The sequence below is a fragment of the Streptomyces sp. NPDC029292 genome (assembly GCF_055569295.1).
Window position 1 is genome coordinate 1 of sequence record NZ_JBVHXR010000028.1, and the last position, 57,671, is coordinate 57,671.

The 57,671-nt window shown below is 69.9% G+C and carries 42 protein-coding genes, 1 other RNA gene and 1 pseudogene (1 of these 44 running past the window's edge); 17 read left to right on the top strand and 27 right to left on the bottom strand.

Annotation, left to right across the window (positions count from 1 at the left end; genetic code table 11):
* Positions 1-176 precede the first annotated feature (176 nt).
* From ACZ4WS_RS41405 to ACZ4WS_RS41460, 12 genes and pseudogenes are all read right to left on the bottom strand, one after another.
* Positions 177-863 (bottom strand): hypothetical protein, encoded by a 687-nt coding sequence (locus ACZ4WS_RS41405; RefSeq protein ID WP_467988389.1) that lies wholly within the window; start codon positions 861-863, stop codon positions 177-179.
* A 23-nt stretch (positions 864-886) separates the two neighbouring features.
* Positions 887-1,552, bottom strand: a complete 666-nt coding sequence (locus ACZ4WS_RS41410; RefSeq protein WP_467988390.1) for a hypothetical protein — start codon at positions 1,550-1,552, stop codon at positions 887-889.
* A gap of 27 nt (positions 1,553-1,579) precedes the next feature.
* Positions 1,580-2,935 carry a putative T7SS-secreted protein gene (locus ACZ4WS_RS41415; RefSeq protein ID WP_467988391.1) on the bottom strand — a complete coding sequence of 452 codons (1,356 nt, stop codon included), beginning with the start codon at positions 2,933-2,935 and terminating at the stop codon, positions 1,580-1,582.
* Positions 2,932-3,261 carry a hypothetical protein gene (locus ACZ4WS_RS41420; protein ID WP_467988392.1) on the bottom strand — a complete coding sequence of 110 codons (330 nt, stop codon included), beginning with the start codon at positions 3,259-3,261 and terminating at the stop codon, positions 2,932-2,934. Before ACZ4WS_RS41420 ends, ACZ4WS_RS41415 begins: the two co-directional genes overlap by 4 nt.
* A 45-nt stretch (positions 3,262-3,306) precedes the next feature.
* Positions 3,307-3,558, bottom strand: a pseudogene (locus tag ACZ4WS_RS41425) (hypothetical protein); the annotation flags it as partial.
* Between the two features lie 513 nt (positions 3,559-4,071).
* Positions 4,072-5,118 (bottom strand): hypothetical protein, encoded by a 1,047-nt coding sequence (locus ACZ4WS_RS41430; RefSeq protein WP_467988393.1) that lies wholly within the window; start codon positions 5,116-5,118, stop codon positions 4,072-4,074.
* On the bottom strand, positions 5,106-5,762 hold the full coding sequence (locus ACZ4WS_RS41435) for a hypothetical protein (RefSeq protein ID WP_467988394.1): 657 nt from the start codon (positions 5,760-5,762) through the stop codon (positions 5,106-5,108). The genes ACZ4WS_RS41430 and ACZ4WS_RS41435 overlap by 13 nt, the downstream gene beginning before the upstream one ends.
* A 228-nt stretch (positions 5,763-5,990) precedes the next feature.
* Complete coding sequence (locus tag ACZ4WS_RS41440; protein ID WP_467988396.1) at positions 5,991-6,809, bottom strand: hypothetical protein; 819 nt, start codon at positions 6,807-6,809, stop codon at positions 5,991-5,993.
* 438 nt (positions 6,810-7,247) lie between these two features.
* Entirely contained in the window at positions 7,248-8,543 is a 1,296-nt protein-coding gene (locus tag ACZ4WS_RS41445; RefSeq protein WP_467988398.1) for an acyltransferase family protein, read from the bottom strand.
* Positions 8,540-10,681, bottom strand: a complete 2,142-nt coding sequence (locus ACZ4WS_RS41450; protein WP_467988400.1) for a glycosyltransferase — start codon at positions 10,679-10,681, stop codon at positions 8,540-8,542. Before ACZ4WS_RS41450 ends, ACZ4WS_RS41445 begins: the two co-directional genes overlap by 4 nt.
* A 170-nt stretch (positions 10,682-10,851) precedes the next feature.
* Complete coding sequence (locus tag ACZ4WS_RS41455; RefSeq protein ID WP_467988401.1) at positions 10,852-11,727, bottom strand: hypothetical protein; 876 nt, start codon at positions 11,725-11,727, stop codon at positions 10,852-10,854.
* 407 nt (positions 11,728-12,134) lie between these two features.
* A complete protein-coding gene (locus tag ACZ4WS_RS41460; protein WP_467988403.1) occupies positions 12,135-13,124 on the bottom strand; it encodes a LysR family transcriptional regulator in 990 nt (329 codons plus the stop codon).
* Between the two features lie 83 nt (positions 13,125-13,207).
* On the opposite strand from ACZ4WS_RS41460, the gene ACZ4WS_RS41465 reads away from it, so the two are divergent.
* The gene (locus ACZ4WS_RS41465) at positions 13,208-14,581 is read left to right on the top strand and encodes an MFS transporter (protein ID WP_467988405.1); all 1,374 of its coding nucleotides are present in this window, start codon (positions 13,208-13,210) and stop codon (positions 14,579-14,581) included.
* A 237-nt stretch (positions 14,582-14,818) separates the two neighbouring features.
* Here the strand turns inward: ACZ4WS_RS41465 and ACZ4WS_RS41470 are convergent, their stop codons facing one another.
* The 3 genes from ACZ4WS_RS41470 to ACZ4WS_RS41480 are packed head-to-tail and all read right to left on the bottom strand — an operon-like array spanning position 14,819 to position 18,200.
* On the bottom strand, positions 14,819-15,628 hold the full coding sequence (locus ACZ4WS_RS41470) for an ABC transporter permease (protein WP_467988407.1): 810 nt from the start codon (positions 15,626-15,628) through the stop codon (positions 14,819-14,821).
* Complete coding sequence (locus ACZ4WS_RS41475) at positions 15,625-17,253, bottom strand: ABC transporter permease subunit (RefSeq protein ID WP_467988409.1); 1,629 nt, start codon at positions 17,251-17,253, stop codon at positions 15,625-15,627. The genes ACZ4WS_RS41470 and ACZ4WS_RS41475 overlap by 4 nt, the downstream gene beginning before the upstream one ends.
* Entirely contained in the window at positions 17,250-18,200 is a 951-nt protein-coding gene (locus ACZ4WS_RS41480; protein ID WP_467988411.1) for an ABC transporter ATP-binding protein, read from the bottom strand. Before ACZ4WS_RS41480 ends, ACZ4WS_RS41475 begins: the two co-directional genes overlap by 4 nt.
* A 122-nt stretch (positions 18,201-18,322) precedes the next feature.
* Here ACZ4WS_RS41480 and ACZ4WS_RS41485 point away from each other — a divergent pair, with 122 nt between their 5' ends.
* The 7 genes from ACZ4WS_RS41485 to ACZ4WS_RS41515 all read left to right on the top strand — a co-directional run bounded on the left by ACZ4WS_RS41485 (position 18,323) and on the right by ACZ4WS_RS41515 (position 27,093).
* The gene (locus ACZ4WS_RS41485; RefSeq protein ID WP_467988413.1) at positions 18,323-19,567 is read left to right on the top strand and encodes a sensor histidine kinase; all 1,245 of its coding nucleotides are present in this window, start codon (positions 18,323-18,325) and stop codon (positions 19,565-19,567) included.
* Entirely contained in the window at positions 19,564-20,256 is a 693-nt protein-coding gene (locus ACZ4WS_RS41490; RefSeq protein WP_467988415.1) for a response regulator transcription factor, read from the top strand. Before ACZ4WS_RS41485 ends, ACZ4WS_RS41490 begins: the two co-directional genes overlap by 4 nt.
* Positions 20,257-20,674: 418 nt before the next feature.
* Positions 20,675-21,967 (top strand): ABC transporter substrate-binding protein, encoded by a 1,293-nt coding sequence (locus ACZ4WS_RS41495; protein ID WP_467988417.1) that lies wholly within the window; start codon positions 20,675-20,677, stop codon positions 21,965-21,967.
* Positions 21,964-22,929, top strand: a complete 966-nt coding sequence (locus ACZ4WS_RS41500; RefSeq protein ID WP_467988419.1) for a carbohydrate ABC transporter permease — start codon at positions 21,964-21,966, stop codon at positions 22,927-22,929. The genes ACZ4WS_RS41495 and ACZ4WS_RS41500 overlap by 4 nt, the downstream gene beginning before the upstream one ends.
* Positions 22,926-23,747 (top strand): carbohydrate ABC transporter permease, encoded by an 822-nt coding sequence (locus tag ACZ4WS_RS41505; RefSeq protein ID WP_467988421.1) that lies wholly within the window; start codon positions 22,926-22,928, stop codon positions 23,745-23,747. Before ACZ4WS_RS41500 ends, ACZ4WS_RS41505 begins: the two co-directional genes overlap by 4 nt.
* An 11-nt stretch (positions 23,748-23,758) precedes the next feature.
* Positions 23,759-26,083 (top strand): alpha-xylosidase, encoded by a 2,325-nt coding sequence (gene yicI / locus ACZ4WS_RS41510; RefSeq protein WP_467988423.1) that lies wholly within the window; start codon positions 23,759-23,761, stop codon positions 26,081-26,083.
* Positions 26,083-27,093, top strand: coding sequence for a LacI family DNA-binding transcriptional regulator (locus ACZ4WS_RS41515; protein WP_467988425.1), 1,011 nt, complete (start codon positions 26,083-26,085; stop codon positions 27,091-27,093). The genes yicI and ACZ4WS_RS41515 overlap by 1 nt, the downstream gene beginning before the upstream one ends.
* A 102-nt stretch (positions 27,094-27,195) precedes the next feature.
* On the opposite strand, the gene ACZ4WS_RS41520 is transcribed toward ACZ4WS_RS41515, so the two are convergent.
* The gene (locus tag ACZ4WS_RS41520; RefSeq protein WP_467988427.1) at positions 27,196-29,034 is read right to left on the bottom strand and encodes a hypothetical protein; all 1,839 of its coding nucleotides are present in this window, start codon (positions 29,032-29,034) and stop codon (positions 27,196-27,198) included.
* A 378-nt stretch (positions 29,035-29,412) separates the two neighbouring features.
* Between ACZ4WS_RS41520 and ACZ4WS_RS41525 the strand changes: the two genes are divergently transcribed.
* A complete protein-coding gene (locus ACZ4WS_RS41525) occupies positions 29,413-30,120 on the top strand; it encodes a fibronectin type III-like domain-contianing protein (protein WP_467988514.1) in 708 nt (235 codons plus the stop codon).
* Between the two features lie 41 nt (positions 30,121-30,161).
* Here the strand turns inward: ACZ4WS_RS41525 and dacB are convergent, their stop codons facing one another.
* The 6 genes from dacB to ftsE form a co-directional block, all read right to left on the bottom strand.
* A complete protein-coding gene (dacB, locus tag ACZ4WS_RS41530) occupies positions 30,162-31,763 on the bottom strand; it encodes a D-alanyl-D-alanine carboxypeptidase/D-alanyl-D-alanine endopeptidase (protein WP_467988428.1) in 1,602 nt (533 codons plus the stop codon).
* Between the two features lie 167 nt (positions 31,764-31,930).
* Positions 31,931-32,318: a transfer-messenger RNA gene (ssrA, locus tag ACZ4WS_RS41535) on the bottom strand.
* Between the two features lie 101 nt (positions 32,319-32,419).
* Positions 32,420-32,956 carry an SsrA-binding protein SmpB gene (smpB, locus tag ACZ4WS_RS41540; RefSeq protein WP_467988430.1) on the bottom strand — a complete coding sequence of 179 codons (537 nt, stop codon included), beginning with the start codon at positions 32,954-32,956 and terminating at the stop codon, positions 32,420-32,422.
* A gap of 150 nt (positions 32,957-33,106) precedes the next feature.
* Positions 33,107-34,282, bottom strand: a complete 1,176-nt coding sequence (locus tag ACZ4WS_RS41545) for a S41 family peptidase (RefSeq protein WP_467988432.1) — start codon at positions 34,280-34,282, stop codon at positions 33,107-33,109.
* A 68-nt stretch (positions 34,283-34,350) separates the two neighbouring features.
* Positions 34,351-35,271 carry a permease-like cell division protein FtsX gene (gene ftsX, locus ACZ4WS_RS41550; protein ID WP_467988434.1) on the bottom strand — a complete coding sequence of 307 codons (921 nt, stop codon included), beginning with the start codon at positions 35,269-35,271 and terminating at the stop codon, positions 34,351-34,353.
* Positions 35,272-35,317: 46 nt separating this feature from the next.
* Positions 35,318-36,007, bottom strand: coding sequence for a cell division ATP-binding protein FtsE (gene ftsE / locus ACZ4WS_RS41555; RefSeq protein ID WP_081217588.1), 690 nt, complete (start codon positions 36,005-36,007; stop codon positions 35,318-35,320).
* Between the two features lie 284 nt (positions 36,008-36,291).
* On the opposite strand from ftsE, the gene ACZ4WS_RS41560 reads away from it, so the two are divergent.
* Entirely contained in the window at positions 36,292-36,483 is a 192-nt protein-coding gene (locus ACZ4WS_RS41560; protein ID WP_028805018.1) for a hypothetical protein, read from the top strand.
* Positions 36,484-36,646: 163 nt separating this feature from the next.
* Here the strand turns inward: ACZ4WS_RS41560 and ACZ4WS_RS41565 are convergent, their stop codons facing one another.
* From ACZ4WS_RS41565 to ACZ4WS_RS41580, 4 genes are all read right to left on the bottom strand, one after another.
* The gene (locus ACZ4WS_RS41565; protein WP_467988436.1) at positions 36,647-37,285 is read right to left on the bottom strand and encodes a hypothetical protein; all 639 of its coding nucleotides are present in this window, start codon (positions 37,283-37,285) and stop codon (positions 36,647-36,649) included.
* Between the two features lie 301 nt (positions 37,286-37,586).
* Entirely contained in the window at positions 37,587-38,693 is a 1,107-nt protein-coding gene (gene prfB, locus ACZ4WS_RS41570; protein WP_467988438.1) for a peptide chain release factor 2, read from the bottom strand.
* A gap of 217 nt (positions 38,694-38,910) precedes the next feature.
* Complete coding sequence (locus ACZ4WS_RS41575) at positions 38,911-40,152, bottom strand: serine/threonine-protein kinase (RefSeq protein ID WP_467988440.1); 1,242 nt, start codon at positions 40,150-40,152, stop codon at positions 38,911-38,913.
* 106 nt (positions 40,153-40,258) lie between these two features.
* A complete protein-coding gene (locus ACZ4WS_RS41580) occupies positions 40,259-41,935 on the bottom strand; it encodes a serine/threonine-protein kinase (protein ID WP_467988442.1) in 1,677 nt (558 codons plus the stop codon).
* Positions 41,936-42,433: 498 nt separating this feature from the next.
* On the opposite strand from ACZ4WS_RS41580, the gene ACZ4WS_RS41585 reads away from it, so the two are divergent.
* From ACZ4WS_RS41585 to ACZ4WS_RS41615, 7 genes are all read left to right on the top strand, one after another.
* Positions 42,434-46,171, top strand: a complete 3,738-nt coding sequence (locus ACZ4WS_RS41585; protein WP_467988444.1) for an FHA domain-containing protein — start codon at positions 42,434-42,436, stop codon at positions 46,169-46,171.
* A gap of 386 nt (positions 46,172-46,557) precedes the next feature.
* Positions 46,558-47,973: an ABC transporter substrate-binding protein gene (locus ACZ4WS_RS41590; RefSeq protein ID WP_467988445.1), complete on the top strand. Its 1,416-nt coding sequence runs from the start codon at positions 46,558-46,560 to the stop codon at positions 47,971-47,973.
* Positions 47,974-47,982: 9 nt separating this feature from the next.
* Positions 47,983-49,338 (top strand): carbohydrate ABC transporter permease, encoded by a 1,356-nt coding sequence (locus ACZ4WS_RS41595; RefSeq protein ID WP_467988447.1) that lies wholly within the window; start codon positions 47,983-47,985, stop codon positions 49,336-49,338.
* On the top strand, positions 49,335-50,216 hold the full coding sequence (locus ACZ4WS_RS41600) for a carbohydrate ABC transporter permease (RefSeq protein WP_467988449.1): 882 nt from the start codon (positions 49,335-49,337) through the stop codon (positions 50,214-50,216). Before ACZ4WS_RS41595 ends, ACZ4WS_RS41600 begins: the two co-directional genes overlap by 4 nt.
* Positions 50,217-50,436: 220 nt before the next feature.
* On the top strand, positions 50,437-52,704 hold the full coding sequence (locus ACZ4WS_RS41605) for a bifunctional glycosyltransferase/CDP-glycerol:glycerophosphate glycerophosphotransferase (protein ID WP_467988450.1): 2,268 nt from the start codon (positions 50,437-50,439) through the stop codon (positions 52,702-52,704).
* Between the two features lie 138 nt (positions 52,705-52,842).
* Positions 52,843-55,041, top strand: coding sequence for a bifunctional glycosyltransferase/CDP-glycerol:glycerophosphate glycerophosphotransferase (locus tag ACZ4WS_RS41610; RefSeq protein WP_467988452.1), 2,199 nt, complete (start codon positions 52,843-52,845; stop codon positions 55,039-55,041).
* A gap of 4 nt (positions 55,042-55,045) precedes the next feature.
* Complete coding sequence (locus ACZ4WS_RS41615) at positions 55,046-57,292, top strand: bifunctional glycosyltransferase/CDP-glycerol:glycerophosphate glycerophosphotransferase (protein WP_467988454.1); 2,247 nt, start codon at positions 55,046-55,048, stop codon at positions 57,290-57,292.
* A 50-nt stretch (positions 57,293-57,342) separates the two neighbouring features.
* Here ACZ4WS_RS41615 and ACZ4WS_RS41620 read toward each other — a convergent pair whose 3' ends face one another.
* A protein-coding gene (locus ACZ4WS_RS41620; protein ID WP_467988455.1) for a hypothetical protein crosses the window boundary here: on the bottom strand, positions 57,343-57,671 show its end. 889 nt of this gene lie beyond the right edge of the window; only the last 329 of its 1,218 coding nucleotides appear in the window; its start codon lies beyond the right edge, outside the window; the stop codon is at positions 57,343-57,345.

Genomic DNA, 57,671 nt, shown 5'->3' on the forward strand with positions numbered 1-57,671 from the left:
CCCCCCCCCCCCCCCCCCCCCCCCCCCCCCCCCCCCCCCCCCCCCCCCCCCCCCCCCCCCCCCCCCCCCCCCCCCCCCCCCCCCCCCCCCGCTGCCGTATGCCCGGGAACTCAACTCGCACACGCCACGCCGTCATTTCGGGCTGTCCTCTCCGCCGGCAGAGCCCTTTCCCGTGATCAACCCGCCACGCTCGTTTCCGGTTCCAGTGGATTGTCGAAGCTGACCAGCTCCGCAATCTGTCGGAGGATTCCGCGGTACTGCTCGCGACGGGCCACAGCCGTCGTGCTCAGAGTGAGTGCGACCAGACGCCGGCAGTCCGGGTGCGGCACATGGGCGTGAATCTGGAGGAGCGGCGTCTGGGGGAGGCCGCTGTCCGGCTGGGCAGTGAGTACGGTCTCGCTGAGGGTGGCCGGGCCGCAGGGAAGTTCGAGGTACTCGACTCGAGTGTGGCCTACCGCTGAAGTCACGGCGCGGGCTGCGGTGACTGCGCGGGGGGCCACTGCCGTGTCACGCCACGAAAGGGTGAAGAGGGAGAGCAGGGGCTGACCGCTGCTGTTGCCTGTGTCGTCGATGTCGTCGCGGTGCAGGCCGATCGAGCAGTGGACGGTGCCGACTTCGCGCAAGGCCCCCAATAACTGCTGGCCCTGAGCAAATTGGGCGATGAACTGCTGACGGATCATGCCATCGGGCGCCGCGTCCAGAGCCGGGGCCAAGGCGTCCCGCAGTGTGTCGGCAGCCGAGGATCCCGGCGAGGGCAGCAAGGCGGCGAGCGGCAGCGCCGTGAAGCCCGGGGGTTCAGCGAACCAGAGTTCGTTGTTGAGATCCTTGGCGGAGTCGTGGAGCGTGAAGCTGGGGGTGTACATCAGATGCCTTTTCCCGGCGCGTATCAGGGTTGGGCCGGGTGAATGCCGGCACGTCGGCCACGTTCGATGTCCTCATGAGTAACGCCCCAGTCAGCAAGGCTGCGACCTTCTGCGGCCCTCATCTGCTGCTGGAGGACGTGCATGCGGCGAGGCGCCTGACCAGTCGGAGTGGGCGCGGCAATGAGACCGATGAAGCGCGGGTCGCCAGCGAACCACACCACCTCAATCTGCGCCTTCAGCTCAGGCTTGGCGCGGGGGGCCAAACGGCGGCTCCACCACTCCGTGCGTAGATGCTGGAAGAAGACCACCGGCAGTCGCTGCTCCGGATGAGCCGGATTGAGGATTTCGAACCATCCGTACTGCCTCTTACCGGGGACCTCTGGATGCTTGGTCAGACCCGAGGGTACGTCGCGGAGAATCTGCCATGGGTACGTTCGCAAGATGCGTCGCATGCGGAACGCTGGGGGAAAGTACCTCACTTGGAGCACAGCTCGGTACAGAGAGTAGAGCAGAAACGGCAGAAACAGGAAGGTGAATCCTGGAGACAAGACTCCTACCAGCACGGCCAGCAGACCGATCCAAATCGCCCACCAACCGATAAAGCCGCCGACGTTCATAGCCATATGTCCCGCCCAGGCACGGCGGGTAAGCGGATGATCCCAAGCGGTACTGTATTCGGCAGGGTTCACTGGCGCACTCTCTCTGCGGGAAGAAGGTCAGAAGACGTGACCGACGAGATTCAGGATTCCACCGTTGTCAAGGAAGAGCCGTGTGCCGTCAATTCCGGCAACAGAGCCGTCCTTGATGCCATCGTCGTCCGCGTCCACCAGACTGTTGACCAGACCGAATCCACCAGTTCCCAAACCGACCAAGCCTGAGGTAGCGGCTACCGTTTTCTCCGCCTTCTCGGTGTCACTCGCCCCGCGCACTAGCCACCCGGTCAGCGGATTGTCCAGTCGGGAGATGGCTTGCGCCCCTTCCATGGTCTTGGCCCCGAAGACACCCGCCTTCTGTCCAATAGAAAGGGTCTCACTTCCGGCACGAATGGCGTTTACTGCTCCTCGAGTTCCGACCATTACTGCTCCGAGCCCCGGCAGCGCGCCCATGGCGTCGCCTCCCACAGTGACGAGGTTGCTGAAGAAGTCTGCGTCGAACTCGCCCTTGGTAAAGCCATCCTTCAACGACTCCCACATTTCGGGATCTTCGAAGATTCGCCATCCTAAGGCTGTCGCACTCAGAGCAGAGGCCGTGAGCATCAGCGCCGCCACCATCACGACCCCCAGCGGACCGGCGAAGATAATCGCCACCAAGCCGACGACGCCCGCCACGAAGCTGAGAATGTCCGGCAAGTTCTCGCCCAGCCAGTCCAGCGCCGAGTCGAACCAACCCGGCTCATGCGGCGCCAGCTTCTTCGTCGCGTCGCGGATCTTGCCTGCCCGGTACTGGGCTCGATGCTCGTGCTCGTCCGCGAGTTTCCGGGCCTTGCCACGGATCTTTTCCAGCTCGCCCTCGGCGTCGTCCACGGCCGTGTTCGCGTGGGTCAGGGCCTTCTGAGCGTCGGCGTGCTGGGCACCCTTCTTGTCCAGGTCAGGGTGGTCGCCGGCCTTGGTGGCTCGGCCCTTCGCCCGGTCCACGGCAGCCTGCGCTTCCTTCGCGTCGTCCTCAAGGCGCTTCGCCCGGCGCTGGAAGTCGTCGAGCTCGCCTTCCCAGCGATTGAGTTGCTTGGCTGCCTTGCGGATGGAGTGGGCGGCATTCTTGAGATTCAACGGCAGTGGTCCGCCGTCCAGTTGTTCGCGGAAGGCGACGGCTGCGTCGCCCTTCCAGTAGCTGCCGTCCATCAGCTTGGTGACAAGCTCGCGCGTCTCTTCGAGAACCTTCGCGCACCCGACGAGCTTCTTGTGCAGGCCAATCACTGTCTCGGTGCTACCTGGAACAGGGTTGAAGCCTAAGTGCGGGTAGTCAGGGTTCGGGATGTGCGGGGCGGACTTGAGTCCCTGAGGCTTGGCGCGGTCGGCTCGGGACTGGGGGTCGAGAGCCGCTCCCGAGTCCCCCGTACCAGGAGGGTGCCTCACTTCGAAGCCCCACCTTTGCCTTTGCCTTTGCCCTCTCTGGGCTTCTTCAGAGCCTCTTCCAGCGCTCTGTCGACCTCGCGGTAACTGTCCTTGCTCTTCCCGATGATCTTGGCGAGATCTTCGGTCTGCTCACCGATCTGGTCGGCTCCGTACTTCCAGTTGTCCTGGAAGTCCTCGCAGGCGGTGTCGAGGTCGTCGGCACCCAGTCCGGTGACAGTCGCGTCTTCCAGCGCCTTGCGCAGGCCCTTCAGCGAGTCGGTCGATTTCCTGAGCATCTTCATGAAGTGCGCCAGCTCGTCACCGTCGACTGCCAACCGCTCCGCCACGCGTCTCTTCTCCCGGATTCTCTCGGTGTGCCGGGTGCCCCGGCGTCAGCGGTTGATGGCCTGGATCTCCCGCATCACGACGTTCTGTTCGGCCCCGAACGTGCCGTCCGGCAGGGCCCGTTCGCCATTCACGCCGGTGCCCGTCCAGCGGATCTGCCACGTGATGGTGGACTTGAGCTTGTACGAGCTGTCGCCTGAGGACCTCAGGTACCTCACGCCGCACGGCGGGGTCTCGTCCGACTTGCCCTTGGCGTACGCCTCGCCGATCGAGCCATCGGCGTTGATCGTGCAGACTCCTTGGACCCACCGTCGCTCCCGCCACAAGCGGTCAGAAGCACTGCAGCCGTCACACCGGCAGCGGCTGTGGTGAGCAGGCGGGGGCGGCGGTTCACGGCAGGCTCCTGTACGGCGTGGGGTTCGGGAGGGCAGCGACACGCTATCGGGTGGCGTGAGTGACGAAACCAGAGCGAATCGCATCAAGCCCGAGGAAAAGCCGGGCATAGATCAACAGAACACACCAAGCCGACCAGCTCAGATCCTTCGATCGAGTGACGTTGGGAGGCGGGAAGCGTCACCACTTTGGCCACCGCAAAGCCCCTCGATCCCCCCAACCGCAGCCGACAGCCCGCCCAAGCCCTACCGCCCTACCCATCGGGCTCGTTCGCCCTCCCCCTCCACGCCCCAGACTCGACACCGTCGTCCTGGACACCGGCCACCGCTGCGAATCCCTCGACCTGGACGTCGAGTTGAACTGGCTACTCGCCCTCCTCCGGGTAAGGCGGGTGCGCCGCGTCTCACGCCTTACAGCTCTCAGCGGTTGACGGCCTGGATCTCCTGCACCACGACGTCCTGCTGTGCCCCGAACGAGCCGTCCGGCAGGGCCTGTTCGCCGTTCACGCCGGTGCCCGTCCAGTGAATCTTCCACGTGATGGTGGCCCTGAGCTTGTACGAGCCGTCGCCCGAGGAGCGCAGGTACCGCACGCCGCAGGGCGGGGTCTCGTCCGACTTGCCCTTGGCGTACGCCTCACCGATCGAACCATCGGCGTTGATCTTGCAGACGCCGGACGCGGGGTACGTCGTGGCGTCGTCCGTGCCCGGCTCGATCTTCAACGACACCGGCTCCGCGGTGGTCGTCGCCGAGACGTTCAGCAATGGGACCGACGCCGTCACCGACACCGGCTTGAACTTCGTCGTGTCCAGCCACGCCCACGTCGGCAGGTTCACCTTCGTCGTGCCCGCGGGAGCCAGAGTCACCTTCGTCGAGGGGACGCGTATCTCGGCGTACGCCAGCTGCGCCAGCATCTTCGGCGTGATCGCCTCGGGGATGTTCGCCGGCGGAGCCTCACCCTTGTCCACCCAGAAGATGGACTCGTCACAGTCCAGCGCACCCGGGTCACCCTCGCGGCCCTCGGTGACGTACGAGTCCCACCAATAGCCCTTGTCGGCCTTGTCCTTGTTGAAGTCCTTGTACGGGCTGCCGTTCACGTACTTGTTGCGCTGCTCCAAGTCCCACTGGGACCCCGTCGAATCCGCCTCCCAGATCGGCTCCAGATACTTCTGCAACTCGTCCGGGGTGAACTTGGGGGCGTAGTAACACGCGGGCGGGGTCCAGGTGGTGGTCGACGTCACCGGGCCCGCCGACTCGCCAGATCCGTTCTTGGAACGGTCGTAGACGACGGCACCGGCAGCCGAAGACACCGTCCTACCGTCGGAGTCTCCCTTCGCCTGCGTCTGGGACGGGTTCTGCGTCTTCCCACCAAGCGTGTCGTCGGCGAATGCCGAATTCGGGGTCAACACTATGAGTCCAAACGCGACCGCAGCGGATCCTGCCGTCAAGCGGCGCCTCAAGGCTGGCACTTGGCACTCCCACTCTGCGAAATCATCTTCTGGATCACCCACACGCCCTGCTTATTCCGCTTAAGCGACGTGTTGTAGATGACGTAGCTCTTGGCGGTTACAGGCGTCTTGTCGATCTTGCCGCTCTTGATGTACTTCACGAAGGCCTTGCCCTGGTCCTCGCAGTAACTGAACGTCGCGCTTCCGTCCTTGCCGACCGTCACGGTGGGGTTATAGAAGCGATACGCACCCGTGGTTCGGGCCTTGTGGTCCACATAGTTCTGAATGAACTCCTGTGTTCCCGCGGCCGCTTCACCCTCGTAGTAGAAGAGGTACGCCTTGTCCAGCGCGTCCTGATTCGCGATCGCCATGTCCGCCGCTTTGATGGACTGCTCGCCGTCCGCCAAGACCGCGTCTTTGTCCTCATCGCCCGTCTTGGGCCAATCAAAGGTGTAGGTGAGATCCGACGGCAGCGTGATCTTCGGCCGCTCCACCGAACCCGACGCGCTCGCGCTCGGCGACGCCGGCGTCTCACTCCCCGTATCCGCCCCGGCGATCTTGTCGTTCCCCTTGAGTCCACCGTCGCTCCCACCACAAGCGGTCAGAAGCATTGCAGCCGTCGCACCGGCGGCGGCTGTGGTGAGCAGGCGGGGGCGGCGGTTCACGGCAGACTCCTGTGCGGCGTGGGGTTCGAGAGGGCAGCGACACGCTATCGGGGACGCGTGTGACGACACCAGAGCGAATTACGTCAAGGGCGAAAGAAAGTCAGATATAGGCGCACAGAACACACCTAAATGAGAGTCCAGAACCTTCGATTGAGTGACATTGGAGGGGGATTCGTCACCGCGTTGGCCACCGCAAAGCCCGACAGTCACCCGGACCCGACGTGGCCGTCAGCTGGACGCCGCCCAGTCCAAGGTGTCGCTCCCGCCGTCGTCCCACGCGATGTCGACCGCGTCGCCCGAGCGGGTCAGGGTCCCTGAGAGGACGTCGTCGTCGCTCTTGCTGTCGAAGGGCTCGAGTGCGATGCGGAAGGAACCGTCGCTGCGGTCCGCGCCGAGGCCCGCGAGGATGCCCTCGCCGCCCGGGTCGATGTAGGACGCCGAGTACTTGCCCTTGTAGTCGCCCGACGTGTACTTCTCCCCGATCGTGAGGGTCTTGCCGGCCTCGTCCTGCCACTGCCCCTCGAAGCCTGTCGCGTCGGGCGGGGTGGCGGAGTCGTCACTCGGGTCGTCGCCCGTGTCGTCGACGGGGTCGGACTCCTCGGCGGTCGGCTCATCGACGTCTTCCGTGGTCGAAGAGGCGCTCGGCTGCGCGGACACGCTCTTGTCGGCCTTCGGCTTGTTGTCGTCAGCCTCGCCGCCGCTCGTCGCGAGGTAGACGCCGCCGCCGATGAGGGCGACGGCCGCGACGGCGGATCCTACGATCAGCGCGAGCCGTCCCTTGGGCCGGCCGTCGCCGTTCCCTCCTCCGGGCGGCGGCGGGTAAGACCCGTACGGTGCACCGTAGTTGGGCGGCTGAGTGCCGTACTGGGGCTGGCCGCCGTACGGCTGCGGCTGCGATGGCGGCTGCGGCTGCGGCTGCGTGGCATACGGGTTGGGCGTCTGGCCGGGCGGTCCCGGGGGCTGCGGCGGCGGCGAATACGGCCCCGGGTACGGCTGCTGCGGGGTCCCATAACCGTCCTGCGGCGGCTGCCCGGGAGGGTACGTCATCGGCGGATGCTCTCCTTGGTCGCGACAGAGAGGCAGCCAACACCCGCCTCACCCGACCCAAACCTTCACCACGCGCACATCCCACGCAAGGGCAGCCCGTACTCAAGTACGTACTCAGATCAAGCCCTTCGCCGTGCCTCCACGCCTCACACTGTTCCGGCACAACCGGGGATTCCGCTTCACCGCGATGACTTCCGACTCTTCACGCTGTGGGAGGAGGGGCAGCGATCAGGGCTGGCACCCGGTACTCCCCCTCTGGAGGCAGCGTGGTGCGAACGGTGCTCCTCACTACGGCCGGCACTGCGCCGCCCCCCCTCGTGGAGATGATCTGAGACGTCTGCCAGACGTCGCGCTCGCGCTCGGCGACGCCGACTTCCCGCTGCCCGCCTCAGCCCCGGCGATCTCGTCGTTCCCCGCCCGTTCACGTTCCCCGCCCGTTCACCCCCGCCCCCGATGCGCCCCGGCCCGTGCCCCACGGCCACGTCCCCGCCCCCGCGCCCCGTCCGGCCAAAGCCGAGGATTCCGCTTCGCCGCAATGTCCTCGATCCATCCAAAGGCCACGATCGCCAGCCCGATCAGTGGCCACACCAGCGCGAACATCCACAGCGTGTACGTCGTGTCGAGGGCCGCCACCGCGCGGTCGCCCTGCATGAAGGGGAGGTTGTACGCCTGGTCGATGATCGGGACCGTGGCCATGATGAGCATGTTGTGCCAGAGGTAGATCGTGACGGCGCGGTTGTTGGACAGGGTGACCAGCTTGTCCCACTTGGCCAGGCGGTCGGGCAACTCCTGCCAGGACGGGCTGTATTGGAGCAGGATGACCACGAATCCGAACGACCATGTCGCCTGGGCCAGTGGGATGTCGTTCAGGTCCCAGCCGTCGGGACCCAGGTGGCCCGACGCCCACCACAGGCCGAAGGCCATGAGCAATGCCGAGCAGGAGATCGCGAGGTAGCGGGGGACCTTCGTCAGTACACCCTCGTGGTGGGCGAAGCCCAGGACCCAGCAGCCACCGAAGACCGCGAAGTCCGAGACGGCATTGCCCGTTTCGCCGGGGATGGTGACCAGGCCCGTGCCCACCACTGCCGTCAGGGCCAGGGAGGCCAGCAGGGTGGCCCAGGGCACTCGGCGGAACGCCCACAACAGGAGCGGGGAGGCGATCACGAACCACAGGTAGGCACGCAGGTACCAGAGCGGGCCCGCCGCCTGCATCGCCCAAGTGTCCTCCAGGAGGCCGGATGTGGAGCCGACGTGCGAGGGGTACGGCGGGGCGCCGATCGGGATGATGTAGTTGATGAGGTCGGCCACGCCCCACGTGCCGCCGTGGTCCGGGTCCTTCACCGGGTTCCAGCCGCCCGCGAACATCAGGGCGAGGGCCACCACGCTGAACGCCCAGAGGGGCGGCAGCAGACGACGAACGCGTCCCCTGATGACGCCCAGCGCCGGGCGGCTCAGCGAGCGTGCCATCAGTGAGCCGGCCAGGGCGAACATCACGCCCATGGAGGGGAACAGGACCGTCAGCCAGGCCCAGCCGAAGAGGTGGTACACCACGACTCGGACCAGGGCTATCGAGCGAAGCAGGTCCAGGTAACGGTCGCGGCCCGGCTTCTTCCCGGCCGCAGCAGTGGCAGAGGCAGGTGCCTGTCCCGGTGCCGGTGCCGGTGCCGGTTCAGGGACGAACCTCGGCGCTCCCAGCGGTGGCGTCGCACCCGCCGTGTAGTCGTGCGTCGTCATCCGACCGGCCTCCGATCATTCCCGCTCGGCGCGTTTCCGGTCCCTGCCCGCTGCCGCGAGATCGCCCCGGGCGCCTCCACCACTCCCATGCGCCGCAGCTTCTGCCAGCGCAGGCGGCCTCCGGTGAGGGCGGTGATCCAGGACTGGAGCAGGACCACGTACATCAACTGCCGGTAGAGGATTTGCTGGAGCGGGAGCGATATGACGTGGGTCATGCGTTCGCGGTCCAGGCGGAAGGCGTACGCGGCGCACGCCGCCTGGATTCCCAAGACGCCCAGCCAGGCCGCGATCGTCTTCTGCGTCGGGCCGAAGACCACTCCGTACAAAAGAAATACATCGATCAGCGGCGCGAGCAGCGGGGCCAGAACCATGAACAGGGACACCAGCGGCAGGCCCACCCGGCCGAAGCGCCCCGACGGGCCCCGCTCTACGAGCGCTCGCCGGTGCTTCCAGATCGCCTGCATCGTGCCGTACGACCAGCGGTAGCGCTGGGACCAGAGTTGCTGGACGGACTCCGGTGCCTCCGTCCAGGCTCGGGCCTTCTCCGCGTACACCACCCGCCAGCCGTCCCGGTGCATCGCCATCGTGATGTCCGTGTCCTCGGCGAGGGTGTCGTCGCTCATGCCGCCGACTCGTTCCAGAGCGGATCGGCGGAACGCCCCTACCGCGCCCGGGATCGTCGGCATGCAGCGCAGGACGTCGTACATCCTGCGGTCGAGGTTGAAGCCCATCACGTACTCGATGTGCTGCCAGGCGCCGATGAGGGAGTCGCGGTTGCCGACCTTCGCGTTGCCCGCGACCGCGCCGACGCCGGGGTCGGCGAAGGGCTGGACCAGTTCGCGGACGGTGGCCGGTTCGAAGACCGTGTCGCCGTCCATCATCACGACGAGGTCGTAACGGGCGTTGGCCAGGCCCCTGTTGAGGGCGGCGGGCTTGCCCGCGTTGTGCTGGCGTACGACGCGGACGTCCGGCAGGCGCAGGCCCTCGACGATGCGCGCGGTGCCGTCGGTCGAACCGTCGTCGATGACGATGACCTCGATGGGGTGTTCGCTCACCGTCAGTGAACGAACGGTGTTTTCAATGCACTTGGCTTCGTTGTACGCCGGGACCAGTACCGACACCGGTTCGGTGACCGGAGTCGGGCCCCACCGGAAGCCGCGGGCCCGCACCCGTCGGGTGTGGACGACGGAGAGCAGGAGCATCAGGCCGAAGCGGGCGAAGACCAGGACGCCGATGACGGCGACGCCGACGACCAGGGTGTCGGTGGTCCCCTCGGAGGCCTGGACCAGGTAGATCCAGGCCCTGCCCTTCCACAGGTCGAGGCCGGCGACCTCGGTGTGCGCGCTGGGGACCTTGAGCGCCTCGGTGAGGTTCTCGAACTCGTAGCCCTGCTGCTGGAGTTGGGGCAGGAACGTGTCGAGTGCCTGGACCGTCTGGTGGCGGTCGCCGCCGGAGTCGTGCATCAGGACGATCGCGCCCTTGCCGCCCCTGGGTGTGGCGCGGCGGATGATCTCGTCGACGCCGGGCTTCTGCCAGTCCTCGCTGTCGGCGTTGTTGACGACGGTGATGTAGCCGCGCGTACCGATGTGCCGCGTCACCGGCCAGGACTTGTTGTCCATGGCTTCGGCGGAGGAGGAGTACGGGGGGCGGAAGAGGGACGTACGGATGCCCGCCGCGCCCGCCAGCGCCAGCTGGCTCTGGGACAGCTCCCAGTCGATGCGCTTCTTGGACTGGTACGAGAGGTCGGGGTGGTTGAAGGTGTGCAGGCCGACCTCGTGGCCCTCCCGCACGATGCGCCGCACGAGCTCCGGGTAGCGCGAGGCCATGGTGCCGGTGACGAAGAAGACGGCGTGCGCGTGGTGTTTCTTCAGTACGTCGAGGACCTTGGGCGTCCACTTCGGGTCCGGGCCGTCGTCGAAGGTGAGGACGAGACGGCGATCGGGGACGTTCATGCTGGTCGTACGGCCATTGCGGGTGTCGATGACCGGGCCGCCTTCGAGGATCGCCTTCGGCACCTTGTCGGCGGCCGCCTCGGGCTGGACGCGGTGGTCGGCGAGGATCTCGCTGTGCGTGTAACCGCGCAGCATCAGCATCGCCATCAGGGCGAGGAGGATGAGCGAGGGCAGCAGATGGCGCATGGGCAGGCGGCGGCGCCGGGAGGCGGGTTTCGGTTCCGGGCGCCCTGCCCGGGGAGCTGTGCGCCTTGCCCGAGGTGCGGGGCGTAACGCAGGGCGCGTGAGACGTAACGCAGGGCGTGCGGTGCGCGGCGCAGGGCGTTCAGGGCCGTGACGGCTTGTGCGGGATGCCATCAGAGGACGTTCTCCAGGGACGAGGAGCTGGTGGTGCCCGGCTCAGGCGCTGAGCGGCTCTGCCCGACGGGGCCGTCCGCGACGTTCTGCGAGCCGCCGCCGTCGGTGATCGGGCTCGCGGACGGGTCGGCCGGGGTGCCGCCACTGGTCGAGGGGCTCGGGTCCGGGGAGTTGGACACCGGGCCGGACGGGCTGGAGTCCGGGTCCCCGGTGGTGCTGGTGCCCGGGTTCGGCCTGGTCGTGGTGGAGGTCGAGGGCTCGGGGTCGGTGGAGGTGCCCGGATGGGCGGCGCTGCCCGAAGGGGCGGGCGTCGCGCTGGCTCCCGGCGACGGTGTCGTACCGTCCCCGGCCGTCGCGCTCGCACCCGGCGCGGCACCGACCCTGCCGGACGGTTTCGCCGGGTCGGGGGGCAGCGGCGAGGTGTCGACCTTCCCGGCGGGTGGATCGTCCTGCCGGCCCGGCATCGGGAGCCAGGGTGCCCTGGAGTTGCCCGACAGGAGGGTGACGACGATGACGACCGCGTACACCGCGCAGGCGATGCCGACGAGGAAGCCGAGGCGGCGGAATCTGCGGCTGCGGCGGCCCGACTCGTCGACGAAGACGGGGCCGTCCGAGCCCTCCTGGGCGCCCTGGGCACCCCTGGCCTGCTGGACCAGCGATTCGTCTAACTGGCGTCCGGTCCCGTCGAGTTGGACCGTCACCTCGTTCGGATCGTGGGTGTGGCCGGGCTCGTCGGACTGCTCCCAGGAGGGGGGCGGAAGGTTCGGGCCCCCCGGGTCGGGATCAGGAACAGGATCCGGCTCCCGGAGCCAGGACGCCGTACTCCCTCCGGCCTCCGGCCAGACGACCGGCTCGCCTCCTGTACGCCGGGACACGTCCGCTACCCGCCGGGCTCCGTCAGCCCCTGACCGGAGCGCCTCCGCACCCCGCCGGGACCCATCAGCCCCTGGCCGGAACGCATCGCCCGCCCGCCGTAACCCGTCCGCCCCTGAGCGGGACTCATCGACCCCCGACCGGGACTCGTCGGCCCCTCGCCAAGGTGACGGATCGGCTCCGCGCCCGTCCGGCTGATCAAGATCTCCTTGATCAGGTTGGGCGTCTTTTCGCCAGTTCTCCACGTGCACGCACATCCCCCCACGGGACAGTTACGGGTGCGCGCACGACTCCGGGCAAAACTCACTTGTCGTCCGGATCGGGCCCCCACCCGATCCGAGCGCCCCCCTTGACACACTGCGCCCGGACCAAAAATGTAGCGCACAGCAGTGACACTCGTTGCTCTGCGTCAATTCTGGTTCATCATGATGAGTGCATCTGTGGCCGGAATCCATCCATCTTCGGGTCTCAGCAACCACCTTTCCTCGGTGGCGAGTTCGGTGGCGGCACATCGAAGTGCGTTGATACCTGGGTGCACCAGCCCCTTTCGCCACACCAGCGACACAGGCGACAGGGGAACGGGGTCGACAAGGGGCCTCAACACCGTTTCAGGCATGGCCGGAAAACCCACCACGGCGAGGACGGGGTTCCGTTTCTTGGCCATGACCCGCTCGAACTCCTCGGCTCCGACGGCCACCGGAGCGGGTGGCGCGAGCCCGATGCCACGCCCCTCGAACAGCTGACGGGCCAGGTCGGTCCACTCCAGCGTCCGCGGGTTTCCCGCTCCCGCGTACACGGTCTCGCCCGCGAGCGCGTCCAGCGGCACCTCGTCCAGCGCGGCGAGGTGATGGTCCTCGGGCAGGACGACGGCCATCGGCTCGTACCGTACGGGCTGCTGCTCCAGCCGGGCCCTGACCACCGGGTCGAGCCCCGCGAACCGCCCGAACGACGCGTCCAGCCGACCGGCGAGCATCTCCCCCGCCGCGCCGGTCAGCCCGCTCTCGAAGCGGGTCATCAGCTCGCTGTCGGGGGCGAGTTCGCGGGCCCTGTCGAGGACACGGCTGGAGATGAGACCCGCGAAGTTGACGTCGACGAGAAGGGGGCGTTCCTCCCGGCCCCGCGTGAAAGCGGCGATCAGCGCATCCTGCGCCTCCAGCACGCGCCGCGCGTACGGCAGCAGCCGTTCACCGTCCGCCGTCAGTGCCACCTGCCGGGTCGTCCGCGCGAACAGCTCCGCCCCCAACTCCCGTTCCAGGCGCCGGATGTCACGGCTCAGTGCCTGCTGGGCGATGTACAGCCGGGTGGCGGCCCGCGTGAAGTGCAGCTCCTCGGCGACGGCGAGGAAGGCACTCAGGAGGCGGGGCTCGAGGTGGGCGGTGGAGCGCTGTTGGGCAGACATCCCGCGAACTTACAACCCAGGTGCGTCAATCACCACGGAGAAGGTGTTGGACCCCCCGCCCCACCTCGCGCGACGGTTGATCCATGCCGCAACAGCCCACCGAGCAACAGCCCACCGAGCAGCCGCCCCTGTCCCTCCTCACCGTCACCTGCGACAGCCTGGTGGCCGCCGACTTCAGCCCCCGCAACCGCACGGCGGCCTCTCGCAAGTCAGCCCCTCGCACCGCAGCCGCCCGCACCACGACCCGCCGGATCCCCCGAATCCCCCGAATCCCCCGCACCCCGTACCACCGCCTCTTCGCCCTCCCCGGCACCCGCGCCTTCACCCTCGGAAATCTCATCGCCCGCCTCCCCATGGGCATGTTCAGCGTGAGCGCGGTCATCATGATCGCGGGAGCGCGGGGCTCGTACGCCCTCGCCGGTGCCGTCACGGCGACCGGTCTCGCGGCAACGGCGGTGGTCGCCCCCTGGACCGCGCGTCTCGTCGACCGGCACGGCCAGGCCCGTACGGCCGTACCCGCCACCGCCTTCGCCCTGCTGGGTTCCCTGGCGCTGGTGCTGTGCGTGCACTACGGGGCCCCCGACTGGACCCTTTTCGTCGCCTACGCCGCCACGGCCACGACGCCCAACACGGGGGGCATGTCACGCGCCCGCTGGGCCCATCTCCTCAAGGGCGACCCCGCCGCGATCCATACCGCGAACTCCTTCGAACAGGCCGCGGACGAGCTGTGCTTCATGCTGGGCCCGGTGTTCGCCGCCTTCCTGTGCGGCACGTTCTTCCCGGAGGCGGGCACACTGGTCGGCGGCATCTTGCTGATGACCGGCGTGCTGGTCTTCGCCGCCCAGCGTTCGACGGAACCGCCCGCCCAGGGCCGCACGAAGGCCACGTCCAAGTCCCCCGTCCGGAGCCCCGGAATGCCCCCGCTCCTCCTCGGCTTCCTCGCCACCGGCGCGGTCTTCGGCTCGATGGAGGTCGTCACGATCGCCTTCGCGGACGCGCAGGGCCACAAGGCGGCCGCGGGCGCGGTCCTCGCCCTGCAGGCGGGGGGCTCGTGCGTGGCGGGTCTGCTGTACGGGGCCCTCAAGCCGGCCGGTCCCGCCGAGCGGCGATACCCGTTGTGCATCGCCGCCATGACGGTCCTGATGGCCCTACCCCTGCTCGCGGTCTCTCTGACGGGTTCCTTGGTGGCCCTCGCCGGCGCGCTCCTCATCGCCGGCATGGCGACCGCGCCGACCATGGTCACCGGCATGACCCTCGTCCAACACCGCGCGCCCGAAGGCCGGTTGAACGAGGGCATGACCCTCGCGGTAACCGGCCTCCTCGGCGGAATCGCCTGCGGCTCGGCGGCGGGCGGCTGGGTGGTGGAGCACGTTTCGACGACGGCGGGGTACGGGGTTCCGCTCGCGGCGGCGGCGGTGGCGCTCCTGATCTCGTGGGTGGGCGGGGTACGGCGCTGAGCTCCGGCGGATTTAGGGCCTGTATTGAGTTCCCCGTCGTCCGCCCGAAGGGCTGGCGCAGCGGCGTTCGGTGCGTAGCCTCGGTGTGCGGCGTTCCAGGTCATGTGGCGGAGCCACCTGTCCTGGGGCGCCGTGCAGCGAGGGTGCGTGCCGGGCGTCGGGGCGCAGACGGGGAACTCAATACAGGCCCTAGTGCGGGTGCTTTCCTCCGGCCCGATCCGCCGGACGCCCTGGCGCTCACACGTCGCGCAGCCGCAGCAGCACCCCGCCGACGAGGAGCGCCCCGGCGGCCCAGGCGGCGGGGACGCCGAGGCCCTGCCAGGGGCTGAGGGGCAACTGGTCCAGGCCGGTGGTGGCCTGGATGTACAGCCCCGCGGTCATCGGCGCGATCTGCTCCAGATGCCGGTGCCAGTGCGGGTCGCTGACCGCGTTGGCGGTGATCGGAAACAAGTAGAGCAGGCCGAGGACGATCCCGACGGCCATGGCAGCGTCACGGACGGCGGTGGCGATGCCCAGGGCGAGCAGGGCGATCAGCGCCAGGTAGAGGACGGACCCGGTGGCGGCGCGCAGCATCGGCCCGTAGTCCAGGGACAGTGACGGGTATCCGTGCGCCGGTGTGAAGCCGTGGCCGGGCAGGATGAGCCGGCCGACCAGCACGGAAGCGGCCACGGCGACGGCTCCGGTCGCCAGCACCAGGCCGGTGACGACGGCCGCTTTGGCGGCGAGGACGGTGGTCCGGCGCGGCATCGCGGTGAAAGTGGTGCGGATCATGCCGTTGCTGTATTCGCCGCTGACGGCCAGCACGGCCACGAGGACCGCGATCGTCTGGCTGAGGTAGATCCCCGCGAGGCTGCTCCTGGCGGGGTCCGCGCCGCAGCCGACAGCTGTGCACTTGAGGGACGTGGTCGCCGCCACGGCTACCGCCACGGTCAGCGCGATGACGGCCACCAGCAGCCAGACCGTGCCGCCGGTGGTGCGTGCCTTCGTCCACTCCGCGCGCAGCACCGCCCCGGCGTACGCCCGTTCCACAGGCGCGGCCCGCCTCATACGTCCCTCCGGCGCAGCAGGAAGGCGGCCAGGCCCAGGGCGACGGCTGCCCAGGCGCACAGCACCGCGAAGCCCGCCCAGGGCGCCAGCGGGTAGTAGCCGTTCGGGGGTGTGTAGGAGAAGACGACTTGTGCATACCGCGGATATGGCTGCTGGATGGCGAAGGCGGCGGCCGGGGTGAGTCGCAGCAGCCAGTTCGCGGCGCCGACCGGCAGGAAGGAGACGCCGCCCACCGCGAGGAAGTACGGCAGGACGATCACCACGATGACGGCGACGACCGCGATCGCGCTGCGCCGCAGCACGGTGCCGATGGCGAGGGCGAGGACCGCGGCGACGGCGAGCAGCGCCGCGGTGCCGACCACGATGCGCACCAGGGTGAGCGTGGACACCGGGTCGATGGAGACACCGTCGGCGCGCATCTGCCGTTCGCCGATCACGAGGGCGCCGGTGATGGCGACGAGGCCGGCTACGAAGGTGACCGCGCCGATCACGACGGCCTTGGCGGCCAGCACCCGACCGCGCCGGGGACTCGCGGTGAGGGTGGTGCGGATCAGGCCCCGCCGGTACTCCGAGGTGATGAACACCGTGCCCACGACGACCATCGCGATCAGCCCGGCGAACATGCCGACAAGGGTGTCCGAGAGGGACACGCCGCTGGTCGGTCCGCCGGGAACGGCCGGTGCGATGTCGCCGGAACCGGTCACCGTGAGCGTGCCGCCGCTTTGCCGGAACGCACCTCCTCGTAGCGGGTATACGGAGCCGTCGGCGCCGCCCATCTGGCCGTCGACCCACACGCCGCCGGGCTTGGCGCCCTGGAGGTCGAGCTTGTCGATGGCGGCGGTGATCTGGCTGGGGCCGCCTGTCTCGGTCTGCGAGGTGACGCTCTGGGAAACCACCTTCGTGTGGACCGGGGAGGCGGCGAACAGCCCGATCTGCGCGGTGGCGGGCAGTCCGGCCAGGGTGACGGCATCGACCTTCGTCCAGTGGGTGCCGTCCGCCGAGTCGTACCCGGTGATCGTGTCACCGGAGCGAGTCAGCCGCAGCCAGCGCGGGGATGCCGCGGAGACGTGACCGGCGAGGCCGGGCCGGTCGTGGGTGTAGTCGTACTGCATCCGCACCCCGTGGCTGCCGGTCACCATCATCGCCGCGTACGCCGATCCCGGGGCGGTGCCGTCCTTGATGATGATCCCGGCCTTCCCCCAGGGCTGGAGACCGGGTTTCATGCCCGCCGTCGGGTTCTGCCCCGGGCCGACGCCGACCGGCGAGCCGCCGTTCTCCGAGTACAGGCCGGTCAGTGACGTCATCCGGACGGTGATGCTGCCGTCCCCGCGCAGCGGCTGGTGCACGAAGTAGAAGGTGTCGGTCACCGCCCCGCCGTCCGGCCCCACCGGGGGGCTGGGGCAGTCCGAACCGTTGAAACTGCAGGAACTGTGCTGGAGCAGGGTAAGACCCATGGTCGCCAGGACCGCGACGACCAGGCCGATGGCCCAGCCCCGGACGGTCCTGACCTTGGTCAGCTCGGCGCGCAGCAGGGGCGCGAAGCCACCGCGCCCGGGCCGCAGTTCCGACACGTACGGCGCGATGCTGCCCGTGCTGCCGGTGGTGCCCGTGGTGTCCGTGTTCATCGGGTCGCCTCCCTGCCCGCCCGGGAAGCGGAGGGGTCGGCGGCGTGGAACTCGACCGCCTTCCCGGTGAGTTCCAGGTACGCCTCCTCCAGCGTGGCCCGGTGTGCGGATACTTCGGCGAACGGCACCGCGCTCGCGGCGAGCAGCGCGACGACGCGCTCCGCCGCCAGCCCGGACACGGTGAGTGTGCCGGGCCCGGTGGCGGCCACGTCGGCCCCGGCGTGCTCGAGCACGCCCATCGCCCGCGGGCCGGCGGTGGTGCGCAGCGTGACCCGGTCCCCGGACGCCGCGGCGATCAGCTCGCGGACGCTCGTGTCGGCGATGACCTTGCCCCGGCCGACCACCACCAGATGGTCCGCGGCGTCCTGGAGCTCGCTCATCAGATGGCTGGAGACCAGCACGGCGCGGCCCTGCCCGGCAAGCTTCCGCAGAAGCCCGCGCATCCACACGATGCCCTCGGGGTCCATGCCGTTGAACGGCTCGTCCAGCATGAGGACCGGCGGGTCACCGAGCAGCGCGGCAGCGATCCCCAGACGCTGCCGCATGCCCAGGGAGTAGCCGCCCGCCTTCCGCCGGATCACCGACCGCAAGCCGGCCTGCTCGACCACTTCGTCGACCCGCGCGGCGGTCAGACCCTGGGAGTGCGCCAGCCACAGCAGGTGGTTGCGCGCGGTCCGGCTCGGCTGCAGTGCGGCGGCGTCGAGCAACGACCCGACGTGGGTCAGCGGGTGCCGCAGCGACCGGTACGGCTGCCCGCTGACCGTCGCGGAGCCCGCGTCGGCCGCGTCCAGGCCGAGGACGACCCGCATCGTGGTGGACTTCCCCGCGCCGTTGGGGCCCACGAACCCGGTGACCTGGCCGGGCAGCACGGTGAAGGACATCCCGTCGAGCGCCTGTGTCGCCCCGAAGCGCTTGCGCAGTCCGGAGACTTCAATGGTTGCTTCCATGCACACAGTTGTCGGGCACCGGACATAACGCGGGCCGAACGCCGGCCGTTATTCCGCTGTTAGGTCCAGCGGGGCATCCTGGAAGCCGGAATCGCGGTGCCTGGCCCCCGGGGAGACGAACGATGAGCATGCAACCGGCCGCGACCGCCAGGCAGCGGCCCCGGCCGTGGTCGCGACGTACCGTGCGGCTGCGGCTGACCGCCCTGTACGGCACCCTGTTCCTGCTGTCCGGCGCCGTGCTGCTGGGCATCGCCGGCGGCCTGTTGGTGGGGAACTCCACGATGTCCTCCAACGTCGACGCCCCACCCCCGAACGCGGAGGGTCAGACGTCGGATTCGGCGCTGACGCAGGCCCGGTCCCGGATCCGGACGCTGGAGAAACAGCTGGCGGCCGAGCACGAACAAGCGAGTTCCGGCATACCGCAGGCCGTCCTGGAATCGTCGTTGGTCGCGCTCGGTGTCATGTCGATGGCATCGGTCGCGCTCGGCTGGGGCGTCGCGGGCCGCGTGCTACGGCCGCTGCGCGAGATGACGGCGGCCACTCGGCGATTCTCTGCCGACAGCCTGCACGAGCGGCTGGGCCTGGCCGGCCCCGCCGACGAGGTCAAGGAACTGGCCGACACCATCGACGAGTTGCTGGAGCGGCTGGAGGGTGCCTTCGTCGCGCAGCGCCGGTTCGTCGCCAACGCCTCTCACGAGCTGCGCACTCCACTGGCCACGATCCGTGCCTCGCTGGACGTGGCGGTGGCCAAGCCGGAACCCGTGCCCGCACAGACCACCGCCCTGGCCGGCCGGCTCCATGTCGAGCTCGACCGGATCGACGGCCTGCTGGACGGCCTCCTCGCGCTCGCCCGCGCGCAGCACGGTGACCTGCCCGGCCGCACCACGCTGTCGCTCGACGCGGTCGTGTCCTCGGCCCTGGCCACGCGAGCCGAGGCCATCACCGCCGCCGGCCTGACCGTGCGGCATACCAGCAGCCCAGGAGGTTCCTGGGTGGAGGGAAGCCAGGAGCTGGTGTGCCGCATGGTCGACAACGTCATGGAGAACGCGATCGTCCACAACGACGAAGGGGGCTGGATCCAGGTCGACACCGGGACACGCGGTCCGCTCGCCTGTCTTACCGTGGAGACCGGAGGGAAGATTCTCGACCAGGAGCAGGTCGAGCAGTTGATCCAGCCGTTCCGCCGGCTCCGCGCCGACCGGACCGGCTCGGACAACGGAGCGGGTCTCGGCCTGTCCATCGTCGCGGCGGTCGCCGAGGCGCACGGCGGCACCCTGGACCTGACCGCCCGAGCCGGCGGCGGACTGCGCGTCAGCATCGCGCTGCCGCCGGCGCATCGGATCCTTTCGGCGGGAGACCCGGTATGAGGGTCCTGGTCGTCGAGGACTCCCGATCCCTCGCCGATGTCCTCACCGAAGGGCTCCGCGATCAGGGAATGGCCGTGGACACGGCCCGGGACGGGCTGGAGGCCGCGGCCAAGCTCGATCTCAACGTCTATGACGTGGTGGTTCTCGACCGCGACCTGCCGGGCATCCACGGCGACACCCTCTGCCGGATGATCACCGAAGGCGACAACCGCACCATGGTCCTCATGCTCACCGCGGCCGGATCGCCCGGGGACCGCGTCAGCGGCCTCGGCCTGGGTGCCGACGACTACCTCGGCAAACCGTTCCACTTCCCCGAGCTGGTCCTGCGCATCCGGGCCCTGGCCCGCCGCCAGCCCGCCGCGCGGGCCCGGATCCTGCGCGCGGCCGGCGTGGAGCTCGATCCGCTGCGGCGCACGGTCACCCGAGACGGGCGGCAACTCGACCTGTCGGTCAAGGAATTCGGAGTACTGGAGGCACTGTTACGCGCCACGCCCGCCTTCCTCAGCGCCGAGGGCCTGCTGGAACAGGTCTGGGACGAGCACGCCGACCCGTTCACCAACACCGTCACCGTCACCATCGGCCGCCTGCGGCGCAAGCTCGGAGACCCGCCGGTCATCACCACCACACCGGGTGTGGGGTACCGCGTCACCGGCGGGCGGATGGGGGACGACGCGATCGGCGGCGGCTGACAGATCGCGTCGGCGCCCATGCCGCCCACCATGGGGTGCCGGTCTCGGCGGCCGCAATCTCCCTCCTGATCTCGCCGGTGGGTGCGGTACGGCGCTGAGCGCGCCGTCGGGCGACAGTGGCATGCCGGGGGCGACCGGCCGTCAGGGGTGCGCCGGTAGGGCGACCGGGAGGACAGGCCGCCGTCCGGTCTCGCGGCGGTGGTGATGGTGGCGTCGTGGGCAGTCGCGGTGGCCTCCACGATGGACGTCCCCGCGTCCGACCCACCGAACGCCGCCCCAATTCCGACGCACCCCATTGACGAGCCCACAGCCCCCACATACCTTCCCCCGTCGAAGCGCTTCGACGTCACGCATCGAATCGATTCGATGAACGCTGCGTGATGGCCCGAAATTCATCCAACTCCCCTGGAGGCAATGGATGTTGACGACACGAAGGCGTGCGGCGGTGACGGCGGTGGCCCTGGTGGGGTCCCTGCTGCTGGCCTCCTGCGGTGACTCGGACGGTGGTTCGCCGGACGGCAAGACGCTGAAGTTGTGGCATTACGAGGGACCGGACAGCGCGATGGGCGTGGCCTGGAAGGAGGCCATGAAGGAGTTCAAGGCGAAGCATCCGGGCGTCAAGGTGGAGTTCGAGGAGAAGGGCTTCGAACAGATCCAGAAGACGGCCCCGATGGTTCTGAACTCCAATGACGCGCCGGACATCATGGAGTACAACAAGGGCAACGCAACCGCCGGGCTCCTCTCCAAGCAGGGGCTCCTCACCGATCTCACCGCCGAAGTCACCAAACGCGGCTGGGACAAGAAGATCACTGGCGGTGTGCGGACCATCAGCCAGTACGACGCGGGCGGGGTCATGGGCTCCGGGAAGTGGTACGGCGTGCCCAACTACGCCGAGTACACGATGGTGTTCTACAACAAGGACCTCTTCAAGAAGTACGGGATCGCCGAGCCCACGTCGTTCGACGAACTCACCGCCGCCATGGACACCTTCGTGGCGAAGGGAATCACTCCGCTCGCGAACGCGGGCGCCGAGTACATGGCCCAGCAGTATCTGTACCAGCTCGCGCTCTCCAAGGCCGATCGGTCGTGGGTCGACTCGTACGAGCTGTACAAGGGCAAGACGGACTTCCACGACGCGGCCTGGACGTACGCCGCCGAGACCTTCGCCGACTGGGTGAAGAAGGGCTACATCAGTAAGAAGTCCACCAGCACCAAGGCCGAGGACGCCGGGGTCTCCTTCATCCAGGGCAAGAGCCCGATCCTCTTCTCCGGCAGCTGGTGGTACGGGCGCTTCCAGACGGAGAACAAGTTCGCCTGGGGGACCTTCCTCTGGCCGGGCAGCAACCTCACGCTCGGCTCCGGCGGCAACCTCTGGGTCGTCCCCAAGGGCGCCAAGAACAAGGAACTCGCCTACGACTTCATCGACATCACCATGTCGAAGAAGATCCAGAACCTGCTGGGGAACAAGGGTGGGGTTCCGGTGGCCGCCGACCCGGCCGCCATCACCGACCCGCAGTCCAAGAGTCTCATCGCCAACTTCAACACCCTCTCCGGCAAGGACGGACTGGCCTTCTATCCCGACTGGCCCGTCGCCGGCTTCTACGACGTCCTCGTCTCCGAGACACAGAAGCTGATCACGGGGAGCGAGAAGCCGGGCGCCTATCTGGACGCGTTGCAGACGGCGTACGACAAGGGCGTACCGAAGACATGACGGTCACCGTCGAGCGGGGCGGCCGGGTGGTCCACAAACAGCACGAGGTGAGGCACCCGCGCCGCCCCCGCAACTCCTACGCCCTCTTCCTGCTCCCCGGCGTCCTCGCCTTTCTCACGGTCGTCGTCGTCCCGTTCCTGATGAACACCGGTGTGAGCTTCACCGACTGGCAGGGGGTGGGCTCGCCCAAGTGGTCGGGGCTCGCCAACTACCGCGAGCTGATGGACGATGCGGAGTTCTGGGCGTCCTTCCGGCACAGCCTGTTCATGGTCGTCGCGATGGCCGCCGTACCGACCGTCCTCGGACTCGTCCTCGCCGCCGCCCTGTTCGACTTCGTCGGCAAGCACTTCGGGACGAGGACAGCCGCCGTCCTCCGTGCCTGCTTCTACCTTCCCCAAGTCCTGCCGATCGCCGTCGCGGGCATCGTGTGGAGCTGGATCCTCGCGCCCGACAACGGCTCCCTGAACGAGCTCCTGAAGGCGGTCCACCTCGGATCGCTGCAACAGGACTGGCTCGGCGATCCCGACATCGCCCTCTACAGCGTCATGGGGGTGATGGGGTGGGTGCAGATCGGCTTCCCGCTCGTCGTCTTCATGGCGGGGCTGCAGCGCGTCGATCCGCAGTTGTACGAGGCCGCCGAGCTGGACGGCGCCGGGTGGTGGCGGCGCTTCTGGCACATCACGCTGCCGCAGATCAGGCCCGAGATCTACGTCGTCCTGCTGTGGTGCACGATCGCCGCGCTCAAGGTGTTCGGGGCGGTGTACGTCCTCACGAAGGGCGGGCCCGGAGGCGCCACCGACGTGCCGTCCTACTTCTCCTTCACCACCTTCTTCGAGAAGACCCAGGTCGGGTACGGCGCCGCGATCTCCACCGTGCTGACCGTGATCATCCTCGTCCTGGCCCTGATCGGTCTCAAGCTCCAGACCCGGGCCGAGGACGCCGAGGAAGGGATCCGCACATGACCGCCCTGCGTCGCTATCCGGTTCTTCTCGCCCTCGCGATCGCGGCCCTCTTCATGGTGCTGCCGTTCGGCATCGTCGCGATCAACGCGGTCAAGTCCCCCGCCGAGTACTCCGCGCACGGTCCGCTCAGCCTCCCCAAGGGCCTCTACCTCGACGGCCTGAAGGACTTCTGGCAGCGCGTCGACTACGGCCAGAAGCTCATCAACTCGATCCTGATCTCCGGCTCGGTGGCGATCGGCGCCGCTGTCCTCTCCGTCCTCAACGCGTACGCGATCGGCATCGGGCGGATCAAGGGCCGCACCTGGGTGCTCGCCTTCTTCGTGCTAGCGAACATGCTGCCGCAGGAGGCGCTGGTCTACCCGGTCTACTACCTGAGCAAGCAGGCAGGTCTCTACGACACCCGGCTCAGCGTGATCATCGTCTTCACGGTGATCCAGGCGGCCTTCGGCACCTACCTCCTCTCCTCCGTCCTCGGGCAGTTCCCGCGCGAGATCATCGAGGCCGCCCGGATCGACGGGGCGAACAAGTGGCAGGTGCTGTGGCGCATCGTGGTCCCGGTCAGCCGCCCCACCATCGGCGTGCTCCTCGTCTTCTTCTTCATCTGGACCTGGAACGAATTCCTGCTGCCCCTGGTCATGCTGATCTCCAACGACAACCAGACGGTGTCGGTGGCGCTCGGCGTCCTGCAGGGCCAGCGCCTGATGGACGCCACCATGACGAACGCGGCCGCCCTCCTCGGCGTGCTGCCCGCCATCGTCTTCTTCCTTGTCTTCCAGCGGACCCTCACCCGCGGCATCGCCGTCGGCGCAGTGAAGTAAGGGGTACGAGAGTGAAGTTCACCGACGGCTACTGGCTGCTGCGCGAGGGCGTCACCGCGGCCCACCCGGTCGAGGTCCTCGACGTGACCTCCGGGCCCGGGAGCCTGGAGATCCACGCGCCGACCCAGCCCATCCGCCACCGCGGCGACCTGCTGAAGGGACCGGTCGTGACGATCAGCGCGCATGCGCCGATGCCCGACGTCATCGGCGTCACGTTCACGCACTTCCAGGGCGAGGAGCCGCGGCGGCCCCAATTCGACGTGCACAGTGAGGTCCGGGGGTCTGGGGGATGTCCCCCAGATCAGCACAGCGGGGCGCAGACGTCGTACGACGACGAGCATGCCGTACTGACCGCGGGCGCCCTGTCGATCAAGGTCGCCCGCACCAGCCCCTGGCACGTCGACTTCCTCGCCCACGGCCGCACGCTCACCACCAGCGGCCCCAAGGGCATGGGCATCATGCGGGACGCGACCGGCGCCCACTATCTGCGCGAGCAGCTCAACCTCAGTGTCGGCACGTCCGTCTACGGGCTCGGCGAGCGGTTCGGGCCGCTGGTCAAGAACGGCCAGATGGTGGACATGTGGAACGCGGACGGGGGCACGGCGACCGAACAGGCCTACAAGAACGCGCCGTTCTATCTGACCGACGCGGGGTACGGAGTCTTCGTCGACCACCCGGGGCGGGTCTCCTTCGAGGTCGGCTCCGAGGCAGTGTCCCGGGTTCAATTCAGCGCCGAGACACAGCAGTTGACGTACTACGTCATCTACGGGCCGACGCCGAAGGACATCCTGCGCAAGTACACGGCACTCACCGGCCGCCCGGCCCTCCCGCCCGCCTGGTCGTTCGGGCTGTGGCTGTCGACATCCTTCACCACCTCCTACGACGAGGCCACGGTCACCTCCTTCATCGACGGCATGCGCGAGCGCGAACTCCCGCTCTCCGTCTTCCACTTCGACTGCTTCTGGATGCGCGAGTTCAACTGGTGCGACTTCCAGTGGGATCCGCGGGTCTTTCCCGACCCGGAGGGGATGCTGGCGCGGCTGAAGGACAAGGGGCTGCGGATCTGCGTATGGATCAATCCGTACATCGCGCAGCGCTCGCCGCTGTTCGCGGAGGGGCGGGCCCTGGGACATCTGCTCAAGCGTCCTGACGGCAGTGTCTGGCAGTGGGATCTGTGGCAGCCGGGCATGGCGCTGGTCGACTTCACGAGCGAGAAGGCCCGGGAGTGGTACGCGGCCAAACTGGAAGCGCTGCTCTCGCAGGGCGTCGACTGCTTCAAGACCGACTTCGGCGAGCGGGTCCCCGTCGACGTCGTGTACGCGGACGGCGCCGACCCGGAGCGGATGCACAACTACTACACCTACCTCTACAACCAGACCGTCTTCGACGTGCTCCGCAAACACCGGGGCGAGCACGAGGCCGTCGTCTTCGCGCGCTCGGCGACCGCCGGAAGCCAGAAGTTCCCCGTGCACTGGGGCGGCGACTGCGAGGCGACGTACGAGTCGATGGCCGAGTCGCTGCGCGGCGGGCTGAGCCTGGGGATGTCGGGGTTCGGGTTCTGGAGCCATGACATCGGCGGGTTCGAGGGGACGCCGACGCCCGCGCTGTTCAAGCGGTGGATCGCCTTCGGGCTGCTGTCCTCGCACAGCCGGCTGCACGGCTCGTCCTCGTACCGGGTGCCGTGGCTGTTCGACGAGGAGGCCGTGGATGTGCTGCGGCTGTTCACGCGGCTGAAGCTCCGCCTCATGCCCTATCTGTACGAGACTGCCCGCGCCGCCCACGCGGAGGGCGTGCCGATGATGCGGGCGATGGTCCTGGAGTTCCCGGACGATCCGGGGTGCACGCATCTGGAGCGGCAGTACATGCTCGGCCCCGATCTGCTGGTCGCGCCCGTCTTCAGTGACGACGGGGATGTCGCGTACTACGTGCCCGAGGGGACCTGGACCCACTTCCTCGACGGGCGGACGGTGACCGGGCCGCGCTGGGTGCGCGAGCGGCACGGGTTCCTGAGTGTGCCGCTGCTCGTCCGGCCGGGGGCGGTGATTCCGGTGGGTTCGACGGACGACCGGCCCGACTACGACTTCGCCGACGGGGTCACCCTGCGCGCGTACGGCCTGGCGCGTGGCGCGCAGGTGACGGTGCCGGTCGGTGACGTGACCTTCACGGTCGTACGCGAGGGGGACACGCTGCGGGCCTCGTCGAGTGACCCTTCGGCGCCGTGGGGGCTGGCGGCGGGCGGGCGTGAGGTGCGGGCCCGGGCCGGGACCGGGTTCCTTTCCCTGGAGCTGGAGCTTTCCCCGGAGCTGGAGCTTTCCCCGGAGCTGGAGTCGGAGTGATGGTGAAGATCACGGATGTGGCGCGGCACGCCGGGGTGTCCCCGAGCACCGTCTCGTACGCCCTCAGCGGCAAGCGCCCGATCTCCGAGGAGACCCGGCAGCGCATCGATGCGAGCATCCGCGAGCTGGGCTACCGGCCGCACGCGGGAGCGCGGGCGCTGGCGAGCAGCCGGTCGAACGTGGTGGCCCTGGTGGTGCCGCTGCGCGGTGGCGTCCATGTGCCGGTCGTCATGCAGTTCGCCGTGTCCGTCGTGACGGCGGCGCGACGGCACGACCACGACGTGCTGCTGCTCACGCAGGAGGAGGGCGAGGAAGGGTTGCGGCGGGTCGCGGACACGGCGCTGGTGGACGCGCTGATCGTGATGGACGTCCAGCTCCACGACCCCCGGCTGCCGTTGCTGCGCGCCCTGGACCGGCCGTCGGTGCTCATCGGGTTCCCCGCGTCCGCGGGCGGGCTCACCTGTATCGACCTGGACTTCAAGGCGGCCGGCGAGCTGTGCGTCGAGCACCTGGCCGGGCTCGGACACCGGGTGGTGGCGCTGGTCGGGTCGCCGCCCGAGGTGTATGTGCGCGAGACCGGGTTCGCGCAACGCGTCGTCCAGGGGTTCACGGCCGCCGCCGACCGCAACGGGCTCTCCTCGTCCGTCCACCCGTGCGCCGCCGAGCCCGCCGCCGCCCGCACGGTCGCCGAGCAGCTGCTGCGGGAGCGGCCCGCCCTCACCGGGGTCGTCGTGCACAACGAGCCGATCCTGGAACCCCTCATCGAGGCGTTCGAGTCGCTCGGGCTGCGGGTGCCCGGCGACCTCTCCGTCACCGCGATCTGCCCGGACGAGCTGGCGGGGCGGGCGCGGGTGCCGGTCACCTCGATCGCCATACCGTCGGCCGAGGTGGGCGTGGGCGCGGTCGAGCTGCTGATGAAGAAGCTGGGCGGCACGGACGTGCCCGAAGCTACGCTCCTCGCACCCCGACTGACGGAACGCGCGAGCACTACCCGGCGTGCAGCTCCCTGATGCTCTGTCCTGCGTCGAATTCCTGTCGAACGCCCAATCTTCTGTTGAACGCCAAAGCGCCAGCCCGAAGACCGTCGTGGTCGTCGAGAACAGCTACCGTTCCTAGGTTGATTGGCCGGTGTTGGCCATGTCGGGCGTCCCGAACAGCGTGAGTTGCTGGTCTGGGACGCTGGGCCCCCGAACGGTGGTGGGGCCGTGAGGCGGGTGCTTTCCGGGCGGGCGCGCTCGCGTCTGACGCACCACGGGTGTGGTGCCGCGCGGCGTCCTGGCCGGAGCTGTCCGCTCCATGCGGCCCGGGGTGCGGTGGCTCGACGCTGCGGGGACGGCCGGCCCGGTGCGATCCTCCGGTCGCACGGCCTCCGCCTCGACACGCCCTACGGCGGTGGTGGCGGGGGTTTGGCGGGGTCCGTCTTTCCTGCGCCGGGCCGTGCAGCCCAGACCGCGTCTGCCGACGACCACCGCGGCGGCATGATGCCCCGTGACGGTGGTCGTACCGGTAGAAGCCTGTTCTTTCAAAGCGTCCAGCCAGTGCTGGGCGCCCCACTTGCTCGTGTATGCCGGATCCACGGCGATCACCGCGAGACCGGCATGGTGCGCCATCCCGGCAAGCCGGTCGCGGAACTTCGCGGTCGGGATCCCGGCCACCGTGCGGCGGAAGGCCCTGCCCCGCCTGCCCCGGCCCAGCTTCTCCCGGCCGGTGGTGCGGGCGTCGGCGAAGTCCAGGTTCTCGACCACCAGCGCCGTGCAGTCATGGAGTTGGGCGAGGTGGATGAGCTGGGAGAGGGCCTCACGCAACCGGGCATCCCGGGTCGTGGCAGGAAGGCCCGCCAGCTCCAAGGGCAGGGTGCGGGGCGCGCCGACCGGGTTGCCGTACGGGTCGAGGATCCAGGCGGCCAGGTGGTCGGCGTTGACATCCACTGCCAGGACCCGGTACTCGCGCAGGACATCCAGAGTCGGGACGGGAAGCTGTCGGCCCTTCTTCACCGTGGACCAGGAGGCGTCGAGATACCAGCGCCCGCGTCCAGGATCGTAGATGATGTCGTAGCGGACGGGGGCACCCGCGCCGACCCGGTCGGCCCACTGCTCGCTCTGGTGGTTGAAGACCGCCGTCGCATCCAGGACGTAGCGGCCGCGCGGGGCATTCGCGTGCTCCTGGCGCAGGGGTTCGGGCAGGACGAGGGCGATCGTGCCGTCGTTGGGGGCGATGCTGATGGTGTAGTTCCCGAACGGCGCCCCCGCCTCCCCGTCCGCAGTCAGGAATATCCGCCGCGCCGACCACTCCTGACCCCAGCTGTCCAGCCGGGCCTGCCAGGCAGCCTCGGTCATCGGCTTCGGCCCAGGAGCGGTGTCGTAGAGGTGATGGCGCGAGTTCAGCAGCCGCCGCCCTCCTCGGGTGACCCGCACCTGGCCATGCTGCCGCTCCCGCACGGACTGCCGGAGTTCGCCCAGGAGGATCTGCAAGCGCTGCTGCTTGGCCCGCCGCTCCGCATGGTCGGCGTAGCCGCGCACGGTCCTTCGCCCCCGGCGAACGCTGGTACCCGGTGGGACGGCGAGCCGGGCCTCGATCGCGCTGATGGCCCGGCGCAGGGAGCCGATCCGGGCGTTCAACGCCCGCCTGCCGAGCTGGTATTGGTCCTCCGAGGTGCGGGTGACCGCACCCGCCCACCGCGATGAGGACTGTGCGGTCAGGGCCTTCTTGCGCTCGGCCCGCCGGGCATTGACCGCCGGTACGTTCCCGATCCGTACCCGGGCCGCCAGGTCCGCCCCGGCCAGCGCCCCCAGGTGCTGGCCGACCGCTCGCAGTACCACCGCATCCGTGGGCGAGACATGCAGTCGGGTTCGGATCCGGCACCCGGAGGGCGGGGCGACGACGAACGGGGCAGCCAGCGCACGGTAAGGGCGCAGCTCCCGCCCCTTCCCGCTCCGTGCTCGCTTCCCCATGCCGTACACCCCTGCCGCGCCCGTGATGATCTCGACGAGCCGAAACTAACGCCCCCGCCTCACCCGCCGGTGCACATGTCGGCGATTGACAAACAAGTGATCCATTCCGCACGGGAATGCCCGAAGCCGATCAGCGGTCAGGCCCCCCATCGCAGACCGCACCGCCCTCCCGCAGTGATCAACCCTGACCCGCCAACCCAGGAACTGCTCCCCACCGCTGGCCGCCCCACCCAGACCTGGTAACAGTCGGAGTCGGACCCCCCGTCGATCCTCGACTACGACATCATCAAGTCCGACCGCACCTACCAGTACTTCAAGGGGCAGCCGCTCTACCCCTTCGGCTACGGCCTCTCCTACACCTCCTTCCGCTACGGCGAGCTGAAGCGCACGGGCGGCGGATACGAGGTCGCCGTCACCAACACCGGCAAGCGGGCCGGCGACGAGGTCGTCCAGCTCTACACGCACCAGCGGGTGTCCCGGGACAAGCAGCCGCTGAAGCAGTTGAAGGCGTACGCGCGGGTGTCGCTCAAGCCGGGCGAGACGAAGACGGTGAAGCTGAAGCTGCGCACGAAGGACCTCGCCCACTGGGATGTGACGCGCTCCAAGTGGGTGGTGGAGAGCGGGACGTACGACGTCCTGGTCGGCGCCTCCTCGTCGGACATCCGCGCGCGTACGACGCTGAAGGCGCGGGGGGAGACGATCCCGGCCCGGGACCTCACGAAGGTGACGCGGGCCGAGAACTTCGACGACTACGCGGATGTCCGGCTGGTCGACGAGTCGAAGGTGCGCGGGACGGCGGTGGCCGCGTCGGGCGACGGCGCCTGGCTGAAGTTCGCCGACGCCCAACTCGGCTCCGGTGCCTCGACGTTCACCGCACAGGTGGCGGGGACCGCGGCCGGCACGGTCGAGGTCCGGCTCGGTTCGCCCACCGGCACCCTGGTCGGCACGGCGCACACGGACGGCACATCATCGCCGTACGACTACACGACGGTGACGGCCCCGCTCGCCGCCACGGCGCAGGGCCGCCAGGACGTGTATCTGGTCCTGAGCGGCGGCCTGCGCCTGTCGACGTTCGCGCTGCGCTGACCCGGCGCTCGTGGCGCGAGTCCGGCCCGCTCAGCACCCGCTCAGCACAGCGCGGGCTTGCGCCACGAGCACTCCAGGTCGCCGTCCGCCTCGGCGCCGCGCGCGGACTTCGGTGTCACGGCCACCGCCGCGTCGGCGCTGGACCGCGCGAGCGTCACCACGATGGCGTCCTCCAGCGGTTTCACGGACGAGACGAGGAAATTGTTGAGGACGATGCTGTACACCAGCTCGCGTCCCCCGGCGCCGGTGACATACCCGGAGAGCGCGGAGGCCCCCGTCAACGACCCCGTCTTCCCCCGGGCGTTGAGCGCGGCGGCCGTCCCGCACATCCGTGACCGCAGCGTCCCGCCCACGAACCGCGCCGGATCGCACGCCACCGGCAGGGACCGGTACCAGTCCGCGTACCAGGGCTCGCCCCGCACCGCGAGCAGCAGCTCGGCGAGCTGCCCGGCCGGGAAGTTGTCCATCCGGGAGAGCCCGGACCCGTCGACCTGCCGTACGGTCCCGGGGTCGGCGCCGACGCTCTTCAGATAGCCGCTGACGGCGGCGAGCCCCGCGCTCCAGCTGCCCTCCCCCGAGGCCTCGTACCCCATGGCCTTGGTCAGGATCTCGGCGTGCATGTTGTTCGAGAGCTTCATGAAGGGGATCAGCAGGTCGCTCAGCCGCATGGACTCATGGGCGGCGAGCTGTCGCGCGTCCGGCGGGGTGGCCTTCCCGAGCCGCGTCGGCCCGGTGACCTTCACACCGTGCGCGGCGAGCGCGTCCCGGAAGACGGCGGCGGCGTACCCGGTGGGCTCCCACACGGTCACCCACTCCTTGGCGCCCGAGCCCCCGACGGGCACGGTCCCGCCGACGGTGATCGTGTTGGTGCCGTGCCGCCGCTCGACGGTGAGGTCGTTCGCCCCTCCGGCGGCCACGGTGGTGGCGCGTACGTCGATGTCGACGTAGTCCGTCTTCGGCGTGACGGTGACGGTGGGCTCGTCCCCGGCCGCGGCGCCCGGCGCCACCTGCACGATCACGGTCCCGGTGTCGTAGTCCGTGTCCGGCGCCACGCTGAGCGCGCTGATCTGCGCCGCGTAGTAGGAGGACTCGTCGTCGGCGGCCCACGACCTGCCGATCCGCTGATCGTCGAAGCGTGTGTCGTCGGCGATCAGGCGCCCGCTCACCCGGGTGACCCCCGACTCGGCGACGCGCGCGGCGAGCCGGTCGTAGTCGTCGGCGAGCAGGGTGGGATCGCCCGTGCCCCGCAGATACAGATCACCGTCGAGCACCGGGCCATGCCGCCGCCCGCTCGCGAGGACGTCCGTGGTGAACCGGTAGTCGGGTCCGAGCAGCTCCATCGCGGCGGTCGAGGTGGCCAGCTTGGTGTTGGAGGCGGGCATCAGGCGGGAGGTGGGCTGGTGCGCGTACAGCACGTCACCGCTCGCGGCGTCGGCGACGACCACGCTCGCGGCCCCGCCCGCCATCCGGCTGTCGCCCAGGATGGTGTCGATGGCCTCCGGGAGGCCGCTGCGGTCGGAGTCCGCCCCGGCCGGTGCGCTCCAGCTCAGGGTGGCCGCCGCCAGCGCCAGAGCGGCGGCGCAACTCCACCGGCGGGTACGGGAATTGACACGTTTCGCGGATGTGCTCACGGGTCTCTTCATGCCTCAGCAGCATCCCCGAAGACGGCGCTCCACGACAGAGGCCCGGTGGTCGTCACGACCACCGGGCCTCTGTCTCACATGGGATGAGGGGGTCTGGGGGCATGCCCCCAGAAATACGACGGGGTGGACCGGGCTCGCGCTTTTTGCGAGCACGGTACACCTCCAGATCGTGGAGATGGCGGGAATCGAACCCGCGTCCAACGGTGCAGAATCAGGGCTTCTCCGAGCGCAGTTCGCTGCGATTTTCTCGGCCCCGGCGATCACGCGAACAAGTCGCCGACGGGCCCAGTCACTGTTTGATTTCCCGCCGAACCCCGTGACCGGGCTCGGAGGTTTAGTTCCCTAGATTATGCCAGGGTCCGGGTCGGGAACACCCCCGGGCTGACACCCATTTAGGGTCCTTCAGTCGCTGTTATTAGGCAGCGAGGGCGAAGGACTGGGAATCGCTCTTGGAATTGGCGATTATTGGTTGCGACATATGGTTTACGAGATCATTGCCGCTTCCTCGGCTCGCTTCCCCTGCTTCGACAGCCGCTGTCGAAACCGATCATCCCCATGTTGATTTTTCAAACTGCTGCGCACCTGCTCTGAGGTGCAGATGCCATCGTACGTGACCAACGCACGACGATGCCAGCCTATTCCCGGCGACCGACCGCCTACTCGCCCCGCTGCTTCCGCTTGGCCGCCGCGATCGCGCGGTCCGACTCCCGCCGGTCCTGCTTCTCGCGCAGGGTCTGCCGCTTGTCGTACTCCTTCTTGCCCCGGGCGAGCGCGATCTCGGCCTTCGCCCGACCGTCCTTGAAGTACAGGGCGAGGGGCACGATCGTGTGACCCGTCTCCTCGGACTTCGAGGCCAGCTTGTCGATCTCCTCGCGGTGCAGGAGCAGCTTGCGCTTGCGCCGCACGGTGTGGTTCGTCCAGGTGCCCTGGCTGTACTCGGGGATGTGGGCGTTGTGCAGCCACGCCTCGCCCCCGTCGATCTGGACGAAGCCGTCGGCCAGCGAGGCGCGTCCCTGGCGCAGCGACTTCACCTCGGTGCCGGTCAGGACGAGCCCGGCCTCGTAGGTGTCGATGATCGCGTAGTCGTGACGTGCCTTCTTGTTCTGCGCGACGATCTTGCGCTTGCCGTCCTTGGCCTTGCCGGAGCCTGACTGACCGCCCTGCTTCGGCTGGGACTCCTTCGGTACGTACATTCCCTTACTCATAGTGCTGGCCATTTTCGCACTACAGGGGGGTCCGAGGGAAAGCTGATTACGAGGACCGCGACCGGTCCGCCGCGAGGGGTCGCCGCGGTCCGCCATGAAGGGTCCCCGCGGTCCGCCAGGAGGGGTCCCCGCGGTCCGCTACGAGGGGTCCCCGAGCCCGCTCAGCACGGTCTCGGCCCGCGCCAGCGCCGCGTCGTCCGCTTCCAGGTCGGGCGTGATGCCCACCCCGTCGACGCCATGCCCGGACGGGGTGCGGTAGTGCCCGACGGTCAGCTCGGCGACGGAGCCGTCGGGCAGCCGGCTCGGCATCTGGACCGAGCCCTTGCCGAAGGTCCTGGAGCCCACGACGACCGCGCGGCCGCGGTCCTGGAGGGCGCCGGTGAGGAGCTCGGCCGCGCTCATCGTGCCGCCGTCGACGAGCGCGACCAGGGGTCTGGTCGTGTCGCCGCCGGGATCGGCGTGCAGGACGCGCTGCTCCCCGTTCACGTCGTACGTGGCGACGAGGCCGCCGTCGAGGAAGGCGGAGGCGGTGGTGACGGCCTCGGTGACCAGGCCTCCGGAGTTGCCGCGCAGGTCGAGGACGATCCCGGACCGCTGGGGCGCCTGGGCGACGGCGGTCCGTACGAGGTCGCCCGAGCCCTTGGTGAAGGCGGCGACCTTGATCACGGTGACGCCGCCGGCGAGCTTTCGGACGGTCACGGAGTCCGTGGACAGCGTGGCCCGGCGCAGTGTCTCGCTCCACGCGCGCGTGCCCCGTTGCAGGCCGAGGGAGACCTCCGTCCCCGCGGCCGCGTCGTCCGCGTCCCCGCGCAGTAAGGAGACGACCTCGGTGACCGGCCGGCCGTCCACCTTCTCGCCGTCGACACTGCGCAGCCGGTCGCCCTTGCGGATCCCGGCGGCGGCCGCGGGAGAGCCGCTCTGTACGCGGGTCACCTCGATACGTCCGTCGCGCTCGCGCCGGGTCCACAGCCCGACGCCGGTGTACTGGCCGTCGAGGGCTTCCTCGAACTCCTTGTACTCGCCCTGGGAGTAGACCGCGCCCCAGCGGTCGCCGCTGCGGCTGACGGCGCGCTCGGCGGCCTCCATGGGGGACTTCCCGTCGGCCATGGCCTCGGCGGCGGCCTCGGTGACGTCCTCGTGGTTGCCCGCCGGCGTCGAACGGGACGCGGGCGAAGGGGCGGAGGGAGATTTCCGGTCGGGGTCCGGGAAGGATCCGGTCGCCGCACCCGCGAAGAGGACGCTCGCGAACACCAATGTCAGGGCGGCCCCGCGGCGGATGCGGCGGGGCTGACAGAACAGGTCACGACCTGACATGCCGGTGAGTGTAGGACAACGCAAGGGGGCCGTACTGCCGGTTGGCAGTACGGCCCCCTTGGCATGCGTCACACCTTCAGGTACTTGCGCAACGCGAAGAACGCGGCCAGCGCGGGCATCAGCAGACTCGTCGCGAGAATGAGCGGCAGCTTCGTCAACACGGCGTCCCAGCCGATGAAGTTGATCAGGTTCAGCTTCTCGGACAGGGCCAGACCGTGGTCGATGATGAAGTAGCGGGCGATCAGCAGGAAGCCGCAGGCGACACCACCGCCGATGAGCCCGGCGACCGCGGCCTCCATGATGAACGGCGCCTGGATGTAGAAGCCGGAGGCGCCGACGAGGCGCATGATCCCGGTCTCTCTCCGCCGGCTGAACGCCGAGACGCGCACCGTGTTGACGATCAGCATCAGGGCGACGATCAGCATCATCGCCATCACCGCGCGCGCGGCCCAGTTCATGCCGTTGAGCAACCCGAAGAGGCTGTCCAGGATGCCCTTCTGGTCCTGCACGGACTGGACACCGTCACGGCCGTCGAAGGCGGTCGCGATGACCTGGTACTTCTCCGGGTCCTTCAGCTTGATGCGGTACGACTCCTGCATCTGGTCCGGCGTGAGGGAGCTGGCCAGCGGGGAGTCGCCGAACTGCTCCTTGTAGTGCTTGTACGCCTCGTCCGCCGACTCGTAGGTGACCTTCTGGACGACCGTGGACATCTTGTCCAGGTCGGCGAGGATCTGCTTCTTCTGGTCGGAGGTGACCGCGCCCTTGGCGCAGTTGGGGTCGGACTCGGCGTCGCTCTTGTTGCAGAGGAAGATCGAGACGTTGACCTTGTCGTACCAGTAGCCCTTCATCGTGCTCACCTGGTCGCTCATCAGGAGCGAACCGCCGAACAGGGCGAGCGAGAGGGCGACCGAGACGACGACCGCGAAGGTCATCGTCAGATTGCGACGGAGACCGACACCGATCTCCGACAGAACGAACTGGGCGCGCATGGCGTCTACTCAGGCCTTTCCATGGACAGCTGCGGGGACGTGGCGGTCAGTGCTGGTAGCCGTAAACGCCGCGCGCCTGGTCGCGGACGAGACGGCCCTGCTCCAGCTCGATGACGCGCTTGCGCATCTGGTCCACGATGTTCTGGTCGTGGGTCGCCATCACCACGGTCGTACCCGTCCGGTTGATGCGGTCGAGCAGCTTCATGATGCCGACGGAGGTCTGCGGGTCGAGGTTTCCGGTCGGCTCGTCGGCGATGAGGAGCTTGGGCCGGTTCACGAAGGCTCTCGCGATGGCCACACGCTGCTGCTCACCACCGGACAGCTCGCCCGGCATCCGGTCCTCCTTGCCGCCGAGCCCGACGAGGTCGAGCACCTGGGGCACGGACTTGCGGATCTCGCCGCGGGACTTGCCGATGACCTCCTGCGCGAAGGCCACGTTCTCGGCGACCGTCTTGTTGGGCAGGAGACGGAAGTCCTGGAACACGGTCCCCAGCTGGCGGCGCATCTGCGGCACCTTCCAGTTGGAGATGCGCGCGAGGTCCTTGCCCAGGACGTGCACCTGACCGTGACTGCACCGCTCCTCGCGGAGGATCAGCCGCAGGAAGGTGGACTTTCCGGAGCCGGAGGACCCCACGAGGAACACGAATTCTCCGCGCTCGACCTCCAGGGAGACATCCCTGAGAGCGGGGCGGGTCTGCTTGGGGTAGACCTTGGAGACGTTGTCGAATCGGATCACGGATGCACCACGGGTCGCCGGGGGTAGGTGTGCGTGACCATACGCGAACCGGGTGTGCGAGCGCAGTCGGCGTACAGGGTTGTGCGAGGCTTGCACGTTTTGTCACGGATCTGAAGGGCTCCGAGGGTCCTTTCTTGTCCATCTACAGGCCTCGATCCCGCCAGAGCGGGGCAGGATAAGGCGAGCCGCGCCGAAATCCGCGGAACCTGGCACAGTGGAGGGGGAACGGTTGCGTTCCCCGCGGCGTTATGTACGCGGAGAGAAGGCGCAAGGAGGGCGAGCGCATGACGTACGACCGACTGGTGTGCGCGAACTGCGCGGCGCCCGTGAGTGAGGGCCGCTGCCCCGTCTGCCGCGCGAACCGTGAGCGGCTCCAGCAGGAGAGCCCCTTCGCGGGCCTGAACCCCATGGCGCTGATCGCGCTGCTGGCCGTGCTGATCGCGGCGCTGGCACTGGTGGCGCACCAGACGGTGTGATATCCGCGCGCCAGACGGTATGAGACCCGCACACAAGACGGTGTGAGGCCCGCGCGTCAGACGGCGTGAGACCTGCGGGAACGGCGTTGTGACGGCCGCCCCGCCCCTGACATGAGAAAGGCCCGGAGCAAGCTGCTCCGGGCCTTTCTCATGCGCGCGTGCGTCAGGCTGCGGCACCGCCGCGGCCGGCCGCGAGGCGCGGCAGCAGGCGGAAGCCGATACCGCCGGCGATCATCGTGGCGGCGCCGACCAGCAGGAACGTGGTCTGGCCCGCACCCGTCTCGGCGAGCTGGCCGTCACTCGTGCCCTGGGCGGAGGTGTCGGACGAGGTGTCCGAGCCGGTGTCGGTCAGGGAGGAGGAACCCTCACCCTGCTCGACGGGCTTGGAGCCGCCGTCGGGGTCGGTGTCGTTGCCGCCCGTGCCGTTGCCGGTGCCGGAACCGTCGGTCGGGGTGGAGGTGGGCGCCTCGGTCGGGTCCGTCGGCTCGGTCGGCTCCTCGGTGGGTTCCGTCGGCTCTTCGGTCGGCGTGGTGGCCGTCGGAGCCGGCGTCGTCTCGGTGGGCGTCGGGGTGGGCGGCTCCGCGGTCGGAATACCCGTCTCGGTCGGGGTCGGGGTCGGGTCGTCGACACCGGCCTTCACGCCGACACCGTTCTCGTCCACGCTGACGCCCGCGCTCAGGCCGCCCACGCTCACGCCGAGGTCGAGAGCCGAAGCGGCACCCGCGGCGGTCAGCGAAGCACCGGCTGCGATCACCGCACCGGCGGCTATCCGCGCTACGCGAATCCGCGTCTTCTTGGTCATCTGCCTGCTACCCCCAGTAGCTGATCGTCAATGGAGCAGCGCCCGGGGCCACGGCGTCACAGGTGGCACTCAAGCCCCCCGGTTCACATGCGCCCCGGAGATACGCATGCCACGCGTTACCCTTCCCAGTTTTCAAAGCAACGTCAAGGTCGTTGCGTACGCGATGTCCGGATCAACATCATTTGCCTGCCGTGAGGACATGTGACTGTGATGTAAAACCCAGACAACCCACACACAAAAGGCAACTGCCGTCCGGAAGACGGCAGTTGCCTTGTCGACAAAAAGGCGTTAATGCCCCGCCCTACTTCTCCTGCTGCTTGCGCCAGCGAATTCCGGCCTCGATGAAGCCGTCGATCTCGCCGCCGAACACGGCCTCGGGGTTGCCGACTTCGTACTCGGTGCGCAGGTCCTTGACCATCTGGTACGGGTGCAGGACGTACGAACGCATCTGGTTGCCCCAGGAGTTGCCGCCGTCGCCCTTGAGGGCGTTCATCTTGGCCTGCTCCTCCTGCCGGCGCCGCTCGAGGAGCTTGGCCTGCAGAACGTTCATCGCGGACGCCTTGTTCTGGATCTGCGACCGCTCGTTCTGGCAGGAGACGACGATGCCGGTGGGGAGGTGGGTCAGCCGGACCGCGGAGTCGGTCGTGTTGACGCCCTGGCCGCCGGGTCCCGAGGAGCGGTAGACATCCACGCGCAGCTCGGACTCGTCGATCTCGATGTGGTCGGTCTGCTCGACGACGGGCAGGATCTCGACTCCCGCGAACGACGTCTGGCGACGCCCCTGGTTGTCGAACGGCGAGATCCGGACCAGGCGGTGCGTGCCCTGCTCCACGGACAGCGTTCCGTACGCGTACGGGGAGTGGACGGCGAAGGTGGTCGACTTGATGCCGGCCTCTTCCGCGTACGAGGTCTCGTAGAGCTCCGTCTTGTAGCCGTGCCGCTCCGCCCAGCGCAGGTACATGCGCTGGAGCTTCTCGGCGAAGTCGGAGGCGTCGACGCCGCCGGCCTCGGCGCGGATGGTGACGACGGCCTCACGGGAGTCGTACTCCCCGGAGAGCAGCGTCCGGACTTCCATCTCGTCCAGCGCCTTCTTGACGGACGCGAGCTCGGACTCGGCCTCGGCGCGGGTGTCCGGGTCGTCCTCCTCCTCGGCCATCTCGAAGAGCACGCTCAGATCGTCGATACGCCCGCGCAGCGCCTCGGCCTTCCTGACCTCCGCCTGGAGGTGGCTCAGCTTGCTGGTGATCTTCTGCGCCTCGTCCGGGTCGTCCCACAGGGACGGCGCGGCCGCCTGCTCCTCGAGCACGGCGACATCTGCCCTCAGCTTGTCGAGGTCCAGGACGGCCTCGATCGACTCCATGGTCGAGGAGAGGGACTTGAGCTCTTCGGATACATCGACGACTGCCACGCCTCCAGCGTAACGGCTGCGGCAAGCGGGGCTTGCCCCTCGCCTCTGGGGGCCACGATCCGGCCCCTCCGGCGTTTGAGGAGCGTGGTCTGGGGCGGAGCCCCAGGTCGATGGGGGTCCCCCGCTCATGGGGGTCCCCCCGCTCGAGCGAAGTCGAGAGTGGGGGAGAAGCCGAGGGTGGGGAGGGTAGGGGAGGCGGGGGCGAAACCCCCTTGGGTCACGGCGACGCCGGTGCCGAGTTCTTCGTGTCCGAAGGCGGCGCCCCCGCGTCGTCCCCCGACGTGGCGACCCAGATCCCGACACCCACCGCCGTGACGAGAACAACACTCGCCACACCGAGCGTGATGCGCCGCCGCCGGGCGGACGCCCGATGACGCGCCGACCCCGGACGCGGCGCACCCGCGGCCCGTGGCGCGCGCGCCGTACCCCGCGCGCCCCCCGCGAGCTCGTCCGGCGCCGGCACCCGCATCGACGTATGCGTGTCCCGGTTCGAGTCGGGCGCGGCCCCCGGCACCAGTGGCACGGCCCCCCGCCGCACCGACGACCGCGGCGCGGACGGCTCCGCCGTCTCCTCGTACGCCTCGTCCGCGTCCGCCGACTCCGCGTCGGGAGAATCCACGTCCAAGGGCGGCATCCCGGCCAGCAACGGCAACTGCTCCCGCAGCCGAGCCCCCAGCTCCGACGCCCTGAGCCGTGACGCCGGTGCCTTCGCCAGGCACTGCACGATCAGCTGCCACAGCTCGTCCGGGATCCCGGGCAACGGCACCACGGTCTCCGTGACGTGCCGGCGCAGGACCGCCCCGGGGTGCCCGCCGCCGAAGGGCGTGAACCCGGCCAGCAGCTCGTACAGCACCGTCGCCAGCGCGTAGATGTCGACGGCGGCCCGCGGCGGCAGCCCCTCGATGATCTCGGGCGCGAGATAATCGGGCGTGCCGATGATCTTCGTCGCCCGGGTCCGCCGGGGCGAGTCGATGAGTTTGGCCACACCGAAGTCCGTCAGCAGCGCGGGGTGCGAGCCACCGGGCCCGAGCGGCCCCTGCATGTCGAGCAGCACGTTCTCGGGCTTCACGTCCCGGTGCACGACCCCGGCGGCGTGCGCGGCCGCGAGCCCGTCCGCGACGTCGGCGACGATCGCGACCGCGGCCTCGGGGGCGAGCCGCCGCTCCCGGTCGAGCCGGGTGCGCAGGTCCGTACCCCGTACGAGATCCATGACGAGCGCGAGATCGTTGCCGTCCACGACGAGATCTCGCACCGCGACGACATGGGGATGGTCGAGACCGAGCAGCGCCGTGCGCTCCTGCACGAAACGCGCCACGAGCTCCTGGTCGGACGCGAGGTCCTCGCGCAGCAGCTTGATGGCGACGGGCCCCTCGGGTCCCTCACCCAGCCACACCGTGCCGGCGCTGCCCCGCCCCAGAATCTGGTTCGCGGTGTACCGGCTGCCGATCTTGCGTGCCAAGACTGCTCCTACAGACGCGTGGTTGTCGCTAAAAGTACGCGTCCGAGGAGCCAATCTTTACCGCGGAGACGGAAATCACCCGTCAGATGTCGACAAGTCCCCAGAGTCAGTTCCCTGAGCTGCCGCCCAGCTTCCCGATCCAGTCGGTCACCTGGTTGTACACGTGGGTCAGCTCGCCCCAATAACCCCTGGAGGTCCCGATCCACCCCTGAAGGGGACTGAACTCCCAGACCAGCCAAGCGGCGACAAACAGGATGACGACGGTGAACAGGCACCCCTTGAGGCAGCCGAGGCCCGGAATCTTCGTCGGGTTGGCGCTGCGCTGACGGGGCTCACGCGGCTGACGCGGCGCGGGCTGCTGGGGCTGCTGCGGCGCGGGCGCGTAGCGCTGCGGCTGAGGCTGCTGCTGCGGGGCGGGCGCGTAGCGCTGCGGCTGCTGGTGCTGAGGCTGCTGCTGCGCGTACTGCTGCGGCTGTTGCTGCGGATACCCGTACCCGGGCGGCGGCTGCTGGCCCTGCGGCGGGCGCTGCTGGGGCCGTGCGACCTGGCGCTGAGGACGGCGGCGCAGCGGATCCTCGTTCGGGTCGAGGTACTGGACCTGCGTCTGCTCATTGCGGTCGCGGGCCGCGCGCAGCTGGTTCTGCCAGGGATGCGGGTCCTCGGGCCCCGGCCCGCCGGGCTGGTTCTGCCCCACCGGCGGCATGACGGCGGTCGGATCGGCCGCGCCACGGTTGGGCAGGACGGACGTGGGGTCGGCGGCACCGGTGTGCGGCAGGACGCTGGTCGCGCCGTTCGGGTCGTACGCGCCCGCGCCGTGCGGCAGCACCTGCGTGGGATCGGCCGCACCGGGAACGCCCGGGACGGCCGCCGGGAACGGGTCGGGGGCGAGCAGCGCCCCCACGCCCTCCGCGGCGGCGATCTGCGCGGCGTTCGCGTGCACGCCGACGCCCGCGGCGACGGCGCGCAGTCCGTGCGCGAGGTTCTCGGCGCTGGGCCGTTCCTCCGGGTTCTTGCGCAGGCAGCGTTCTATGACGGTCCACAGCGGGTCCGGGACGGTCGACGGACGGCGCGGCTCGGCGCTCAGGTGCTGGTGCAGCACCTCCAGCGCGGACCCACCGGCGAACGGCGGACGCCCGGTGACCAGCTCGTACAGCAGAATGCCCGCCCCGTAGATGTCGACGGCGGACGTCTGCGGACGCCCCTCCGCCGACTCGGGCGCGACATAGGCGGGCGTGCCGACGAACTCGTGGGTCCGGGTCAGGCCCGGGGAGTCCGCCAGCCGGGCGATGCCGAAGTCGGTCAGCATCGGGTGCATCTGGCCGCCGTCCTGCTTGAGCAGGACGTTCGCGGGCTTCAGGTCGCGGTGGACGACGCCGTCGGCATGGCTGGCGGCGAGCGCGTCGGCTACCTGGGCGGTGAGCAGGGCGGCGGCGACGGGCGAGAAGGGGCCGTTCTCACGCAGGTAGCGGTGGAGATCGGGGCCGTCGACGAGATCCATGACGAGCGCGAGCAGGTCACCCTCGACGACGAGGTCCCGTACGCGCACGATGTTCGGGTGGGTCAGCCGCAGCAGCACGGACCGCTCGCGCAGGAAGCGCATCACGATGTCCGCGTCGCTCGCGAGCTCCTCCTTGAGGACCTTGATCGCCACGGTCTCGCCGGGCTGGCCCTGGACCGCCGCCTCGGCGCCTGCCGCCTCCCGCTGGCGGGCTCGCCAGACGGTGCCTGTGGCGCCGCGCCCCAGCGGCTCCTCAAGGAGGTACTTGCTCCCTACCGGCCGCACGTCATGCGCTCCCTGTTGCTTGCTTGCCCGTTGCTTGCTTGCCTGGTCCGTCCACCGTGATCACCGTGGTACAGGTGTTCCGACCCACTGTAGTGCCGCGCTACATGGCACTGGGCTGTCGTCTTTCTGTGCTTTCCACAGGTCCCACACTTCCTATGGGTCCCACAGGTGCTTGTGTTCCGCATAAGCGCTTACGTACACGTTCCCGTACATGTTCGAAGGAAGGACGCTCGGTCCGGGCGGTTGGTTGCCGAAGCCTTGGCGTGACCGATCTCAAGCGGGCACCTGTCGGGCACTGGGCAGGCACTTTTACGGGCAGAGCCGACCAATCAAGATCACTTACGGGTGGGTGGCGGGCGTGTTGTCAGTGGCAGGTGCGAGGATGCCTTCAGTACTGGCCGACGTGCCCGTGTGCGGTGGGGGAATCTGCGGTGGGGGGACCGCAGCGCAGCCTCGTCCTCGTCGCGGACACCTGCGCGGAAGGGACCGCTGACGGCGATGCAGATCCGGCTGACCGTCGTAGACCCGCTGGGCCCGCCCTCGGAGCCGCGGGGGCGTGCCGCCGCCTGCGATGTGCTGGTCACCGCGCCCGCCGGGACGGCGCTGGCCGCGGTGGCGTCGGGACTGGCCTCGGCGGTCGGCGGGGGCGACGGTCAGGTCGTGCTGTACGCGGCTGCCGAGCGCCTCGACGCGCAGCGCTGCACGCTGGGGGAGCCCCCGCTGACCGACGGCGCCGTGCTGTCCCTGGGCGCGCCCGCCGAGCCCGGTCCCGACGTGGACGACGGCGCGGCCCAACTCCATGTGATCGCGGGCCCCGACGCGGGCGGCGTCCACTTCCTGCACGGCGGCCAGATCCACATCGGCCGCTCCGCCGACGCGGACGTGCCGCTGGACGACCCCGACGTCTCCCGCCTGCACTGCGCGGTCACGGTCACCCCCGAGGGCCGCGTCTCGGTCGCCGACCTCGGCTCCACGAACGGCACGACGCTCGACGGCACCCGCGTCGGCACCGGCCCGGTCCGCTTCGCGCCGGGAGCGCTCCTGCGCGTCGGCGAGTCCGCCCTGCGACTGGCTCCGCCCGGCGGTGCGGGGGCCCTGGGGACGGCACCCGACGGGGAGGGGCATGTGCGGGTGGCGGCGGGAGCCGGGCAGGGTTCCGGTGCTTCCGACGTCCCCGGCGACGGCGGTGCCGTACGCCCCGGGTCGATGCCCGCGAGGCCGACGACACCGGCCGCGACCGTGCCCCACGCGCGCGTGGGCGGCGTCGGCCGGACCCCGGCCACCGGGACGGCCGACAGCGCGCCGCTCCCGCCCGCCGGAGACACCCATCACGCCTACGGATCGGCCGAATGGGGAGCCGCGGGAGGAGTACCCGGCGCGCAGGAGCACGGTCCGGCCATACCGCCCGCCGCTTCGCCCGCCGTGCCGTCCGTTGTGCCGGAACAGGGCGGGGCGCCCCGGATCGAGAGCAGGCCGGGGGGCGGTCCCGCGTCGGTCGCGCACAGCGACCCTCCCACCGGGGCCACGGACGTGTCCGGCGCGGGCAGCCGAAAGGGCACTCCCCCACGAGGCACGGACGTGCCGCCGGGCGTACGCAAGCGGGGCGGGCTCGGCGCCTGGGCGCGGCGGCTGGCCGGGGGACGCGGTGAGCCGGTGGGAGCCCGGGAGCAGGTGTACGACGCGACGGAAGCCGCGACGGAGGAGCCGCTGCCCGCCCTGCCGCAGTCGCCGGAGAGCTGGCCCGACCCGGCGACGCTGCTGCTCACGGCGCTGGGACCGGGACCGCGGCTGTGGGAGCGCGGCCCCGGGCACCCCGAGGCCTTGACGGTGCGGCTGGGTACGGCCGACCGCGCGGCCCCCGACGGCTCGGGGCTGCTGCCCGCGGTGCCGGTCACCGCGGACCTGCGGGAGGTCGGCACACTGGGCCTGGCCGGACCGCGGGCGCGCCTGGCGGGGCTGGCCCGCGCGGTCGTGGCCCAGCTCGCCGCGCTGCACTCCCCGGACGCCCTCGAGCTCGTCCTGATCAGCACGGACCGCTCCCGCACGGCGGAGGAGCGCACCGCCGAGTGGTCCTGGCTCGGCTGGCTCCCCCACCTCCGCCCCACCCACGGCCAGGACTGCCGCCTCCTCCTCGCCTACGACCGCGAACAGGCGACGGCCCGCACGGACGAACTCCTCCGCCGCCTGGACGACCACCCGCCGGAAACGGTCCGCACACCGGGCGCACCCCGCGCCGCCGACGCTCCGGGCACCCGGTCCGGCGCCTACGGCCGAGAAGCCGGCCGCCTCCCCTCCGACGGCACCGGCGACGGAGTCACCCCGTCCAGTCGCCGGGACGCCGAGGTGCGCGGCGGGGCCCGACGGCCCTCCTGGGCGCGGGACGAGGACCCGGCGGACGGCGCCTTCGAGGGGCCGTACACGGTCCTCGTCGTGGACGGGGATCCCGGTGCCGCCGACCTACGGGAGGCCGTGGTGCGGCTGGCGCACGAGGGCGCGCGGGCCGGGATTCACGTCGTATGCCTCGCCGAGACCGTCGCGGCGTCGCCCGCGTCACCGGTGACGGACACCTACGAGGCGGCGTGCGAGGCGTCACCGGCGTTCCGCGAGTGCGGGGCGGTCGCGCTGCTCAGCGGGGATGTGGCTACGGCACTGCGGTTGCTGCGGGTGGCGCCGGGTGGGCCTGCGGGGCCCGCCCGGGGCCGCCCCGCAGGACGCGGGCAGGGCGATGCGGCGGGGGCCGGTACGACTGGTACGGCTGGTATCCGTCCCGAGCCCGCCCCGGGCCGACCCTCCGAGCCCGCCCCTGGCACCCACCGCGAGCCCGCCGGAGCCACCCACGGTGGCTACGGCTACGGCAGGCCCACCGACGGCAGCTCTCCTGGCGCCGGGTCCCCGCACAGCGGCTCCGCCGCACACTCGCCGCGCGGCCCCCTGGGTCACGGCACCGTCGCCGCGGTCGACGCCGTGTCGGCGGCCTGGGCTGAGCGGTTCGCGCGGGCGCTCGCACCGTTGCGTACGGATGGGGCGCATGGGGAGCGGCACGCGCGGGTGTCCGTGCCGTTGCCTCAAATGGCGCGGCTGCTCGACGAGCTGGGGCTGGCGCGGGCCACCCCGGCGTCGCTGATGGCGCGTTGGGCGGACGCGACCGACGACGCGGAGGCGCTCGGCGGGCGGGGCTGGGCCGTGCTCGGTGCCGGGCCGCGCGGGCCCGTCTGCGTGGATCTCGCGGCCGAGGGCCCGCATCTGCTGATCGAGGGACCGTCGGGCAGCGGCCGTACGGAACTGCTGCGGTCCATCGCCGCGGCCCTCGCCGCCGCCGAGCGCCCCGACCGCCTCGGGATCGTCCTCATAGACGGACGGGACGGCACCGGAGGCAACGGCGGAGCGGGCCACGGTGCCGGGCCGGGCGACGGGTTGCGCGTCTGCACCGACCTCCCGCACGTCACCACACACCTCGCCGCCAACGACCCCGTCCGCATGCGGGAGTTCGCCCAGTCGCTGAGCGCCGAGCTGAAGCGGCGGGCCGAGCTGCTCGGGCGGCTCGACTTCGCGGCGTGGCATACGCGGCGCGAGGTGTCGGGGCGGATGGTCACGCAGCGCTCGGCGGGCGCGGCGTCCGGCGCGGCCGGCACGTCGTCCGGCGCCGGGGATCTCGACGCGCCGCCCAGTTCCACCCTGCGGCTGCGGCCCGCGGCGGCCAGGGAGCGTACGGAGCCGGGGCCGCCGCTCGCCCGCCTCGTCGTGGTCGTCGATGACCTGGACGCGCTGCTTTCGCCGGCGTTGGGGTCGCCGGGGCGGCCCTCGGCCGGGTCGGTCGTGCGGGCGCTGGAGGCCGTGGCCCGTGAGGGGGAGCGGCTGGGGGTGCACCTTGTGGCGGCGGCCGGGGTCGACGGGCGTACGGCGGAGTCCGAGCTGGCTCGTTCCGCCGCGCTGCGGATCACCCTCGACGCGCCGTCGCCGGGGCCGGACGAACCCGCTCCCGGTCGTGGCCTGCTGCTGCGGCCGGACGGGCGGGCGACTCCCTTCCAGGCCGGGCGGGTCACGGGGCGGATTCCTCGTACGGCCACGCTTCGTCCCACGGTCGTTCCCCTGGAGTGGCACCGGATGGGCGACCCGCCGGCCCGCCGGCCCGTCCGTGAACTCGGCAATGGGCCCACGGACTTGGCTCTCCTCGCCAGTGCGCTGGAGCGGGCGGCTCGCTCGGTCGCGGCGGTTGAGGTGCCGTCGCTGCTGTAGGCCCAGGGCGGGTGGGGAGGTTTTTCGCCCCCTCCGCCCCTACCCTCCCCCACTCGCGGCTTCGCTCGAGCGGGGGACCCCCATCCTCCTGGGGCTCCGCCCCAGACCCCGCCAGGGGGCGCTGCCCCTGGACCCCCGCTCCTCAAACGCCGGAGGGGCTGAAATCTTGAAACGCCGGAGGGGCTGAAAGCTTGAAACGCCGGAGGGGCTGAAATCATGCCCGAGCCGGAAAATTCTGGCGCCCACGCCAGAACACGTCACGACGCGGCAACGATCGCTCACTTGACAGTGTTGGCGCTCTTGCCGCCCTCGCAGGCGCGGGCGTAGACCAGAGCGCACGGGACAGCGCTCGGGACGTTCGACGAGGAACGAAGAACGGGGCAGTGATGCGCAGCAATCTTCGTAAACGCAGGTCGCCCAGTCACTCCACGCACAGCTCACGCAGGGCCGCACAAGCCGCCGCGGCCGCCGTCACCGCCGGCGCGCTCGCACTCGCGCTCACGGCGTGTGGCGGCAGCGACAACAACAAGGCCAACGGAGGCAAGACGAGCGGCGGCAGCACAGAAAGCAGCGCCTCCGTTCAACTGCCCAAACTCAATGGGCAGACCCTGGAGGTCGCGGCCGTCTGGACCGGCCCGGAGCAGGACAACTTCACCAAGGTTCTGGACGAGTTCGAGAAGCGCACCGGCGCCAAGGTCAACTTCGTACCGACCGGCAACAACACCTCCACGTTCCTCGGTACCAAGATCGAGGGCGGCAAGCCGCCGGACGTCGCGTTCCTCCCGCAGGTCGGCGTGCTCCACCAGTTCGCCGACAAGGGCTGGATCAAGCCATTGGGCAGCGACGCGCAGGCCCAGCTCGACAAGAACTTCTCCACCGGGTGGAAGGACCTCGGGGCGTACAAGGGCAAGCAGTACGGCATCTATGTGAAGGCCGCCAACAAGTCCCTCGTCTGGTACAACACCGCCGCCTTCGATGCCGCCGGCATCACCAAGACGCCCACGACGTGGAAGGACTTCCTGTCCACGGCCCAGACCCTGTCCGACGCGGGCTCCCCGGCCGTCTCCATCGGCGGTGCCGACGGCTGGACCCTCACCGACTGGTTCGAGAACATCTATCTCTCCCAGGCCGGTCCGGATAAGTACGACCAGCTGGCCGCCCACGAGATCAAGTGGACGGATCCGTCGGTCAAGGAGGCCCTGACCACGCTCGCGCAGCTGTGGGGCAAGGACGACCTGATCGCGGGCGGCCGCTCCGGCGCGCTGCAGACGGAGTTCCCGAAGTCGGTCACCCAGACGTTCTCCGGTGACACCCCGGCCGCGATGGTCTACGAGGGTGACTTCGTGACCGCGAACATCAACGCGGACACCAAGGCGAAGGTCGGCACGGACGCCAAGGTCTTCCCGTTCCCGGCGGTCGGTGCCAAGGCGCCCGTGGTGAGCGGCGGCGACGTCGCCGTGGCGCTGAAGGACAGCAAGGGCGCGCAGGCCCTGATGACCTTCCTCGCCTCCACCGACGCGGCCGAGATCTGGGCGGCGCAGGGCGGCTTCATCTCGCCCAACAAGGCGATGGACACCGGTAAGTACAAGGACGCCGTCACCCGGGACATCGCGAAGGCGCTGCTCGCCGCCGGTGACGACTTCCGGTTCGACATGTCCGACCAGGCCCCGGCGGCCTTCGGCGGCACGCAGGGCATCGGCGAGTGGAAGGACCTCCAGGACTTCCTGAAGAACCCGAAGGACGTGGCGGGCGCCCAGAGCGCCCTCGAGGCCGACGCCGCCAAGGCGTACAAGAGCAGCTGACGGCGCGGTATGTCGTCTTCGGCAGCGAAGGCGGGAGGCGCCGGCGCCCTGCCGCCGGTGCCTCCCGCCGCAACGCGCAAGAGCGTGACCGGGACCAGACTGTGGGTGGCGGTGCTGTTTCTGCTGCCCGCACTGGTGATGCTCGGTGCGCTCGTGGTCTACCCGATCGGGTACTCGGTCTGGCGCAGTCTGTACGACGCCGACGGCTCGGGCTTCGTCGGCCTGGAGAACTACGGCGACATCTTCACCAACGACCAGACACTGACCGCGGTGCGCAACACCGCGATCTGGGTCGCCGTCGCCCCGGCCGTCGTCACGGCACTCGGCCTGATCTTCGCCGTGCTGACCGAACGGGTGCGCTGGGGTACGGCGTTCAAGCTGATCGTCTTCATGCCGATGGCGATCTCCATGCTCGCCGCGGGCATCATCTTCCGCCTGGTGTACGAGCAGGACCCGAACCAGGGCGTCGCCAACGCGATCGTCACCTCCGTGCACGACGCCTTCGTCGACTCCTCCGTCTACCCGAAGGCGAGGCCGAACGCCCAGGTCAGCGATCTGAAGGCGTCCGGCGGCGGTTCCTTCACCACGACGGGCACCGTGCACGCGGGCACCCCCGCCCTCCTCCCGCTCGTCGGCATCGCGCCGAACAAGCTCCCCGGCTCCCCCGCGGACGCCGAGTCCGCGAGCGGCTCCGGGGTCACCGGCACCGTCTGGCTGGACTTCAAGCTCGGCGGCGGCGGAAAGAAAGGCGCGGTCGACCCGGGCGAGAAGGCGCTGAAGGGCGTCAAGGTCGAGGCCGTGAAGGACGGCAAGGTCGTCGCGTCCACGAAGAGCGGCGCCGACGGCACCTTCCGCCTGCCCCAGGTGGCGGACGGGGCCCAACTTCGCTTGCCGGGCTCGAACTTCGCCGCCCCCTACAACGGGATCGACTGGCTCGGCCCGACCCTGGTGACCCCGGCCATCATCGGCAGTTACGTCTGGATGTGGGCGGGCTTCGCGATGGTGCTGATCTCGGCCGGTCTCGCGGGCGTGGACCGCAATCTCCTGGAGGCCGCCCGGGTGGACGGCGCCAACGAGTGGCAGGTCTTCAGGAAGGTCACCGTCCCGCTGCTCGCACCGGTCCTGATCGTGGTCCTGGTCACGCTGATGATCAACGTGATGAAGGTCTTCGACCTGGTCTACATCATCGCCCCGCAGCCCAGTCAGGACGACGCCAACGTGCTGGCCCTCCAGCTGTTCCTGTCGTCCTTCGGCGGCGGGGGCAACTACGGCGTCGGCAGCGCGATCGGCGTCATCCTGCTGCTGCTCGTGCTGCCGGTGATGTTCGTCAACATCCGCCGACTCAGGAAGGAGCGCGAGCGGTGACCGCACTCGACACGTCCGTACGCGCCAAGCGCTCCCCCGCCGCCCGGCTGGCGAGCGCCGCGGCCGGCAGCGCCCTGCGCGTGTTCCTGTTCCTGGTCGCGCTGTTCTGGCTGGTGCCCGCCTTCGGCCTGCTGGTCTCGTCGTTCCGCGACCCGACCGACATCGCCTCGTCGGGCTGGTGGAAGGTCTTCACGGCCCCCGCCCAGCTGACCACCAAGAGCTACAAGTCGCTCCTGGAGAACGACGCCATCACCAGTTCGCTGCTCAACACCATCTGGATCACGGTCCCGGCGACCCTGCTGGTCGTGATCATCGGCGCGATGGCCGGATACGCCTTCGCGTGGATGGACTTCAAAGGCCGCGACTGGTGGTTCCTGGTGGTGGTCGCGCTGCTCGTGGTGCCCGTACAGGTGGCGCTGATCCCGCTCTCCGATCTCTTCGGCAAGATCGGGATCTTCGGTGACATCATCGGTGTCGTCCTTTTCCACGTCGGCTTCGGACTCCCCTTCGCGATCTTCCTGTTGCGCAACTTCTTCGCGGAGATCCCGCGTGAACTCCTGGAGGCGGCACGGCTGGACGGCGCGGGAGAGGCACGGCTCTTCGCGACCGTCGTGCTTCCGCTCGGCGCGCCGGCGATCGCTTCGCTGGGGATCTTCCAGTTCCTGTGGGTGTGGAACGACATGCTGGTCGCCCTGGTGTTCTCGGACTCGAACTCGCAGCCGCTGACGGTCGCCCTGCAGCAGCAGGTGCGGCAGTTCGGCAGCAACATCGAGATCCTGGCGCCGGGCGCCTTCATCTCGATGGTGATCCCGCTGGCCGTGTTCTTCGCGTTCCAGCGGCAGTTCGTGTCCGGCGTGATGGCGGGCGCGGTGAAGTAGCCGTACGCGTCACACTGAAACAGCCGTACCCGACGAGTTGAAACAGCCGTACAAACAAGGCAGTTGAGGGGCGGGCCGACACCGGCCCGCCCCTTCGTCCTGTCACCGGAACGCCCCGCCGCGTTCACCCGACATCCCCCGTATGCCACATCTGGCGTAACCAAGTCACCCCTTCGGCCGTTCCCGGGCAGGTATGCCCACGCCGACCCATGGATGTCCCTTGCCCAGGTTCAGTGTCATCGTCCCCGTGTTCAAGGTTCAGGCGTACCTGCATGAATGCCTTGAATCCGTACTGGAGCAGTCCTACCCGGACCTCGAACTGATCGCGGTGGACGACTGTTCGCCCGACGCCGGCGGCGCGATCATCGACGAGTTCGCGGCCCGCGACGCCCGGGTGCACGCCCTGCACCTGCCGGAGAACGTCGGTCTGGGCCGCGCCCGCAACGCGGCCCTGAAGTGCGCGAGCGGCGACTATCTGATCTTCCTGGACAGCGACGACACCCTCACCCCGGACGCGCTGCGCGCGATCGCCGACCGCATCAAGGAAACCTCCGAACCGGACGTCCTGGTCTACGACTACGCGCGCACGTACTGGTCGGGCGAGGCGGTCCGCAACCAGTTCGCGGAGCACCTGACGGAGGAGGGCCCGGCGCCGTTCCGGCTCGACGACCGGCCGGGGCTGCTCAGGGTGCTGATGGTGGTGTGGAACAAGGCGTACCGCCGGGAGTTCGTCGAGCGCGAGGGCTTCACCTTCCCGTCCGGCTACTACGAGGACACGCCCTGGACCTACCCGGCGCTGATGTCCGCGGAGACGATCGCCACCCTCGACCGGGTCTGCGTCCACTACCGGCAGCGCCGCCGGGGCAGCATCCTCGGCACCAGCAGCCGCAAGCACTTCGACATCTTCGAGCAGTACGACCGTGTCTTCGCGCACATCGACGCGCACCCGGAGCTGGCCCACTGGCGCCCGGTCCTGTTCCGCCGCATGATCGACCACTTCTCGACGCTGTTCCTCAAGCGCGACCGGCTGCCGGCCGGTTCACGCGCCGAGTTCCTGCGCGGGGCCCGCGCCCACTACCGCCGTTACCGCACGCCGGGCGCCCCCGTCCGCGCCCGCACTCGTCTGCGGCACGCGATGGTCCGCCTCGGCACCCACCGCACCTTCCGCCTGCTGTCCCTGGCGTCGTACCTCAACCGGCAGTCCCTGCACCTCGGTTCACGACTGCTTCGCAAGGTCCGGGGCGCCGCGCTCCAACTCCACTACCGTGTCCAGCTCCGCCTCCCCCTGCGCTCCGACCGCGCCGTCTTCTCCAGCTACTGGGGCCGCGGCCACGGCTGCAATCCGGGCGCCCTGGAGTCCGCGTTCCGCACCTTCGCGCCGCGCGTCCGCACCGCGTGGATCGCGCACCCCGAGCACCACCACACGATCCCCGCCTCGACGCGCAGGCTGCGGCCCGGCACCGCCGCGTACTGGACGGCACTCGCCCGCTCCAAGTACCTGGTGAACAACGTCAACTTCGACCGACGGCTGGTCAAGCGCTCCGGCCAGATCATGATCCAGACGCAGCACGGGACCCCGCTCAAGCACATGGGCCTCGACCTCCAGGACCGCCCGGCGGCCGCCCGCGACACGGACTTCACCGAGCTGCTGCGCAGCGCCGACAAGTGGGACTACTGCCTGTCCGCAAACCGCCACTCCACCCTGGTGTGGGAGCGCGTCTTCCCGGCCGGGTTCACGACGCTGGAGTACGGCCTGCCCCGCAACGACGTGTTCCAGCAGGCGACTTCGGTCGACGTGGCACGGCTGCGCGAGTCGCTCGGCATCCCCGAGGGCTCCGTCGCCGTCCTGTACGCGCCGACGTACCGCGACTACCGCCGCACCCAGCGCCGCCCCCTCGACCTGGAGCGCGTGCTGCGCCAGCTCGGTCCGCGCTTCGTCGTGCTGACCCGCGCCCACCACTCGTACGAGGCCCCGCTGACACACGCCGCGGGCGGCCGGCTGATCGACGTGTCCGACCACCCGAGCATCGAGTCCCTGTGCCTCGCCTCGGACGCCCTGGTCACCGACTACTCGTCCCTGATGTTCGACTACGCGGGCCTCCACCGGCCGATCGTCATCCACGCGGACGACTGGGAGGCGTACGAGGCGGCCCGCGGCACCTACTTCGACCTGCGCGCCTTCCCGCCGGGCGCGGTCGCGCGCAGCGAGGACGAGCTGATCGACATCTTCGCGACCGGGCACTGGCGCGGCTCGCGCTCCACGCAGCTGCGGGCCGCGTTCCGCGAGCGCTTCTGCCCGTACGACGACGGGCGCGCCGCCGAGCGCGTCGTACGCCGTGTGGTGCTCGGCGAGACAGCCGGTCTACCGCCGTTCATCCCGCTCGCCGAGCGCCACCCCGTCCCCTCGGCCATCGAGGCCCGGCCGACCGCTCCCCTGGCGACCGTGCCGCCCCCCGGTGGCGCCGTCCCCGTCACCGAGAACCTCTGAACCGGAGTCCGCGTGCCCTCCAGCCCCTCGCGGCCCACGCCCACCCGGCCTGCCACCTGGCGGCCCGCCGGACGACCCGGCCGATGAAACCCCGGCTCGGCGTCCCTTGAGAGAACGCTCCTTGAGAGAAAGAGCAGAATGCCCCGCTTCAGCGTCATCGTGCCCACCCATGGAGTCGCCGGGCGACTGGCCCAAGCGCTGGACTCGGTCCTCAGCCAGTCCTTCGGCGACTTCGAGCTGATCCCGGTCTGCGACGCGCCGGACTCACCGGCCGGGACGGTCGCCGCCGCGTACGCCGCGCGGGACTCCCGGGTCGCCCCGGTTCACTCGCCGCCGTCGGGCGGGCTGAGCGCGGCGCGCAATTCCGGCATGGCCGCGGCGACGGGCACGTATCTGCTCTTCCTCGACGGCGACGACGTGCTGGTGCCGGGCGCGCTGGCCGCCCTGGACACCAAGCTGCACAAGGATGTGGACGTCCTCTACTTCGAGCACGAACGGGTGCACTGGTGGGAGGGCGAGCCGAGCACGCCCCCGCTCGACAAGGACCCGCGGGTCATCGGCGTACAGGTCCCCGCGTTCAGTGCGGCCTACCGTCGCGCCTTCCTCGCCGGGCACCAACTGGTGTTCCCCGAGGGGCATTTCACGGACGCCGGGTGGGGCGGCCTGGTCGCCCTCGCGGCCGAGCGGGCGGACGTGCTGCGCTCGGTCTGCGTACGGCATCACCTGCGACGCCAGGGCAGCCGGCTCAACACGCCGGGCGAGCACCAGCTCGAACTCCTCGACCAGGTCGAGCTGGTACTGACCCGAGCCATCGAACAGCAGCTGCCCGCCGCCCGGTTGAGGCCACTGTTCGGGCACCTCTTCGCCGTGGTCCTGAAGACGGCGGCGCACCCCGAGCGGCTGCCCGCGCGCCTGCGCCGGGCCTTCTTCCGCCGGGCGGGCAGGCTGTACCGGCGCCACCGCCCGGCCGGGTTCCGGCCGCCGTCGGGCAGTCTCGGCGTACAGCACCGGCTGCTCGCGACCGGTGCGTACAGCGCGTTCCGGGCATTGCGCGGCGCCAACCAGGCGGCGGAGCGGGCCACTTCACTGATGCCGGGTCCCGCTCGGCGCGCGCGCGGTATGTACGCGGCGTATCTGCGCAGGCCCATCGACGAGAACCTGGCCGTGTACTGCGCGTACTGGGGTCGTGGTTACGCCTGCAACCCGGCCGCGATCCACTCGGCCGCACAGCGGCTGGCCCCGCACATCCGCTCGGTGTTCCTCGTCACCGAGGAGGCGGTGGAGCATCTGCCGAAGGACATCGATCACGCGGTGATCGGCAGCCGCCGCTACTGGGAGGTGCTGGCGCGCGCCAAGTACCTCGTCAACAACGCCAACTTCGAGGGGGCGGTCGTCAAACGCCCCGGCACCGTCCACCTGTCCACCCAGCACGGCACCCCGCTGAAGAAGATGGGCATCGAGCAGGCCGAGTACCCAGTGGTCGCCGCCGCCACCGGAAGTTTCGACCGCCTGCTGAGCCGGGTCGACCGCTGGGACTACAACCTCAGCTCGAACCGGCTCTCCACGGAGGTGTGGGAACGGTCCTTCCCGTCCTCGTACGAGATGCTCGAGTACGGCTATCCGCGCAACGACGTCTACTACACGTCGTCGGCGTCCGATGTGCACCGCATTCGCAAGCAGCTCGGTGTCCCCGAAGGCCGCACAGCGCTCCTGTACGCGCCGACGCACCGCGACTACCACACCGGGTTCAACACCCAGCTCGACCTGAAGGCGCTGTGCGACGCCCTCGGGGACGACTTCGTGGTGCTGCTGCGCGCCCACTACTTCTACGACGGCGACCAGGGACGCCTGCGCGACGAGCGGATCATCGACGTCACGGCGCACCGTTCGTCCGAGGACGTCTGTCTCGCCGCGGACGCCCTCATCACCGACTACTCGTCGATCGTGTTCGACTACGCCAACCTGGACCGGCCCATCGTCGTGTACGCCGACGACTGGGACGTGTACCGCGAGACGCGCGGAGTCACCTTCGACTTCCTGGGCTCCCCGCCCGGCCCGGTCGCCCGCACCGCCGACGAACTGGCCGCCGTCTTCCGCTCCGGGTCCTGGGCGGGAGCCGAATCGGCCGCGCTGCGCGCCCGGTTCCGCGCCCGGTTCTGCGAGTTCGACGACGGCCGCGCCGCCGACCGTGTCGTACGCCGCGTGCTGCTCGGGGAACCGGCCGAGGCCATCGAGCCGCCGGTTCCGCTCGCGCACCGCACGCCCGCGCCCGCCGCCGTGACGATCGCCGTGCCGACCGCCGCGCCCGCCGCCGTGACGACCGCCCCGAGGAGCTGACACCGTGCCCCGCTTCACCATCATCGTCCCCGTCTTCAAGGTCCAGGGGTTCCTTCGCGAATGCCTCGACTCCGTGCTCGGCCAGTCGTTCACCGACCTCGAGGTGATCGCCGTCGACGACTGCTCGCCCGACGGTTCCGGAGCGATTCTCGACGAGTACGCGGCCCGCGACCCGCGGATGAAGGCCGTTCACCTGCCCGAGAACGTGGGCCTGGGCCGCGCCCGCAACGCGGGCCTTCCGCACGCCACCGGTGACTACGTCCTGTTCCTCGACAGCGACGACTGCTACACGCCCGGACTGCTGCGGGCGGTCGCCGACCGGCTCGACGTGACCCGCGACCCCGACATCCTGGTCTTCGACCATGTGCGCACCCACTGGTGGGGCCGCGGTGGCCGCAGCGACGCCGCCGGACTCCTCGAACAGGCCGGCACCAGCACGTTCAGCATCCGCGACCACCCCGAATACCTCCAGCTGTTCCTGGTCGCCTGGAACAAGGCCTACCGCCGGGACTTCTTCCTCCGGCACGGCTTCCAGTACGCGCCGGGGCTGTACGAAGACGCCCCCGTCACCTACAAGACGATGGTCACGGCGGAGCGGATCGCCTGTCTGGACCGCGTCGGTGTCGAGTACCGGCAGCGGCGCCAGGGCGCGATCACCCGTACCCCCGGGCGCCGGCACTTCGAGATCTTCGCGCAGTACGAGGGGCTGTTCGCCTTCCTCGCCGAGCGGCCCGGCCTCGACTGGGCCCGACCGCTGCTGTTCGAGCGGGCCCTGGACCACATGCTGTTCACCCTGGCCCGCCCCGAACGGGTGCTCCGCGGCGACCGGAGGGAGTTCTACCGGCGGACCCGGGCGTTCTACCGCAGGCATCTGCCGCCGGGCTTCGTCCCACCGCTCGGCGGACGCCGGGCGGAGTTCCGGCTGCTGGCCGTCGCTCCGCATCCCGCTCATGTCGCCCTCGGCGCTCTGCGACGCGTGCGGGGCGCGCTGGGGAACAGGAAGCGGAAGCTGCGCGCGGTGGTCGCCCGGCAGATCATGCGGTGCTGGTACCGGGTCCAGCTCAAGCGTGCCCTGGACCCGAAGCTCGCCGTCTACTCCGCCGGGCACAGCCGTGCCGTGAACGGCGATCCCTACGCGGTGCACACGCGGGCCACCGAACTGGCGCCACACTTCCGGAACGTGTGGGTCATCCACCCCGAGGCGGTGGAGCTGCTGCCACCGGGCATGGAGCATGTGACGCTGGGATCCTGGCGCTACTACCGGGTGATGGCGCGGGCGACGTACTGGGTCAACAACCGCAACTGGGGCGGTGACCTGGTGAAGCGCCCCGGCGCCGTGCACATCCACACCCACCAGGGCACTCCGCTCAAGTACATGGCGCTGGACCTCCTGGACCGTCCGGGGGCCCGGCACGGCACGGACGTCCGCGGGATGCTGCGGCGCAGCGACCGGTGGGACCTCAGCCTGGTCGCGAACCGGTACTCCGAGGAGATCTGGCAGGGGGCCTACCCCTGTCGCTTCACGTCACTGCGCAGTGGCAGCCCCCGCAACGACGTCCTCGTCCAGGACGGGACCGCGCGCGCCGCCGAGGTGCGCGACCGGCTCGGCATCCAGCCGTCGGAGACGGTCCTGCTGTACGCGCCGACGCTTCGCGACTACCGCAAGGGCGGCCATGTCTGGCGGGTCGACCTGGAGGCGCTGGCCGATTCGCTCGGCCCCGGACACCGGCTGCTCGTCCGCCTGCACCCGAACCTGGCCCGCCATCACGAACGGACACTGCTGCTGCGCGATCTGCACCGCCGCGGCACGCTGACCGACGTCACCGACGAGCCGCACGTCGAGGACGTCCTGCTGGCCAGCGACGCCCTGATCACCGACTACTCGGCCCTGATGTTCGACTACGCGGCCCTCGACCGGCCGATCGTCGTGCACGCCGACGACTGGGCCGCCTACCAGGCGGCCCGGGGCGCCTACTTCGACATCACCGCCGAGCCACCGGGACACGTCACACGTTCCGACGAGGAACTGGCGAAGCTGCTCGTCTCCGGCGCCTGGCGGGACGCGGAGTCGACCCGCCTGCGCAGGGCGTTCCGGGAGCGCTTTTGCGAGTACGACGACGGGCGGGCGGCCGAACGCGTCGTACGCCAGGTCCTGCTGGGCGAGCAGACGGACGCGTCGGCCGACGGCGGAGCGATGATCACCATCCCCGCGGCCGCCGACCGCTCGGAGCGCCTTCCCGAGTACAGCTGACCTGGACGCGGCCGACCCGGACGCGGCTGAGCAGGAGCTCAGCCGCGAGGTCAGCGCGAGGTGGTCTCGGGAGCCGGCGACTGACGGCCCACACGAGGGGGCAGGACCACGTCCGGCTCCCGCGTGCGGTGCCGTCTCGCATGGCTCTCGACAAGGAGCGGGATGCCGCACACCGGAAGCAGCATCGCCATCACCATCAGCCGTGGCCCCATGGACGCCTCGGGATGTCCGGCCTGGTTGACGACGCCCGCGACGGCGATCCCGGCGATCACGCACCCGAACGGGCGGTGGTACCGGAAGGCTCCCCATGCCCCGCCCGCGAGGAGCAGCAGTACCAGCGGCTGCACCAACGAGTCGCGCAGCCATTCTCGCCAGAACG

Excerpts from the sequence above, each read along its gene's own strand:
- ACZ4WS_RS41405 (WP_467988389.1), bottom strand. The coding sequence starts at position 863 with ATGTACACCCCCAGCTTCACGCTCCACGACTCCGCCAAGGATCTCAAC.
- ACZ4WS_RS41440 (WP_467988396.1), bottom strand. The coding sequence starts at position 6,809 with ATGACGTACCCTCCCGGGCAGCCGCCGCAGGACGGTTATGGGACCCCG.
- ACZ4WS_RS41445 (WP_467988398.1), bottom strand. The coding sequence starts at position 8,543 with ATGACGACGCACGACTACACGGCGGGTGCGACGCCACCGCTGGGAGCG.
- ACZ4WS_RS41450 (WP_467988400.1), bottom strand. The coding sequence starts at position 10,681 with ATGCGCCATCTGCTGCCCTCGCTCATCCTCCTCGCCCTGATGGCGATG.
- ACZ4WS_RS41460 (WP_467988403.1), bottom strand. The coding sequence starts at position 13,124 with ATGTCTGCCCAACAGCGCTCCACCGCCCACCTCGAGCCCCGCCTCCTG.
- ACZ4WS_RS41465 (WP_467988405.1), top strand. The coding sequence starts at position 13,208 with ATGCCGCAACAGCCCACCGAGCAACAGCCCACCGAGCAGCCGCCCCTG.
- ACZ4WS_RS41470 (WP_467988407.1), bottom strand. The coding sequence starts at position 15,628 with ATGAGGCGGGCCGCGCCTGTGGAACGGGCGTACGCCGGGGCGGTGCTG.
- ACZ4WS_RS41475 (WP_467988409.1), bottom strand. The coding sequence starts at position 17,253 with ATGAACACGGACACCACGGGCACCACCGGCAGCACGGGCAGCATCGCG.
- ACZ4WS_RS41480 (WP_467988411.1), bottom strand. The coding sequence starts at position 18,200 with ATGGAAGCAACCATTGAAGTCTCCGGACTGCGCAAGCGCTTCGGGGCG.
- ACZ4WS_RS41485 (WP_467988413.1), top strand. The coding sequence starts at position 18,323 with ATGAGCATGCAACCGGCCGCGACCGCCAGGCAGCGGCCCCGGCCGTGG.
- ACZ4WS_RS41490 (WP_467988415.1), top strand. The coding sequence starts at position 19,564 with ATGAGGGTCCTGGTCGTCGAGGACTCCCGATCCCTCGCCGATGTCCTC.
- ACZ4WS_RS41495 (WP_467988417.1), top strand. The coding sequence starts at position 20,675 with ATGTTGACGACACGAAGGCGTGCGGCGGTGACGGCGGTGGCCCTGGTG.
- ACZ4WS_RS41500 (WP_467988419.1), top strand. The coding sequence starts at position 21,964 with ATGACGGTCACCGTCGAGCGGGGCGGCCGGGTGGTCCACAAACAGCAC.
- ACZ4WS_RS41505 (WP_467988421.1), top strand. The coding sequence starts at position 22,926 with ATGACCGCCCTGCGTCGCTATCCGGTTCTTCTCGCCCTCGCGATCGCG.
- ACZ4WS_RS41515 (WP_467988425.1), top strand. The coding sequence starts at position 26,083 with ATGGTGAAGATCACGGATGTGGCGCGGCACGCCGGGGTGTCCCCGAGC.
- ACZ4WS_RS41520 (WP_467988427.1), bottom strand. The coding sequence starts at position 29,034 with ATGGGGAAGCGAGCACGGAGCGGGAAGGGGCGGGAGCTGCGCCCTTAC.
- dacB (WP_467988428.1), bottom strand. The coding sequence starts at position 31,763 with ATGAAGAGACCCGTGAGCACATCCGCGAAACGTGTCAATTCCCGTACC.
- smpB (WP_467988430.1), bottom strand. The coding sequence starts at position 32,956 with ATGTACGTACCGAAGGAGTCCCAGCCGAAGCAGGGCGGTCAGTCAGGC.
- ACZ4WS_RS41545 (WP_467988432.1), bottom strand. The coding sequence starts at position 34,282 with ATGTCAGGTCGTGACCTGTTCTGTCAGCCCCGCCGCATCCGCCGCGGG.
- ftsX (WP_467988434.1), bottom strand. The coding sequence starts at position 35,271 with ATGCGCGCCCAGTTCGTTCTGTCGGAGATCGGTGTCGGTCTCCGTCGC.
- ACZ4WS_RS41560 (WP_028805018.1), top strand. The coding sequence starts at position 36,292 with ATGACGTACGACCGACTGGTGTGCGCGAACTGCGCGGCGCCCGTGAGT.
- ACZ4WS_RS41565 (WP_467988436.1), bottom strand. The coding sequence starts at position 37,285 with ATGACCAAGAAGACGCGGATTCGCGTAGCGCGGATAGCCGCCGGTGCG.
- ACZ4WS_RS41585 (WP_467988444.1), top strand. The coding sequence starts at position 42,434 with ATGCAGATCCGGCTGACCGTCGTAGACCCGCTGGGCCCGCCCTCGGAG.
- ACZ4WS_RS41590 (WP_467988445.1), top strand. The coding sequence starts at position 46,558 with ATGCGCAGCAATCTTCGTAAACGCAGGTCGCCCAGTCACTCCACGCAC.
- ACZ4WS_RS41595 (WP_467988447.1), top strand. The coding sequence starts at position 47,983 with ATGTCGTCTTCGGCAGCGAAGGCGGGAGGCGCCGGCGCCCTGCCGCCG.
- ACZ4WS_RS41610 (WP_467988452.1), top strand. The coding sequence starts at position 52,843 with ATGCCCCGCTTCAGCGTCATCGTGCCCACCCATGGAGTCGCCGGGCGA.